Here is a 56,047-nt window from a genome sequence, read left to right on the forward strand (position 1 = left end):
TTATCTTTTCATAAGCCACGATCTGAAAGTGGTGCGGGCACTGGCCAATGATGTGTTGGTGATGCGCAATGGCAAGGCAGTCGAATATGGAACGTCAAAGGAAGTCTTCGCCAATCCAAAAACAGACTACACCAAAGCATTGATGGCGGCAGCCTTCCACATGGAGGCGACCGAGGGAGGAATAAGACAATGAGCGATAAGGGAAATATCCTACTTTCAATAACCAATTGGGACCCGGCAATCTGGATCGACAGTTTCAAAGCGCATGCGCCTGAACGCAATGTCGTGACAGAGCGCGCAGAAAGTGATCCAAGCATCGAATATGCGCTCGTCTGGAAGCAGAAGCCGGGTTCTCTGGCAAACTTGCCAAACCTCAAAGTAATCTTTTCGCTGGGGGCCGGCGTCGATCATGTCTTTCATGATCCACATATTCCGGATGTCCCGTTGGTTCGCGTCATTTCAGATGATCTCACCATGCGCATGACAGAATATGTGGTCTGGCAGGTACTTGATCATCATCGCCTCGGCGCGAACTATCGCAAGCAACAGAAGAACCGTGTCTGGCATGAGGACCCGCGCCAGCCAGCAGCCCATGAAGTGACTGTCGGCATTTTGGGACTGGGGGTTTTGGGCCGTGATGCAGCAGAAAAACTCAAAGCGATTGGTTTCAATGTAACCGGATGGAGTCGCCGGCCGCAGGAAATCGACGGCGTTCAGACCTTCAACGGAAAGGAAGGCTTCACACGCTTCCTCAAGACTGCCGATATCTTCGTCTGTCTTCTGCCTTTGACGCCGGACACCAAGGGCATTCTCTCCATGACAATGTTTGCGCAATTGAAAAGCGACGGCCCGCTGGGAGCGCCTGTACTAATCAACGCAGGTCGTGGTGGGTTACAGAACGAAGCTGATATTCTTGCTGCTCTTGATCGTGGCCTGCTTTCGGCAGTCACGCTCGATGTGTTTAACCAGGAACCGCTGCCCACTGATAGCCCACTGTGGACGCATCCAAAGGTGACGATCACGCCACATGCGGCTGCAAGTTCCTCGACAACCGCGATTGTTCCGCAGATTATCCGCCAGATCGAAGCGTTTGAACGCGATGGCACGCTCGAAAACGTGGTTGATCGCGCTACGCAATATTAGTCGCTGATTGAAATAATCCCATTCTCGCCGATCGTCACCCGATGGCCGGCGAGTTTTTTTTGGGCTTCCCGATCAAACTCCACTGCAATCGGCACATCGTGCCCCATCTCGCGTGCAACAATAAGCCCGAGAAGCAAAATAGCATCGGGTTCATGCAATATGATTGCTGCCGGTGCCAAACCGGCATGAACCAGCTCCAGCAGCACTGCTGCGGCTGATGACGAACCAATCGTTCCCGGTAAACACAATACATAGCCCGAAATACTCTGCCCGTGTTCTGGATGGCGGACGTCGGCAATCCGTCCAGTTTTGGGATCAACTCCGCCCCAAAAGCTAATAGGAGCCGACAATACCAGTGCCTGAGCTTCTGTCACCTTCCCTGATACCAGAACCGATGACATATAATTGGGCGTACTCATGCGGCCTGCCTCACAAATATAGGCCGACCAGCGACAGCGCTTTCGACGCATTCCTCAAGTGAGCCATACAGAACGCCATATCCGGTATTACCCGGCGCGTAGTGCGCGAACTTACCGGAATTGGTCATCAGAACCGCATCATCCTTTGTTGGCATGATAGGCGTCACCACGACACAAGTATCCGCCACGATGACAACGCCTGCCTTTTCGAGCAGCACTCTGCGTCCGCTGTTTTCCAGTTCAACGAGGGCATGACGCCCGGTGCAGGCATAAAGGGGTACGGCAAGTTTCCGACCGGCGATTGCACGTTCGAGCCTGTCAAATTCACTGATCGACAGATGCGGGCTTCCAATTGCCACCGCATCAATTGCATCCACATGATCGACCGTCGAAAGACGCTTGCGGGTGGCTTCGATCATTCCCTGTGTCACATGAACGATGCCATCGGGCTTTTGATGCTGCAGTGCTGTTTCAAGGTCAGGAGCTTCGGGCGTCACACCCACCACATGAAAAAGGCCAACAGCGCCCACCGATGCCGCTGCAGCTCCAAAGGCCTTCAACGCATCTTCATCCGGAATCATTCCCGCACCCGCCACGACACCGATATTTGTGCCGATGCTCCGGCCAAACAGATTGCCAAGAATCGGCCACGCGACCTCTGACTGAAGGAAAGCAGGATCAACTGCAGAGACATCGAGAATGACCGTCGCTCGGCGATTCTCGTTTCGATGAAGACCATAATCCGGTGCGCGTCCAGAAATAGCACAGGCTATATCCAGAAAGTCGCCGTAACGGTTTGTCCTGGCACCGAGAACGGAATTGCAGAATACAACGGCATTCGACTCGCCCCAGGCGACATCTGTTCTCCTCGCAGGACGATGTCCGGCCTGATAGGGTGCGCAGGTCCATGTCGGCTCGCAACCCAATTTGATGTAAGCCCGCATCATACGTCGGGCCATGTCGGCCTCATGCTTGGGCAACAGATTGCGCGAACAGCCGGTGAGATCAATGGACCCCACATTGAGAGTGGCGCGCACTTTTGTTCTGGCACCGCCATCCACCAGTCGTTCAGCGAACAACATGCCGCTATCGCCGTGATAGAGCGCGCCATCAATATGTGCTGACGCGATCGGGATGAGGCGTGGTGCCCCCATCAAATGCGCTGTTTCGGCCACGATGCGCATTGCCATCGCAGCCCCTTGCCCCTGTTCCCCGGCAGCTATCGACTGCTCTTCATGGGTTAATGTCAGTGCCACGCGAGATCTCCTTACGCATGGTTATCGATGTCGTCCTTGTAAATCCGGGGTGGCATGTCTCGGCTGCTTTGCGATAGCCAAGCTTACTGAAGACAACGTGATTGCGTTCGAGTTCAATACGCACTTGCAGCTCCATTGTCGGCTTAGCACGTGCGACTGCCTGCCGCTCGGCCTTTGCCATGAGCTGACGTGCAATACCCCGGCCTTCAAAGGCAGGTGCGACAGCAAGCTTGCCGAGATAAAAATGATCTTCTTTCTCAGCGATGAACACACAACCAACCAAAACATCACCAACGAATCCTGCAAAGCCGGTTTCCACCAGCGCTTTCTCCTTAAGAGCATTTATAGTTAGGCGACGCGCAGACGATGGCGGATCGATAATGCCATCCATATAGGCGAAACTGTCCTGAATGAGCTTGAGAAGCTCATCCCAGCGACCAAAATCCGCATCGATGGATGTCACGCAAAATTCTGTCATTTGGGTTTGCGTGCCCTGTATCGAATGGTTTCAAAACGCACATTCAATGCATTGTAAAGCAGAAGCCTTCCGACCAGCGGTTCGCCAATGCCTGTTATGAGCTTGATGACTTCCATAGCCTGCAAACTGCCGATCACGCCCGGCAATGCTCCAAGAATCCCGGCCTCTGCACATGTCGGCACAGCACCTGGCGGCGGCATATCTGGAAAAAGATCGCGATAGGAAGGATTAGGCACTCCATCAGCGTCCTTTTCATAAGGCATAAGCACAGTGACTGTGCCGTCAAAGCGCCCCATTGCGCCTGTGACCAGCGGACGCTCTGCCTGAGCGCTTGCGTCTGCGAGCGCATAACGTGTCGTAAAGTTGTCAGAGCCATCGACAACGACATCATATTGGCTGATCAGGGCCTGCGCATTTTCACTGCCGAGGCGGAAGACGTGGCCTTCGACCTTCACATGCGGATTGATACGAGCAATCGAAGAAATCGCGCTCTCAACTTTGCTCTGACCAACGCTTTCAGTGTCGTGGATTACCTGTCGCTGAAGGTTTGACAACGACACCGTATCGTCGTCGACTAGGCCAAGTGTTCCGATGCCAGCTGCAGCCAAATATTGCAGGACCGGCGCGCCGAGTCCGCCTGCGCCCAATATGAGCACACGAGCAGCTTTCAGCTTCTGCTGCCCTGGTCCGCCGATTTCCGGCAGCACGATATGGCGCGCATAGCGCTCTAATTCTTCGGATGAAAAGGGCTTTGATGATACGTTCATGATGCATGAACATAAGCCCGTTAAGGGCATCTGTCAGCGGATATTTTGCATCAAAGTCTGGTGAGTTCGCCCGAAGCAACATTGAAAAATTGCGCATCCCCCTCAAGGGCCTCAAAAAGCGAACGGTCGGTTCCGGTCATGAAAGCCTGTCCACCGAGATCATCGAGAATACCGAATAAAGCCGCACGACGTCCGGTATCGAGATGGGCGGCGATTTCATCAAGCAACAGAATCGGCGCCATGCCCGAGAGCTCACCCGTCAGCCTTGCATGAGCCAGAATAAGCCCGATCAGCAGCGCTTTCTGCTCGCCGGTAGAACAGAGCGCAGCCGGCATGGATTTTGGCCGGTGCTGCACAATCAGATCCGTGCGATGTGGACCTTCAAGCGTGCGGCCTGCAGCGCGATCCCGAGCACGACCGTCCCGCATTATACGACGAAAATCTTCTTCAAGATCAAGCGCTGCTTCAAGACCAATCCGCTGCTCAAGCGCCCCTTCAAGAAAGCAGTCTGCTTTTGGGAATGGACCTTCGGCGGGCAAACGTTCAATCATCGCAGCGATCAGCCGCATTGCCTCCGAGCGGGCTGCAGCAATCGCAATGCCAAGCTCGGCCATCTGGCTTTCAATCGCATCGAGCCACTGATTGTCGCTGTTGCCGTCACTCAGCAGACGATTGCGCGAACGCATGGCCTTTTCATAATCCAGTACGCGCTTGCCGTGGCCGGTATCAATTGCCAGTACCATGCGGTCAAGAAAGCGCCGCCTGTCCGATGCGCCGCCGGTAAATAGACCGTCCATTGACGGCACAACCCAGAGAATGCGCACATAATCGAGAAGTTCGTCACCGGATGCGGCTATGCCATTGATGCGGACTTTTCGGCCACCTTCGCCGCCACCTGCCGTACCCGTGCCAATTTCAATATCGCCATAGATCATGCAATCCAGTGCTGCATGAATAGCAAAACCATCATTCCCATTGGTGCGGGCCACATCATCATAAGAAGCACGACGAAGTCCTCTACCGGGCGACAGAAATGATAAAGCTTCAATGAGATTGGTTTTGCCTGACCCGTTTTCACCCGTCAGGACCACATGGCCGGGACCAAGCGGGAGCGTGAGTTCCGAATAGTTGCGGAAATCAGAAAGTTTAAGCCGCCGGACCGAGACACGATCCGGACGGCTTATATTGGGTTCAGAAATGCTCACGGTCGATTTTCAAGTCCTAGACGCGCATCGGCATCAGAACATAAAGCACATCTTCATCGCCCGTATCACGCACCAGCGTAGGAGAACCGGCGTCAGCCAGCATAAAGACTGCATCGGAACCGGAAAGCTGGCTTGTGATGTCGAGCAGATATTTCGAGTTGAAACCGATATCGATCGGATCAGCATCGTAATCGGCTGCCAATTCGTCGGTAGCGCTTCCCGAATCGGGATTATTAACCGTCAACGTCAACTGACCATCCGCAATCGAAAGCTTGACCGCGCGGCCGCGCTCGCTGGAAATCGTGGAAACACGATCAACGGAAGCCGCGAATTCCTGGCGACCAATGGTGAGCTTCTTATCGTTCCCCGAAGGAATCACGCGTTGATAATCCGGGAATGTGCCATCGATCAGTTTGGATGTCAGAACGACAGAACCAACCGTAAAGCGAATCTTCGCATCAGAGAGTTCAACCACAACGACCATATCGGGTACATCAACGAGCTTTTGCAATTCTGCAACAGTCTTGCGCGGGATAATGATGCCGGGCATGCCTTCGGTACCCGATGGCGCTTCAAGTTCAGCGCGCGCCAAACGGTGACCGTCCGTTGCAACGGCACGCAGCTTAAGTGCGCCGTCGCTTTCGATAGCGTGAACATAGATACCGTTGAGATAATAACGGGTTTCTTCCGTCGAAATCGCAAACTGCGTACGATCAATCATCCGCTTCAAAGCCTGTGCATCAATGCGGAAAGTATGTGTGAAAGAGCCGGAAGTCAGTTCGGGGAAATCGGACTGTGGCAGACACTGCAGACGGAATGACGACTTTCCCGAGACGACTGACATCGAGCCGCCATCCGGATTGGTCGACAGCATAACTTCTGCACCATCAGGAAGCTTGCGGACGATATCATATAGAAGATGCGCTGGAACTGTGGTGGCACCTGCCTGTTCAACCATGGCTGCAGTTGCTTCATTGACCTCAAGATCAAGGTCGGTGGCCTTCAGCGCAAGGCTTGCGCCCTCTGCCTGCAAAAGCACGTTCGACAGGATAGGAATCGTGTTGCGGCGTTCGACAACGCGATGGACGTGATTGAGGGATTTAAGAAGGTTCGATCGTTCCAGGGTTACACGCATATTGAAACGCACTCGCTCTCTAGGACTGGGCAACCGCGCAACGGGCAGACGCCCCTATCAATAAGGCGCCAGCAGCGCCCGAAGGTTTTCTAAAGTGGCAGGTTTTTGAGACCAAAAGCAAGCCCGTGCCACATCTCAAATCGACACGGCACAGGCTTTTTAACTCATTTTTCTCAATTAAGTGGCCTGATCGTTGATCAAACGCTTGAGGAGTTCCAGTTCCTGGGCGAGCTTGGCGTCGGCACCGACAAGATCTTCAATCTTGCGAACAGCGTGAAGAACCGTTGTGTGATCACGACCACCAAATCGACGGCCAATTTCGGGAAGAGAGCGCGGTGTCAGCATTTTAGCGAGGTACATCGCGACCTGACGTGGCTTAACGATGGTGCGCGTGCGACGGCTCGACAGCAAATCCTGCTTCGACACATTGTAATGACGAGCGACGATGCGCTGGATTTCCTCGATACGGATGCGCTTTGGCTCACCAACACGGGTCAAATGACCAAGCAGTTCGTCAACACGATCAATAGAAAGATTAGGCTCGAACGACTGACGGAAGAGAAGCTGGTTGAAAGCACCTTCCAGCTCGCGGCCGGATCCCGTTACTGTTCGTGCAACATGAGAAAGGATTTCCTCACTGATATTGAGGCTTGGATCTTCAACTTGTGCAGCAGTCAGACGACGACGCATCATCTCCACGCGCATTTCGTAATCAGGTGCTGCAACTTCCAGAGCAACACCACCCTGAAGGCGGGAACGCACACGAACATCCAGTGATTCGAGTTCTGATGGTGCACGATCAGCTGCGACAACGACTTGCTTGGCACTGTCGAGCAATGTGTTGAGCAAATGGCAGAACTCGTGTTGGATGGATTTGCCCTGTAAGAACTGCATGTCATCAATCACGAGAAGGTCGATATCGCGCAGCTGTTCCTTGAACGACAGAGCATTGTTGTCACGAATTGCGGTCGCAAAGCGCCACATGAAATATTCGGCAGTCAGATAAACGACACGCGCTTTTTCCTGCCGCTGCAATGCTGCTGCTGCAATTGCCTGAAGAAGGTGAGTCTTTCCAAGACCAACGGACGCGTGAATGAACAGCGGGTTGAAGCGAACCGCGCTGGTGCCGGCTTCTGCAATGGTACGGGCAGCAGCAAGCGCAACACGATTAGACGCACCATCAATGAAAGAATCAAAGGTATAACGCGGATCAAGAGGCGATCCCAATACTGAACCGGAAGCTGCAACAGATTCTGCAACAACTGCAGAACCTCGTTTTTCAACGCTTGGCTGACCAACCGGGAATGCCATTTTTTCACGTAATGTGAGGGCTGGCGACTTTGATTCAGTGACTTCGGCTACGTCAGCAGGCGTTGCCGTACGAACCACGCGGCTCATTCCGCGCACGACCACTTCAACTTTGAGAATCTGCGGATTCTCTTCCTGCCAAAGCTCGGTCAACAGGTCTGAGTAATGGTTGTTGATCCAAGACCGCAAGAACGCTGTTGGAACGGAAAGACGCACAACGCTCTTCGACAAATCGTCAAGCTTGAGACGACCAAACCAACTCGAATAGATCTCACTGCCTACACGAGCCTTGAGCTTTGCTGTCAGGCGTTCGAAAACGTCATCACCCGCCGTATTTTCAGCGTTAACCACCAAGCTGTTTTCTTTTCCAGTTGCAGAAGATCCATGGATACGGTTCGCATGCGCATCATCACCCATCGTTGCCGTCGACTTACCAGTCATCATTGCCATCGTCTCGCCTGCCTTCACATTCTTACGCGCCATTTTTGCAGCGCTTATCGTTTTTTCCTGCTTAAGATCGCCCGATCTCATGACCCGGTCGTCTCGCTGGTACTCACATTCCAAATTGACGCCTCAACAATGAGGGCCAAACACAAACTCAAAACACTCAGAGCTCCACAGTTAGTCCCGGACTGGCGCCTAGAAATTTACTAGAGCTACCTGTTACGACTCGCTCAATTCTTACTCCTAGCTGATTGCCCGGATCGGTTCTTGCGGCAACCATTCAATTGACGAGGATGTGCCTAAAACAGCATTCCAGTTAATGAATGGTAAGCAATGATCGAAAGAAGCAAACTTAATAGGAACAGGAACTTACACCCAGAATTTAGCAAGCGCGGACAAGTCTGCCCACGACCAAAACTATTTAATTTAACGCTAACTCCGGGATAAGTCCCACCCCTCTAGAGCCCTGACTTTAGCGAAGCCTTGCGGCAAAGGGCAAGCCTAGAATCTTTAGTTTTTTCTTCAATTAAGACTTGCAAGGCTAATGAGTGGGGGCAGGGAATCGGATGCTAAAGAAATAACACCTTTGGATTCAATGCGTTTCGATTGACGATTTTTTAGGTGGGCACGATATGTTCTCCGAGAAAATAATTTTTTAAAATTTGCTTGACTCAAAGACCCTTCCGAGTCCTTCCGGAAGGCTGTGGATAACTGTGGAAAATATTATGCAAGCTTTTGAAAAAAATAAGAAAAACTCGATCATCTGTTTGGAAAAAAGCAGATAATTTCACAATCACATGCAAAATTACTAAAAAATAATATGACTACAATAATGAGCAGCTTTCCTTAGAAAAAAAACCAAAAAGAAAACCCGGCTAACAATAAGCCGGGTCTTAAAAAATAAGTTTAACTTTAAACTATATTAGGCGTTCAAAGCCTTAACGCGTGCAGCAAGGCGCGAAACCTTGCGAGCAGCAGTATTCTTATGAACAACGCCCTTTGAAGCAGCGCGCATCAGTTCAGGCTCAGCAGCCTTGAAAGCAACCGTTGCTGCTTCCTTGTTCCCGCTCAGGAGCGCATCTTCAACTTTGCGGAGGAAGGTGCGAACGCGCGAACGACGCGACTTGTTGATTTCGGTGCGGGCAGCGATCTTGCGCACTGCCTTCTTGGCCGAAGGAGTATTGGCCATAAATGCCTCTCTTTTTCTGTCAGCAGCCCATTGGATTTAACCGTCGGGCACAAAACCTCTAGGGCAGCCATAATGCCTAGGGCCGCCGATCCGTGGCGGGCTTATAGATCAGCTTTGGCTTCGCGTCAACGAGGATTCTAACTTCTAAACCTGCCAAAAAGCCCAATATGCGGCCTTCCGGCTGATTTTTGAGCAGTTGAGACAGCTTGAGCGCCTGAATTGATCTCGCGTTCCTGCCTCCATCAGCGATTCTTGAAAGAAGGCGTACGCTTGTCGATAAATGCAGACATGCCTTCTTTCTGGTCTTCCGTTGCAAACAGCGAATGAAATAGGCGTCGCTCGAAACGCAGACCTTCATCCAGCGTCGTCTCGTAAGAGCGGTTAATCGATTCCTTGACCATCTGAACCGATGGCTGGGAAAAAGAAGCAATGCGCTCAGCAGCTTTCAAAGCTTCTTCAATCAATTCTTCCGGTGCAACGAGCCTTGAGACGAGGCCACAGCGTTCGGCCTCCTGCGCATCCATCATGCGGCCTGTCAGGCACATGTCCATAGCCTTCGACTTGCCAACAAAACGTGTGAGGCGCTGTGATCCGCCCATGCCAGGCATTACGCCGAGTGTGATTTCCGGCTGGCCGAATTTGGCATTGGTGGCTGCAATGATGAAATCGCACATCATGGCAAGTTCACAGCCACCACCCAGCGCATAGCCAGAAACGGCTGCGATAATCGGCTTACGCGTGCGATCCACTTTGCGCCAGTCTGCAAACATGTCCTGCAAATAGGCATCGACGAAATTGATCGGCTGCATTTCCTTAATGTCGGCACCAGCCGCAAAGGCTTTTTCCGAGCCCGTCAGAACGATCGCACCGATTCTGGCATCCGTATCAAAAGTGGCTAGAGCTTCAGTCAGTTCTTTCAGCACAGTGCTGTTTAATGCATTGAGCGCCTGCGGTCTGTTGAGACGAATGAGACCCACACCACCGCGCGTCTCCACAACGATCGTTTCATAAGCCATGATAAAGCCTCTCCTCCTTGATCGGTTCATATTGGCGGCCAAGTTGAACCGCCCGATTCACTTTGGCAAGGCCAACTCAGAGTCAACCTTGGCAAGCAGCGCAGAAAAAGGTCGACCGACCTGCCTGAACGGCGCGTTCCACAACACCGGTACAGCCCGGCGTACGGCAAGGCTGTGCTTCTCGACCATAGACGGAGAATGAATGCTGGAAGTAGCCCAGTGCGCCATCAGCCTGAATGTAATCCTTAAGACTGGAGCCGCCAGCTGCAATCGCCTCGGCAATCACTGTGCGAATATCCTCAGCCAGCCGATCAAGGAGTTTCCCATCCTGAGCAATTGAACCTGCGGCACGCATTGGCGAGAGACGTGAGCGCCATAGAGCCTCACAGACATATATATTGCCAAGCCCCGCGATCAGGCGTTGATCAAGAAGAGCTGCTTTCAACGGCGTCTTGCGACCTTCGAAGAGTGTGCCCAGCAATTCACCTGAAAGGCGATTGCCTGTGGGTTCGACACCCAGACCTTTCAGAAAGGGGTGTTCATCCAAAGTACCTTTCTCCGCAAAGAGCATGAACCCAAACCGCCGTGGGTCATTATAAATGACGCGTGCAGTTGATCCATTGCCCCTTAAGAGATGGAAAACAACATGGTCATGTTTGCTGATTTTGGATCGCTCGTGATGAAAGCCGCCCGGCATTCCTTCCGCATCGTCCGCTTCAATCCGAAATGAACCGGACATGCCAAGATGGCTGATGATCGACAACCCATCATCGAGATGCATCGTGAGATATTTTGCGCGCCGTCCGAGAGCGTCTATGTTTCGCCCGGACAATCGCTCGACAAATTGATCAGGAAAAGGGAAACGGAGGTCGGGCCTGTTCTGCTCAATCTTCTCGATTTTCGAGCCTTCCATGAAAGGTTGCAAACCACGGCGAACCGTTTCGACCTCAGGCAATTCTGGCATTTTTCATCTTTCGAGCGGGAAAAAGAACGGGCTGTTAAAGACCATATAATGCTGCTCGGCTGCATTTGCCATCCGTTAACCCAAACCACATTGAAGTCAGACCCCATCTATATTTACGTTTTATTTTCCTTGTTTCTTAAACTCATCACAATTGACAGGCACTAAAAGGAACCCCAACGAGACTTGATTTCAGGGTAAGTAACATGCCGACGTTGATGACGCGTTTTATCAAAAACAGATCGGGTGCAGCGATGATCGAATGCACACTCATCGGTGCGCTTGCCGTTATCGCAGTTATCAGCGGCATGGCACTTTTTGCCGGAAAGCCCGCTTCCGCTTTTGATTATAAAGCCTCACAGATCCAGATGACTGAACGAAATTAAGTTGCATCGCTTTCATGGAGATTTGAATAGCCACCCTGTTCACGCCGGGTGGCTATTTGTTTATTGATTATGCCGTTTAATAATCGCTGAGGACTATCATGACCGTAGAAATCATCACTGCGCAATCAGCCAAAAGCCGCCCCATCTGGTTCATTGGAAAGAATGGAGTCGATCAGGCGGGACTTACACCGGATGCGGCAGTCTGGGCCAAGGCCCATGATTTTAACGGTGAGGCCGGGCGCATTCTCGTACTTCCCGGTAAAGACGGCACGATAGCCGGTGCGCTGTTTGGCACAGGTGATATCGATCAGGGCGGACAATCGCAACTGCTTGCAGGAAAACTGGCGCGTGGATTGCCGGAAGGCGACTGGCATATCGAGAGCAAGCCCGACCATGCAGAACTGGTGACCCTTGCCTTCCTGATGGGTGGTTACAATTTTACGCGTTACCGCAAGGTCAGCGATAAGACCATCCGTCTGGCTGTGCCGGAAGGTGTAAATGCCGCTGAAACGCAATCGATTGCCAACGCCGTAACGCTTGCACGCGATCTTATCAACACACCGACCAACGACATGGGACCAGACGCGCTCGAACAGGCAACGCGCGATCTTGCTTCCAAGAATGGCGCGAAGGTCAGCACGATTGAAGGCGATGCCTTGCTTCAACAGAATTTCCCTATGATCCATGCCGTTGGTCGCGCAGGCAGCATTGCGCCACGCCTCATTGATCTCACATGGGGCAGAGACAGCGACCCCAAAATCACGCTGGTCGGCAAAGGCGTATGCTTTGATACCGGCGGTCTCGACATCAAGCCTGCCAGCGGCATGTTGTTGATGAAGAAGGATATGGGCGGCGCTGCCAATGTGCTGGGCCTTGCCTCCATCATCATGGATGCAAAATTGCCAGTGCGATTGCGGGTGCTGATTCCGGCTGTTGAAAATTCGATTGCAGGCAATGCATTCCGCCCCAGTGATGTGCTGCAAAGCCGCAAGGGGTTAACGGTCGAAATCGGTAATACCGATGCGGAAGGCCGTCTGGTTCTGGCCGATGCTCTGGCACTGGCGGATGAGGAAGAGCCGGAACTGATCATAGATATGGCAACGCTCACAGGGGCTGCACGCGTTGCACTCGGTCCCGATTTGCCGCCTTTCTACACGAATGACGATGCGCTCGCCGCGATCATTGCTGAAAAAGCCGACGAGACAGCTGACCCGCTTTGGCGCATGCCGCTCTGGCAACCCTATGCGCAAAAACTCTCGTCACGGGTGGCTGACATTAACAATGTCACGACTGACGGTTTTGCCGGTTCTGTGACGGCTGCTCTGTTCCTGAGCCGTTTTGTCGAAAAAGCAAAGGCTTGGGGGCATTTCGATATTTTTGGCTGGGTGCCGGTTGAAAAGCCCGCCTCACCCGTTGGTGGCGAGGCACAGGCCATTCGTGCGGTTTATGCACTCCTCAAGCAGAAATATCCTGCAAAATGAATTAACTTGCCAGTAAAGAAAAAGCGGCGTTAAATGATACGGAACCGAAACGATATTAAGCGTTGCGTCATCCATGCCCGTTGAACTCAAGCCTTTGCAGGCACTGACATTGCTGAAAACGCTTTCACTGGCACAGGTGCAGGATGAAATGCCTGACCTGACCACGCGACAAGCCGCTATCCTTCTGACAATTTATCTGGAAACACCCCCGCATACCGTGCGGGGGCTTGCGGCCAAACTGAATGTCACCAAGCCGGTGATTACACGTGCGCTCGACACGATGGGAACGCTCGATCTTCTATCCCGCCATCGTGATGAAAATGATCGCAGAAATGTGCTAGTGAAGAGAACGGTCACTGGCGCACTTTATGTCGAAAGACTAGGCGATCTTGTGATCGCCAATGCCCGGGAGTTACCATTGTGAGCATGCTTGATCGTCGTTTGAACGCCTACCGTCCCGATCTTGCCGATGAACGGCTGAATGGTCAGGTGGAAGCAAGTCGCTTTACTGCTGGTACGCTGATGCAGGTTTCCGATTCGGTTGTCGACCTGCGCTCAGAACCCCGCCCTGACAGCGGGCCACAGACTCAGATCATCTTTGGTGATCTGGTGCGTGTTTTCGAAGAACAGGAAGGCTGGTGCTGGGTGCAGGCTGAGCGCGACGGTTATACCGGCTATGTCTCAGCAGCTTCATTGGAAAAGCCAGCGCGCGAAACAACCCATATGGTGATTGTGCCACGCACATTCGTCTATTCCGGCAATGATCTTCGCTTTCCTTACACAAAAGCATTGTCACTCGGCTCCCGCGTCCGAATCGCAGGGTATTCCGAGAAGCGAGGAACCGAATACGCACTGCTTGAGAGCGGCGAATCACTGATTGCAAAACATCTTGCGCCTTTGAACGAGCACGCTGCGGATTATGTCGCAGTCGCCGAAACACTGATGCACACACCTTATCTCTGGGGGGGGGCATCGGGCTTTGGTATTGATTGCTCTGGTCTGGTTCAGCTTTCAATGTGGGTTACTGGCCGCACAGTCCTGCGCGATTCCGACATGCAAGAGAATTCGCTTGGTGAGATCATCGAGCCGGATGCGAGCTATTCCAATCTAAAGCGTGGCGATCTCGTCTTTTGGAAAGGCCATGTGGCAATCTGTGCTGCGCCCGACATGCTGATTCACGCCAGCGGTCACACAATGACGGTAACGCTTGAGCCGTTAAAGGAAGCGATAAAACGCATCGCCTATCTTTACGACCTGCCAACGCGCATCAGAAGGCCATAAGCGTGAGACGATGAAGAGAAGAGGGACATTATGGATTGCAGGGCTGGTACTTGGCCTCAGCGCCTCTTTCCCTTCTGCCGTCTCTTTTGAGAGAGTAGCCCGCATGACTATCACGGCTTCGCCCGCAAGCTTTGCCAGCGTCAACGGCATTGAGATGTACTATCGCGTTGTCGGCAAGGGACCGCCGATCCTGCTCATTCATGGAGGTCTGTCCGACCAGCATGTCTGGGATGCGCAACTGCCGATTCTGGCGCGCGATCATATGGTAATTGTCGCGGACAGTCGTGGTCAGGGCCGCTCGACACGAACGACGGAGCCAATCACCTATGAGCTGATGGCCGATGATTATGTAGCGCTACTTGATTATCTGCATGTTAGCAAAGTTGATCTTGTTGGCTGGAGCGATGGCGGCATTATCGGCATTGATATCGCCATCCGCTATCCTGAGCGCCTGAAAAGCCTGTTTGCGCAGGCAGCCAATGTCACTCCGGAAGGTTCCACGGGTTATGCGCTGGCGCGCGCCGAAGGAAAGCCGATCCCCGAACTGCGCCACTACAGCAGCATTGATAGGGAAATTCATGCACTTTGGGCGAATGAGCCGAATTATACTGCAGAAGATTTATCAAAAATCGCCGTGCGGACAGCAATCGTGATCGGGGACCGGGATACGGCAATAACGCAAGAGCACACTGAATTTATTGCGGATCATATCCCCGGAGCGCAGCTGATCATACTGCCTGATTCCGGGCACGGTGTTCCAGCTGAAAACCCGCGCCTTTATGCAAGAACGGTTCTGAAATTTCTTGCGGGTAACAGGCTGGACGCGCCGCTCACCGCCAGCAAGTAACTAGATTCTGTTCGGCAACACACGATCCGGTGGACGATGTCCGTCGACAAAGGCCCTGATATTGATGATGACCTTGTCGCCCATATCCACGCGGCCTTCAATTGTTGCCGATCCCATATGCGGCAGCAGCACGACTTTACCTTTTTCAGCAAGCGACAGCAGGCGCGGATTGGCTGCTGGCTCGTGCTCGAACACATCAAGCCCGGCCCCGGCAATCTTGCCCTGCTCGATCAGTTCGACCAGCGCATTTTCATCGATAATCTGACCGCGGGCCGTGTTCACGAGATAGGCAGTTGGCTGCATCAATGCAATGCGTCGGGCAGAAAGCAGGTGAAAGGTTGCGGGCGTCGACGGACAATTGACAGAAATTATATCCATGCGAGCCAGCATCTGATCGAGGCTGTCCCAATAAGTCGCTTCAAGCTCTTCCTCAAGCTGCGCGTTGACGCGCTTGCGATTGTGATAATGGATTGAAAGCCCGAAAGCCCTGGCACGGCGGGCAACGGCTGTGCCGATTCGACCCATACCGACAATACCCAGACGCTTGCCCCAGATGCGTCGTCCAAGCATCCATGTCGGCGACCAACCCGGCCATTGGCCATCACGCTCGTTAAGGACATTTGCGCCTTCGACCAAACGACGCGGCACCATCAAAAGCAGTGCCAGCGTCATGTCGGCCGTGTCTTCTGTCAGTACATTGGGCGTGTTGGTGACAGTGATGCCGCGCTTTGCAGCAGCAGCTACATCAATATTATCGACACCATTGCCGAAGTTTGCGATCAGTTTGAGATTGGGGCCAGCCTGCTCAATGGCTGCAGCATCGATCACATCGGTGATGCAAGGCACCAGAACATCGGCTTCTTTCATCGCAGCGATAATTTCCGGCTGCGACATGCGATGGTCGTCAATATTCAGACGTGCGTCGAACAATTCCCGCATTCGGGTTTCCACCGGATCAGGCAGTTTGCGGGTCAATACCACTAGCGGTTTTTTCTTGTTCGACATCTCCACCCCTTTTTCTTGAGCAGTGCCACCTGTGCAGGTCCATAAATTTCACAGGAAACCTGGCTTGCCGATTCTCACGTTGAGACCTCCTTAACCAAGAAGGTGCAATATGAGATATTGCTCCGGCTGCTCATCTCTAGCAAGGCGGCGCAGCAAAGACAAAGAAAAACAGAATCGCGAAAGCTGCCCCTGCGTCTCCGACGCTTCTCCACAAACCTGTGAGAAGACAAGCTTTTGCCTGACTTGTTTGAGAAGCAGAAGCGGAAAAACCGCACAGTTTTATTTTTGCAGTTTCTGACGAAAATCTCCCCATTCGTTGGAACTGCCATGAAGTGACAGGACAGCGAGAGGTCAGAATTGTACCGAGTACTTTCGCAACGCTTTTTTATGGCAGCGCTTGGCAGTATGGCTTTGGTGTTAATTATTGCGCCGATGCTAGCGCATACTCATGCTGCAATGGCCCAAACCTCAGCAGGCACAACGTTTGGGGCAAGCGGCTTGCCAGTCCCCCGTTTTGTCAGCTTGAAGCCGGCACGCGTCAATCTGCGCGTGGGCCCGGGACGCGATTATGCCGTTTCATGGCTGTTCATGAAATCCGGACTGCCTGTCGAAATTATTCAGGAATACGATAACTGGCGCCGAATCCGCGATGCCGACGGCACGGAAGGCTGGGTCTATCAGTCTCTCCTGTCGGGCAAACGCACAGCAATTACGGCCCCATGGCTCAAGAATGATCAGGATGCGATGATCACCATGCGCCGCGATCCGAGTGAAACCTCGGGCTTGTCGGCGGAAGTCGAACCGAATGTTGTCGGCACCGTTCGCGAATGCAATGGCCAGTGGTGTCGAATGGATATTCAGGGTATACGCGGCTGGATCAGACAGTCTGACCTTTGGGGCGTTTATCCGGATGAAGTATTCGACTGATCTGGCACTGCGTCCGTCTTGACGTCGCATCATTCATGAGGCTAGCTCTTACGGAACAGAATCAAGAAGGAGTTTTATGCGCAGAAGTTCATCGTCGCCATTTTAACGGATTTGGACCCCGCCCAATTGGTGGGATTTTTGTGCATAATTAAACTCTGGAATAATCATGAAAAACATGACGCTTATGATCCGCACCTATCAGGCCGCGGACAAACAAATCTTGTCCTCCATTTGGTATCGCGCCTCTCTGGAAGCACATGGGTTTCTAGGAGAAGACCTGCTACGCAATCAGCAAAAGCTTATTGAAGACGTCTATCTGGAAAAGGCAGAGACCTGGGTTGCCGTTCTAAATGGTGAGCATGTTGGCTTTATCGGCCTGCTGGATTGCTTCATTGGTGGCCTTTTCGTTGACCCTTCCGTGCAAGGATACGGCATAGGCCACCGCTTGCTCGACCATGCTCTGACACTGAAAGGCGAACTCTCTCTCGAAGTTTACGCCGACAATAAACGAGCCTGTCGTTTCTATCAGCGGCTCGGCTTTCAGGAAATCAGTCGTCGCGGGGAAGACGATAACGGGCTTCCATTCACCAATATCTGGATGCGGCGAAAGGCTTAAAACTCGGAGCCCAAACACCGTTTCATGTTTTCTTGGACGGGCTTTGACGAAAAGCGGGGCGATTGCTCGCCCCGCTTCAAAATCAGTATTCGATCTGGCCTGTCACCAAGCCGGAATGACCGAGCCTTTGAAGGTTTCAGCAATAAACTGCTTCACTTCCGGGCTGTGATAGCTGCTGACCAGCGTCTTCACCCATTCCGCATTCTTGTCGGCAGTGCGGACGACCAGCACATTGACATAAGGAGCTTTTTCACCCTCACGGATAAGTGCGTCACCGGCCGGATTAAGACCTGCTTCCAATGCATAATTCGTATTGATGACGGCTGCTTCCACATCTTCGAGTGAACGTGGCAGTTGCGCTGCATCCAGTTCCACGAACTTCAGATTCTTCGGGTTTTCCGTCACATCTATTGACGTGACTTTCAGCCCCTTCGAAGAATCAAGCTTGATCAGGCCGTTATCTGCAAGCACCAGAAGGGCACGGCCGCCATTGGTTGGATCGTTCGGGATAGCGATAGTCGCGCCGTCAACCAGCTCCGATATATTCTTCAGCTTCTTAGAATATACTCCCATCGGGAAGTTGACTGTCTGTGCAACAGTTTCAATCGGAAATCCGCGATCTGCGACCTGATTGTCAAGGTAAGGCTGATGCTGGAAAGAGTTTGCTTCAAGCGACTTATCGGCAAGAGCCATGTTCGGAATCACATAATCAGAAAATTCCTGAATATCGATTTCGATACCCTTTGTCGCGGCGACTTCCTTGACCTTTTCCATGATCTGCGCGTGCGGTCCAGGTGTCACGCCAATGCGGATCTTTTCAGCAAAAGCGCTTCCAGTCGAATAAAGGGCGAATGCAACGGCTGCTATGATCAACTTACGCATGAACGTATCCAGTCAAATGGTTATCGACGCATTTATGCTCGGTTGGGAGGTCCGCGATAAATGCACCTATGAAAGGTAATGGTTCGGGTGAACCATTTTAGAGATCAATGCGCAACAAAAAAGCAGCCTGAAAAGGCTGCCTTTATAGAAAACCATACCACAACGCTTAACGCGTTTTGCGTCGGAGGCGGACGATAATATCTACATTGACGATTTCCATACCCTCCGGTGCTTCCGGCATATTGGAAACCGTTGGCTGGCCACGCTCACCATGCGGAATATCGAAAACCACATTCTCGCCCTCGAGGAAGAAATGCTGGTGATCGGAAATATTGGTGTCAAAATAGGTTTTCGAGCCTTCGACGGCGATGATCCGCAGCATACCGGCTTCGGTAAACTGATGTAGTGTGTTATAGACCGTCGCAAGCGATACCGGCACATTCGCTAAAACTGCTTCTTCATGAAGGTCTTCAGCGGAAAGGTGGCGATCCCCCTGTGCATAGATCAGACTGGCAAGCGAAACACGCTGGCGCGTCGGGCGCAAACCCGCGCTGCGAAGACGCTCTTCCATTGAAACCATCGAGTGGTTGGCATGATAATTCTGCATTTTCACCCTTTGATCCGTCACGATCCCGTAGCAATTTTGTCAAAGATTAAACGGGCTGTTGCCCATTGCATACTGTCATTGATATATGCCGTTGCGAATTAAGTATCAATAGGCATGGTAATACCGGCTTTTTTGGGAAAACCCGGCACACTATTTTACTGTCGGAGGCACTCTATGCTAGAGGTGTCCCCGAAAATCGACAACCCGACTGCTTCAAACATAAAGCCGTCACATCAGAATGATCCTCAAGGGAGGCGTAATGGCAGAACAGAAATCGAGCTACGGGTATGAAGAGCTCCTCAGCTGCGCACGCGGTGAGTTGTTCGGCCCCGGCAATGCACAGCTCCCCCTGCCGCCAATGCTGATGGTGCACCGCATCACCGAGATTTCCGAAACTGGCGGAGAGTTCGACAAGGGCTATATCCGTGCAGAATATGACGTAAGCCCAGACGACTGGTATTTCCCATGCCATTTTCAGGGCAACCCGATCATGCCTGGCTGCCTTGGCCTTGATGGCATGTGGCAGTTGACAGGTTTCTTCCTCGGCTGGCTCGGTGAGCCTGGTCGCGGTATGGCGCTGTCGACTGGTGAAGTGAAGTTTAAAGGCATGGTTCGCCCGCACACCAAGCTTCTGCAATATGGTATCGACTTCAAGCGTGTTATGCGCGGTCGTCTCGTTCTTGGCACGGCTGATGGCTGGCTCAAGGCTGATGGCGAGACCATCTACAAAGCAAGTGATCTGCGCGTCGGACTGTCCAAAGACGGTGATAGCGCCTAATTCATCATCATTCACGGGTGCGGAAGCAGAAAATCACGAGTTTTCATACCGCCGCGCTCAAAACATGCGAAGATCGCACCTATGTAACCGGGAACAAGGGTCAGCTCACACGGGTTGATCACACGGAACAGGTGTAAAGGAGAACGCGATGCGGCGTGTGGTCGTAACGGGTATGGGGATTGTATCCTCGATTGGAAATAACGTGCAAGAGGTCACAACCTCTCTGCGTGAAGCCAAATCCGGCATTTCCCGTGCTGAAGAATACGGCGAACTCGGTTTCCGTTGTCAGGTGCACGGCATTCCAAAGATTGATGTCGAGGCGCTGGTCGACCGCCGCGCAATGCGTTTTCATGGCCGCGGTACGGCATGGAATCACATCGCCATGGATCAGGCCATTGCCGATGCAGGTCTTTCGGAAGAGGAGGTCTCCAACGATCGAACCGGCATCATCATGGGTTCTGGTGGTCCTTCGACACGCACAATCGTTGATTCTGCTGACATCACCCGCGAAAAAGGTCCAAAGCGCGTCGGCCCGTTTGCCGTGCCAAAAGCCATGAGCTCGACCGCATCGGCAACGCTCGCGACCTTCTTCAAGATCAAGGGCGTCAATTATTCGATCTCTTCGGCTTGTGCGACGTCGAACCATTGTATCGGCAATGCCTATGAAATGATCCAGTATGGCAAACAGGACCGCGTTTTTGCGGGTGGCTGTGAAGACCTCGACTGGACACTTTCGGTGCTGTTCGACGCTATGGGTGCTATGTCGTGCAAGTATAACGACACGCCGGAAAAAGCCTCGCGCGCTTATGACAAGAACCGCGATGGTTTTGTTATTGCTGGAGGCGCAGGCGTTCTCGTACTCGAAGACCTCGAAACAGCGCTCGCACGCGGTGCAAAGATTTACGGCGAAATCGTCGGCTATGGCGCAACCTCCGACGGCTACGACATGGTTGCTCCTTCGGGCGAAGGTGCGATCCGCTGCATGAAGATGGCGCTTTCGACGGTCACGTCAAAGATCGACTACATCAATCCGCATGCGACTTCGACACCGGCAGGTGACGCACCGGAAATCGAAGCGATTCGTCAGGTGTTTGGCTCAGGCGATGCCTGCCCGCCAATCGCAGCAACCAAGTCGCTGACCGGCCACTCGCTCGGTGCTACCGGCGTTCAGGAAGCAATCTACTCGCTTTTGATGATGGAAAATAACTTCATCTGTGAAAGCGCTCACATCGAAGAACTGGATCCTGCCTTCGCGGACATGCCTATCGTTCGCAAGCGCATCGACAATGCTCAGCTCAATACAGTGCTTTCCAATTCCTTTGGATTTGGCGGTACCAATGCAACGCTGGTTTTCCAGCGCTATAAGGGCTGACGGAGAGGGACAATATGCAAGGTTTGATGCAAGGCAAACGCGGCCTCATTATGGGGGTCGCGAATAACCACTCACTCGCATGGGGAATTTCTAAGCAACTCGCCGCACAGGGCGCCGAACTGGCATTCACCTATCAGGGTGACGCACTCGGCAAACGCGTGAAGCCTTTGGCCGAACAGGTTGGGTCGGATCTGGTGCTGCCTTGCGATGTAGAAGACATTGCTTCGGTTGATGCCGTTTTCGCCGAAATCGAGAAAAAATGGGGAAAGCTCGATTTCATCGTTCACGCCATTGGCTTCTCAGACAAAACCGAGCTGAAGGGACGTTACGCAGACGTCACCACGCGCGATAATTTCAGCCGCACCATGGTGATCTCTGCCTATTCCTTCACCGAAATGGCACAGCGCGCAGAAAAGCTCATGAAGGACGGCGGCTCGATCCTGACGCTGACCTATGGCGGCTCGACACGCACGATTCCGAACTACAACGTCATGGGCGTTGCGAAAGCAGCGCTTGAAGCAATGGTTCGTTATCTCGCCGCCGATTACGGTCCGCAGGGCATCCGCGTTAATGCGATTTCGGCTGGTCCGGTTCGCACGCTGGCTGGTGCCGGCATTGGCGATGCACGCGCGATTTTCAGCTATCAGCGCCGTAATTCGCCGCTTCGTCGCACCGTAGACATTGACGATGTTGGCAAATCGGCTGTTTATCTGCTGTCTGATCTTTCGAGCGGTGTTACCGGCGAAATCCATTATGTGGATTCAGGCTATAACATCGTTTCGATGCCAACACTTGAAGAACTGAAAAGTTCGGACGCTGAACGCGGCGAATAAGTCGTTTGTTATCTTTTAATTTGTTTAATGGCGGCTCCTAGAGCCGCCATTTTACGTATGGCAACTGCGATCCGCCTTTATATCTTTCGTAGCGCCACTTCTTCGATCAGATGATCGCTGCCTTTGCGCAGAATGATGTCAGCGCGCGGGCGCGTGGGCAGAATATTCTCACGCAGGTTCTTCATATTGATATTGTTCCAGAGGCCTTCGCCGATGGAACGCGCGGCTTCTTCTGAAAGCTGCGAATAGCGGTGGAAGAATGACTGCGGATTGACGAAAGCAGTCTCACGCAAACGCATGAAGCGGTCGATATACCATTTGTGGATCAGCTCCGATTCCGCATCGATATAGATCGAAAAGTCGAAGAAGTCGGACACGAAGGGCACCATCTTGCCGTCTTCCGGCAGATCGCGGACCTGGAGTACGTTTATGCCTTCAAAGATCAGAATGTCGGGCTTGTCGACAATCTGATATTCGCCAGGTAGCACGTCATAGCTTAAGTGCGAATAGAGCGGCGCGCGCACATGGCTCATGCCGGCCTTAATCGCTGAAAGGAAACGCAGAACCGCGCCCACATCATAGCTTTCCGGAAAGCCCTTGCGCTCCATCAAATTCTGCTCACGCAGAACCGCGTTGGGGTAGAGGAAGCCGTCCGTCGTCACCAGATCGACTTTGGGGCTGGAAGGCCAGCGGGCGAGCAGTTCTTTCAGAATACGCGCGGTCGTGGATTTGCCAACCGCAACCGAGCCTGCGATGCCAATGATGAAAGGCGTCTTGAAACGCTCTTCCATATTGAGAAATTGCTGGCGCTGGCGGAACAGAAGCTGGCTTGCTTCCACATGCGCATAGAGCAGGCGGGACAGCGACAGATAAATGCGCCGCACCTCGTCAAGATCAATCGGATCGCCCAGCGAGCGCAGCCGTTTGACTTCTTCATAGGTGAGGGTGAGGGGCGTGTCGGCGCGAAAGCCTGCCCATTCCTCGGCCGAAAAGAAACGGTAAGGCGAGTAACGCGACGGCGTTAGCTGGTCCACTTTTTCCCACATATTGTCGCTGCTCTCCCTCAACGCCAATTCTAACACTTCCTGTTTGATCTGCATTTACGCTTTCGGACGACCAGCCTTCTCCTCAAGGCCAGTCTGTGCTGTACGGCGCTGCAATTCTGTAAAAACCTCATTGAGTGGCACATCTGCAATCTTGAGCACCACCAGCAAATGGTAAAGTAGGTCAGCACTTTCCGTGACCACTTCAGCGCGGTCGCCATTCACTGCTGCAATGATCGTTTCCACGGCTTCTTCACCAAGCTTTTTCGCGGCGCGTGTCTGCCCCTTGGCAACGAGGCTAGCCGTATAGGACGATCCATCCGTCGAATTTGCACGCTCTGCGACGATGCGTTCAAGGTCGGAAAGTGTAAATTCAGTCATCGGATTTCCTTCAGATTTTTGCGCATGTCGTTATCGGAAAACCGGTTCCCACTTTTCCGCGACAAGCTGTATTCTCAACGGACTGGGTCGAGCCGCATCGGAATGCCAGCCTCGGCCATGTAGCGCTTGGCTTCGCCAATCGTATAGGTGCCGAAGTGGAAGATCGACGCCGCAAGAACTGCCGTTGCATGACCTTCACGTATACCGTCGACCATGTGGTCGAGATTGCCAACACCGCCCGAAGCGATCACCGGAACGCGTATGCTGTCCGCGACAGCCCGCGTCAGCGCCACATCGTAACCCGCCTTGGTTCCATCCCGATCCATCGAGGTCAGCAGGATTTCGCCGGCACCAAGGCTCACCACCTTTTGCGCAAATTCCACCGCATCAATGCCAGTCGTCTGGCGTCCACCATGGGTAAAGATTTCCCAGCGGTCGCTCTCACCAGCACCCGAAACCTTCTTGGCGTCGATGGCCACAACGATGCACTGATCGCCAAACTTGTCAGCGGCTTCCGCAACAAATTCCGGGTTCTTGACCGCAGCCGTGTTGATCGAAACCTTGTCAGCCCCGGCAAGCAACAGCTTGCGAATATCAGAAACCTGGCGAACGCCACCGCCAACAGTCAGCGGCATGAAGCACTGTTCCGCTGTACGGGCGATGACATCGAAAATTGTCTCACGATTGTCCGAAGACGCCGTGATATCGAGGAGGCACAGTTCGTCAGCACCGGCGGCATCATAGGCGCGGGCCGCTTCCACCGGATCACCGGCATCGATCAGATCGACAAAGTTCACACCCTTCACGACGCGGCCGTCTTTAACGTCCAAACAAGGAATTACGCGTGCTTTCAAGGTCATGCCGAAGTCCTCAAGAGAGCCAATGCTTCTGCCGGATCGATGCGGCCATCATAAAGCGCGCGACCGGAAATCGCGCCTTCAAGCTTCCGGGCATCAGGTGCAGAAAGACGTTTGATGTCATCCATCGAGGCGAGGCCGCCCGATGCGATCACCGGAATGGAAATGCTGTCAGCGAGACCGAGCGTCGAATCCCAGTTGATACCTGCCAGCACGCCGTCACGGTCGATATCCGTATAGATAATGGCTGCAACACCAGCACCTTCAAATTTTTTCGCGAGTTCCACCACGCCAAGCTCGGAGGCCTCGGCCCAACCTTCGACAGCGACATAGCCGCCCTTGGCATCAATGCCGACTGCAACCTGACCCGGAAACTCCTTACAGGCTTCGATCACCAGCGCCGGATCGCGTACGGCAACCGTACCGAGAATGACGCGGCGCAGCCCCTTGGAAAGCCAGCTTTCGATATGGGCGAGGGTGCGAATACCGCCGCCAAGCTGAACCGGATTTTTGGTCGCTTTGAGAATCGCTTCAACAGCCTTGCCGTTGACGCTTTCACCAGCGAAGGCACCGTTGAGATCGACCACATGCAGCCATTCAAAGCCCTGATCCTCAAAAGCTTTAGCCTGTGCTGCGGGGTCTTCATTGTAAACGGTCGCCTGATCCATGTCGCCAAGCTTCAGGCGCACGCATTGACCGTCTTTCAAATCGATGGCGGGAAAAAGGATCATATCTTCAAGGCTTCCATTTCAGGAAATTGGCAATAAGCGAGAGACCGAGCAACTGGCTCTTCTCAGGATGGAACTGCGTGCCGATCATATTGTCGCGGCCCACCATTGCGGTCACATCGCCGCCATAATCGGTGACGGCCAGCACCTCGGCTTTGTTCTTCGCGTCGAACATATAGGAGTGCACGAAATAAGCATGCAAACCGTTCTCGCCGGTGGCGATGCCGTCGAACACCGGATGCGAATGTTTCACGTGAATCCTGTTCCAGCCAATCTGCGGAATCTTGAGCGTTGGATCGGACGGCGTCATTTCACGCACATCTCCAGCGATCCAGCCAAGACCTTCGCTCACTTCTTTTTCAAGTCCGCGTTCGGACATCAATTGCATGCCGACGCAGATACCAAGGAAAGGATGTGCCTTTTTCAGAACCACATCTTCCAGTGCTTCCACCATGCCGGAAACAGCATGGAGGCCACGACGGCAATCGGCATAAGCACCGACACCCGGCAGCACGATGCGATCGGCACTCGCCACGCGATCGGCATCCGCCGTCAGTTCGATTTCAGCTTTCACACCGCTCTCATGGGCGGCGCGCTCAAAGGCCTTGGTGGCCGAGCGAAGATTGCCGGAACCATAGTCAATAATTGCAACACGCATTTTCAGTTTTCTCCGCGATGACCGACAAATCCGATCGTCGAGCCAAATGAGGAATAAGTGGGGCGAGGGGTTTGTCCAGCCCAGTCGGGTGCAGGCTTTGCCGTCTGAACTGCCGCTTCATCACCACCGTAGAAGTAGCGAATCTCGGCTTCTTCCAGATCAGCCGCATCGATGGCGGCTTTCTCGACATAGCCCTGCCGCTTAAGCTTCGCGATTTTCCAGTTTGGGCCTTCCAGTGCCACAAAGAGCGAAAACAGCAAGGTGATCACGGGAACCGCATTGGAGATGCCGAGCATAGCGCCGGCAAATCCAAGCAGGATCGTTATGCCCAAAATAGCAAAAGCCTCAAACCACAGTCGCTGCAACAACAGCCAGACAACCGGAAGGATCAGTGCCAAAGTGTAGAATCCGTCGCGCACAAACACAGAGTTTTCAGCGCCGTCAGCGCCTTCTTTCTCCAGAACGACGAATTGTGCCATTGGCTTATCCCTTCAGCGACCCCTTGGTCGAAGGAATTGCATCCTTCTGACGCGGATCGGTTTCCAGTGCCGTGCGCAGAACTCTTGCCACAGCCTTGAAGATCGATTCTGCAATATGGTGATTGTTGGCGCCATAGTGATTGTTGATATGCAGCGTAATACCTGCATTCATCGCAAAAGCCTGGAAGAACTCGCGCACCAGTTCGGTATCGAAGGTGCCGATCTTGGCCGTCGTGAAATTCACATTCCAGACCAGAAACGCACGGCCCGAAACATCGACCGCCGCACCCGTCAGCGTGTCATCCATGGCAAGATCCATCGAAGCATAACGCACGATGCCACGACGCTCACCAAGCGCTTTTGCCACAGCCTGACCCAGCGCAATGCCAGTATCTTCCACCGTATGGTGATCGTCGATGTGCAGATCGCCTTTGGCCATCACGCGCATGTCGATGAGCGAATGTCGGGAAAGCTGCTCCAGCATATGATCGAAGAAGCCGACACCTGTTGTGATGTCAAACTTGCCGTTGCCGTCCAGATCCACAGAAACAGCGATGCTTGTTTCTTTTGTTGAACGTTCGATACTTGCTTTGCGGGCGCTTTCAGCCGTCATAGCATTTCCTCTGTTGAAATCTTTTCGCGTTCTAGAACAGCTGACCGCTTTTGCCAATGCTTTTAGGACAGCTCGCAAGATTCTGAATTTTATTCACGCGCATTTTATCCAAAACCGTTTCACACTTTTTGGAATGCGGCTTTCCCAGCAGCGCATTTTATCCAAAAACCGTTTCACACTTTTTGGAATGCGCTGTTAGCCATTTGCATTTTGCCAGACGGTTCTTAAATATTCACAACGAAACCCGATTCAGTTAGCTCTTTCGCGAACGGAATGAGGCTTCGGCCATATCAGGGGTTTGTGCGTTTGCCAGATGGAAACGTATGAGCCGCCAAAGGAGTGATCCATGATCGAACATAATCCCACAACAATTTACGGAACGACCATTGTCACCGTTCGCAAGGGCGGCAAAGTTGTCATCGCCGGTGACGGGCAGGTCTCGCTCGGCAATACTGTGATGAAGGGCAATGCGCGCAAAGTGCGCCGCATCGGTAAAGGCAATGTCATTGCCGGTTTTGCAGGCGCAACCGCTGATGCCTTCACCCTGCTTGAGCGTCTTGAAGCCAAGCTTGAACAATATCCAGACCAGCTCATGCGTGCTTCCGTCGAGCTTGCCAAAGACTGGCGTACGGATCGTTATCTGCGCAAACTCGAAGCCATGATGCTGGTTGCCGACAGCAAGGTCACGCTCGCACTCACCGGTACCGGCGATGTACTTGAACCAGAACATGGTGTCATGGCTATCGGATCTGGCGGCAACTATGCGTTGGCTGCGGCCCGCGCACTGATCGATACCGATAAGGATGCTGAGGAAATTGCACGCAAGGCGATGGAGATTGCGGCCGATATCTGCATCTACACCAATCACAGCATTCTTGTTGAAAGCCTCGACGCCGAATGACGCAAACCGTGCAAGCCTCAACCTCTGAAACACAGCGTTGGGGCCTAGGTGCTCTGATCGTCCTTGCCATTCTCGTTATACAGGCCTCCTGGCTTTATATCGACGGACGGATTCCTATGTGCGAATGCGGTACTGTAAAATTATGGTCCGGTTCGCTGATGTCTGAGAATTCGCAGCATATAGCCGACTGGTATACGCTCTCGCACATCATTCATGGTTTTCTGTTCTACTGGCTTCTGACAATCATCGCGCCAAAGGCTCCGCTGGGCTTGAGGCTTGCCATAGCAGTCGGCGTTGAAGCCGTCTGGGAACTGGTCGAAAACTCGAACTTCATCATTGAGCGCTATCGCGCGAATACGTCCTCGGTGGACTATTTTGGCGACAGCATCGTGAATTCGGTTTCCGATACAGTTGCTGCCCTGATCGGTTTTCTGCTTGCTGCAAAACTACCAACAAAAATCACCGTCGCGATTGCGCTCTTCATGGAAGTTCTGGCCCTTATCGTTATCCGCGACAACCTTACGCTCAACGTGATCATGCTGCTGCATCCGTTCGAGTTCATCAAGCAGTGGCAAACCGGGTTATAATCATGAGTAATTTTTCTCCCCGTGAAATCGTTTCCGAACTTGACCGCTTCATCATCGGCCAGAACGACGCCAAGCGCGCCGTCGCTATCGCTCTGCGCAATCGCTGGCGCCGCCAGCAGTTGGAAGGCCAGATGCGCGAAGAGGTCATGCCAAAAAACATCCTGATGATCGGACCGACCGGCGTCGGCAAGACGGAAATTTCCCGTCGCCTGGCCAAGCTTGCAGGTGCTCCCTTCATCAAGGTTGAAGCGACCAAATTTACCGAAGTCGGCTATGTTGGCCGCGACGTTGAACAGATCATCCGTGATTTGGTCGAAGCTGCAATCGGCCTTGTGCGTGAAAAAAAGCGTGAAGACGTGAAGGCAAAGGCACATATCAATGCCGAAGAGCGCGTGCTTGACGGTCTTGTCGGCAAGACTGCAAGCCCAGCCACCCGCGAAAGCTTTCGCAAGAAGCTGCGTGACGGCGAGTTGGACGACAAGGAAATCGAGATCGAAGTTGCCGATACCGGTTCAGGCCAGAATTTCGAAATTCCGGGTATGCCTGGCGCCAATATCGGCATGATCAATATTGGCGATATTTTCGGCAAGGCCATGGGCGGGCGCACCAAGACGCGCAAGACAACCGTCAAGGATTCCTATGCAATCCTGATCAATGATGAGTCTGACAAGCTGCTTGATCAGGATCAGCTCATTCAGGAAGCACTGCGTTCGACCGAAAATGACGGCATCGTCTTCCTTGACGAAATCGACAAGATCGCAGCACGCGAAGGCGGAATGGGAGCAGGCGTCTCACGCGAGGGCGTGCAGCGCGATCTGCTTCCGCTCGTTGAAGGCACAACTGTTGCAACGAAATATGGTCCGGTGAAAACCGATCATATCCTGTTCATCGCCTCGGGTGCGTTCCATGTTTCCAAGCCTTCTGACCTTCTGCCGGAACTTCAGGGTCGTCTGCCGATCCGTGTGGAGTTGAACGCTTTGACGCGTGAAGATTTCCGCCGGATTCTGACCGAAACCGAAGTCAGCCTTATCAAGCAATATATTGCGCTGATGGCGACGGAAGAGGTGAAGCTCGATATTACCGACGACGCGATTGATGCTCTCGCTGACATTGCGGTTGATCTCAATTCGACCGTCGAAAATATCGGTGCCCGCCGCTTGCAGACCGTGATGGAACGCGTTCTGGACGATATTTCCTATAATGCACCGGACAAGGCTGGTTCGGACTTCAAGGTCGATGGGGAATATGTCCGCAAGACCATCGGCGATCTGGCCAAGAACACGGATCTTTCGCGTTTCATCCTGTAAAGAACTTGGGATGTGATTTTAGAAACGTGACCAGAAAGCCACGCTTTGATCTGATAATCCCGAAAGACAAAAATCCCCTCGACTTCATCGAGGGGGTTTTTTATTTTGCGCCAACTTTTACGCATGATTTACCATATTGGGGCCATTTCCGCGCAATGACCAGTCGACTGAACCGAATTGCAGGCATCTGCCTGGCCATCGCTTTCTCCTGCCAGAGCGCCCTTGCAGCCGTTATGGTTCCGCCCGGAAATCGCAGTGCAGAACAACCTCCCATTCCCGGCGCATCAGCCAAGCGCACCAAGGAACTGAGCACCACTTATGAAGCCAAATATCGCAAGATTTATAATCTTCTGAAAAAAGATGCTTCGCTGCGCTCAAAAATCAAATCAACCGCTTCGGCTTACGGCATTGATCCGATCCACATCGTCGGCGCGATTGTTGGTGAACACACCTACAATGTCGATGTCTATGACCGGTTGCAAACCTATTACGTCAAGGCCATGTCCTATGTGAACCAAGGCGTGAGCTTTGGCTATAATGGCGAAAGCATTGGCCAGTTCGTGAAGCGTCCGGAGTTTTCCGAATGCCTCAAATTCAAGGACAGCTATTCGCTGTGGAGCTGCCGCGAGACGATCTGGAACAAGCAGTTCCGCGGAAAATCGGTTGGCGGCAAGACATATCCGAACAATCGTTTCAGCGCCGTGTTCTTCCAGCCGTTCTATGCCGGTCAGACCTTTGGCCTTGGCCAGATCAATCCGCTGACCGCGCTGCAGATGTCGGACATGGTCAATCGCGTATCGGGTCTGCCGAAGCTTAATGCCGAGAACGGCAACACGGTTTACAAGACCATCATGGACCCTGATCTGACACTGCCTTACATCGCCGCAACGCTAAAGCAGTCAATCACCGATTATCGCCAGATCGCCGATTTCGATATTTCGAAAAACCCCGGCCTGACAGCGACACTGTATAATACCGGCGGATCGACAGCACGCGCCCGCGCGCTTGCCAATGAAAATGCCCAGCGCAAGACATCCGGGCAGGAGCCTTTGATGCCGCAGGAAAATTACTATGGCTGGCTGGTCAACTCTAAGCTGGATGAACTGAAAGCACTCTTTTAGGGGCGGGGCGCTAACGGCTTCAGGCCACGACGGCGCTTGCGCGCCGCCTCTATTTCTTCGCTCAGATGTTTAATCGTCTCGCGATCAATGATGCGGATATTGCGCGCCAGAAGATTGGCAAGCTCGGTCGCCTGCGGCGAAAGGCCAGATGTATCAATAACCACGCGCGGATGCGAAATTGCTGCAAGATTTTGCAGTTCCTCCGCCTCATCCCAGATAATATTGAAATAAGTAATGATGCGTTGCAGCATATCCCAGGTTGGCTGTCCCCGCCGTCCATGCTCCAGCGCCGAAAGATAGGCTGGTGATACGCGCAGCGCTGCAGCCATTTCTCTCTGTGTAACGTTGCGTTCCTCACGAAGATCACGAAGCCGCTTGCCAAAGGGGGTCATCGGATGAGACCTCCGCCCTGGGTCTGACGGCGGAGCCGCACATAAAGCGCGCCATGACCACCGTGGTGATTTGCGGCATCTTCATAAGCGCTAACCAGAAGCCGGAACAAAGGTGTCGAGAACCAGTGCGGCACGGCCTGCTTGAGCACGCCTTCGCTGCCGAAAGAGCGGCCCTTACCGGTAATCACCATCACATGCTTCAATCCGCGCGCATGTGCGCTGAGCAAAAAACCATAGAGCAATTCGTAGGCATCGTTCTGTGTGAGCCCATGCAGATCGATGCGTGCTTCGATATCCACACGCCCTTTGGAAATCTTGCGATGAGTTGGCCGATCAAAGGTATGGATCGGCATTTCGTTGAGTGAGTTGAACTTCTTTTTCGGCGTCGGTGTGTCAGCCGCAGACGAGGGCGGCTTTTTCGCAGGCATTTTCTCAGCCGCCTGCGCCATCACGATTTTGAAATCCGGAAACTCTTCTTCCTTAGGCTTTTTTCCAGACAGAGGTTTTGTTGTTTTAGCTACCGTTTCCCAGAGAATGCGATCTTCAGGCCGTAGGTAATCTTTTGCGGATTTTTCGCTCTTATCGGTCATCGATCAATTCTCGACCAGTGCGCGCGGGACGAGCGCATAAAAAACGGCCTTGCTCTTGATGCCGCCGGCGATTTCCCCGGCTGCATCACCCGATCCTGCAAAAAGATCACCGCGGGCAGGGCCGACAATCGCCGTTCCCGTATCTTGTGCAATCATCAACCGGGAGAAGGGCGCATGATCGAATTCTGTCACACCTGGCGCATCGACAAAGATAGGCGTTCCGAATGTATGCAGAAGCCGGTCGACCGCGATGGAGCGACCGGCTGTCAACGGAACCTTGGCCGCTGCGATCTGCCCTAAATTTGGGTCATGCTTATCATTACTATCAAATGCCGTTTCGCGGAAGAAAATATAGGAACGGTTCTGCCAGATAAGGTCATCGGCTTTTTCAGGATGATCTTTCAGCCACTGGCGGATTGTCTGCATGGAGATGCTTTCAGCCGAAATCTCGCCTCTAGCAACCAGAATTCGCCCGATCCCGGTGAATGGATGGCCGGTTTTGGCTGCGTAAGTGATCCGCATGAAACTGCCATCAGTAAGCTTCAGCCGTGCTGCGCCCTGCACATGCGCGAAAAATGCATCGACCCTATCGGCAACATAGGCAAGCTCCAGCCCGCGATCATTCAGACTGCCTTGCTCGATCGTGCGGCGGTCATCATATTCAACCACACCGTCCGGCGTTTGCCGGCCAAAAGCGTAAGAGGCATCTAGCCCAAGAGGACGGTTTTCATCCGTGACCTTCACAAGATCATCGGGCTTTCTCAGAAATGGCACCGTGAATTGCTTGTCAAAGCTGCGCGATGCTTCAATCTCCGGCTCGTAAAAAGCCGTTACAAAGCCTTCTGCATCAATAAGACAGGGGACAAAATGCTCTTCGAAGAATGCGCGCGCTTGTGCGATATCTGGATTTGTGAACAAACGTGCCGCAGCAAAGGTCGGTCGTAGTGCTTCAAAGCTGATGCCGAGGCTACCGCTGTTGTAACTATTATGCTCCGCGTAATCCGCTGAACGACGAAAGGCCGAAAAGGCTAAAGCCTGATCGTCCTGATACCAGCCCGGACAGTCTGAATAGCTGACCGGTCGTATGATGTTCGCCAGATTATGCACAAGCCGCATCCGTCAATAATTGAAAAGGCCGCTAAATTAGCGGCCCTGAATCGTCAACTCTTTTTAGTCTTCGGCTTCGGTCGCAACAAGCTTCCAGTTTGGGTCGCGCGAACGCGTATCGCGCGCGAAGGTCCAGAGATCGCGGATTTCGACGACATTTTCCTGATCTCCTTCAACCACATTGCCGTCCTTGTCGAGCGTGGAAGAAATCATCTGGCTCACAATATTAAGCGTCACATGCGCTTCCGTACCCTTCATCTCAGCATTGGCAATCTCTGCCTTGTCGATACCGACGAAGGTTGAGCGAACACTTTCGCCGCGTGCCTCACGCTCATCAATTGCCGAAACGAAACCCTCGTAGACTTCCTTGGACAGAAGGTTTTTCAGAACCTTGCGGTCGCCATCGGCAAAAGACATGACTATCATTTCATAAGCAATCTTCACACCATCGACGAAGACAGCGGGATTGAACGATGGATCTGCTGCCTGAATAGCGCGAAGACCGTCATTAACCGGTGTTCCGGCGGGCGCAATTTTATCAATCGCTGTAAAGTCTTTTTCGCCAGTGCGCTGCGGCAACGAAACAACATTATCTGCATTAGTGCCGTTAGTTTGGGTATCGGAATTTCGATTAGACGTATACGGATCAATGGGCGGCTTTTCATTTCCCGTACGTCGGCCAAGAACATTCCTCAGCTGAAGAAAGATCACCACCGCCGCAATGAAGAAAAATATTGTACCAAAATCAAAAAATTCCATACCGCCTGCCACCAGTTAATGGATAACGACCGCAAATTCCGCTCGTGCCACCAATTTCGTTACATATACATATAGATCGGGTTGATTGATCATTCAAATACCGATCGCGCATACCTATGTGTTAATCCATGATAGACTGTTTCAATTCGGTTTCTTTTTCAGGAAACTTCATCAACATAAGGTCGTAACTGCCGTGTCTTCTTCTTTCGCACCTCTTCTCATGCTGGCGATACCGTTTATCGAAATTGCTGGCTTTGTGATTGTCGGCAGTGAAATCGGCGTTCTGGCAACGCTGGGCCTTGTTGTTCTAAGTGCTATGCTGGGCTTTTTTCTGCTGCGCGTGCAGGGCTTCGGGCTTTTGCAGCGCATTCGGATGGAAAGTGCTGCGGGGCGGGTACCAGATCGCGAAATGATGCATGGCGCGATGATCGTGGTCGCAGCCATAATGCTGATCGTGCCCGGCTTTTTCACAAGCGCGATCGGCCTTCTGCTTTTTGTGCCCTTCATCCGTGATCTTGTCTGGAATCGCTTTGTGCGCAATCGCTTGGTAGTTGCCACAGCATCCACACGCTATTCGGAAGCCTATCGTCCATATGAACGTAGCGACAACAATGTGATCGATCTCGACCCTGAAGATTATACAGCCAAGCCGGATGAAAACTCACCGTGGAATCCAGACCGCAAAGATCGTTAATTGAGCAAATACGCACGTTAAAACCGTTCCTTGCTTGATGTTCCGACACATGCTAGCCAAGCATCACTGCTATTTGGCAACAAGATAAATCATTAAAGAAAAGGCATACCGATAATGAGCGATAAGGCCGCTGCGGGCGAAGTAAAGAACGGCAATGGCGCAACCGCCCAGCCGTCCCTCAACATTCTGGCCCAGTACATCAAGGATCTTTCCTTTGAAAGCCCAGGCGCGCCTCTGTCGCTGCGTCCGCGCGACAAGGCTCCTTCGATCAACATCAATGTTAATGTAAACGCAAACCCACTTTCGGAAACGGATTTTGACGTTGTTCTAACGCTCGAAGCCAAGGCTGTCGACGGCAAGGACGTTCTGTTCAATACAGAACTGGTTTACGGTGGCGTATTCCGCATTCAGGGCATCGCGCAGGAGCATATGCTTCCGCTGCTGTTCATCGAATGCCCTCGTCTTCTGTTCCCGTTCGCACGTCAGATCGTTGCAGACGCAACCCGCAACGGTGGCTACCCACCACTGATGATCGATCCTATCGATTTTGCGCAGATGTTCCAGAGCCGTATGGCCGAGGAAGAAGCCAAAAATGCAGTGAAGAGCTAATCTCGACTGATATCAAAAGAAGAACCCCGCGAAAGCGGGGTTTTTATGTTTGAATTACAGCGCGTTTCGATCTGGTTGTATCAGATCGGCGCTCTAATTAACGTATTTTTTCCAGATCGCCTTGTCGCCCATTTTTGCAACAAGGGCATCATGGGCCGCACGCTCCTTCTCGCTGATGCGTGATGCCAACGGCACAGGTCGCTGCCGGAGAACAATGGCATTGCTATCCCCAGAAAGATTAGTGTTGTTGGAGTTTTCAGTCATACTCAAGCCGAGTGCTGTCTGCTTGCCACCAATAAGTTCGATATAAACTTCAGCCAGAATTTCAGAATCGAGTAATGCGCCATGTAAAGTGCGGTGGGAATTGTCGATGCCATACCGCTTGCAAAGCGCATCAAGCGAATTCGGTCCCATCGGGTTTCTGCGGCGAGCGAGCGCAAGCGTATCGATAATGCGCTCGACCTCTATTTCCGGCTTACCCAAGCGGCTCAATTCAGCATTAATAAAACCAAGATCGAACATGGCATTATGCGCAACGAGCTTTGCACCGTCGAAAAACTTCAAGAACTCATCGACAATCTCGGCGAAGGTCGGCTCTTTGAGCAACTGTTCGTCGGTTATGCCATGAACCGCAAGCGCATCGGGATGCACCTTGCGCCCTTGCGGGTTTATGAATTTGTGGAAGGTTCGGCCTGTCGGAAAACGATTGATCATTTCCACACCGCCGATTTCGATGATGCGATCCTCCAGCCGCTCAAGGCCAGTGGTTTCCGTATCGAAAACGATTTCACGCATGGAAAACCTCTCAGAGCACATCCCGAAAAGTGCAAAGCGGTTTAGGGATACGCGTTTAAACAAAAGGGTTGGAGCCACAGCTCCAAATGATTTGATGCTTTATACCACGCTCAGGCTGGCAATCGGGATTGATCATCAGGCTTTCCACGCAATTCAGCGATGATGGCTTTGATCTGCCCCCGCGTTTCCTCAATATCTCCCGAAGAATCGATGACGAAATCGGCACGCGTCCGCTTTTCGGCGTCCGGCATCTGCCGGGCTAGAATGGCCTCGAACTTCGCTTCCGTCATGCCTGCGCGAGAAAGAACGCGCTCACGCTGAATGTCGGCAGGAGCGGAAACAACAGCCACCTTGTCCACGCGGCTTTGTCCACCCGTTTCAAACAACAGCGGAATATCAATCAGCGCAATATCGGCGCCATCCGCAAGCGCGCGTGCGAGAAAAGCAGCTTCCTCTTCGTGCACGAGCGGATGAATAATGGATTCAAGTCTTTTGAGCGCTTCCGGTTTGCCAAGGACAGCGCTCGAAAGCTTTGTCCGGTCAACCGTGCCATCCACAACCGTTCCGGGGAAGGCAGCTTCGATCAGGGGGGCTGCCCGACCCGAATAAAGCTGATGCACCGTATCATCGGCACTATAAACAGGCACACCTGCTTCCGCAAACATGTTTGCCGCGGTCGTTTTTCCCATCCCTATCGAGCCGGTCAGTCCGAGGATGATCATAAAGCACCAGCCTTTTTCATATCATCCAGAATATGATTACGAAGTGCATCTGTCACTTCTGGTCTTTTGCCAAACCAGCGTTCAAAACCCGGAACTGCCTGATGCAACAACATGCCAAGCCCATCGACTGTTTTCAGGCCCTGTGCTTCAGCACTGGCCAGAAACGGCGTCTTGAGCGGAATATAGACAATATCGGTCGCAACAGCTGATTTTTGCGCCTGGCTCAAATCAAGCGGAAACTCTGTTGCTTCTTCTCCATGTCCGCTCATGCCCAGCGATGTCGTGTTGACGATCAGACCGGCATCTTTAACCAAAGCCTGCGCTGCATCCCATCCGTGAGCGGAAACGCACGCGCCGAAATGGCTGGCCAGTTCCTCGGCGCGGCTTAACGTGCGGTTGACAATGGCAATGCGCGAGAAGCCGCGTGTCTGCAATGCGTGGACGATCGCGCGTCCTGCTCCACCTGCACCCAAAACCAGAGCCGTATCAGCATTGTCCCAATCCGGTGCCAATGCATCGAGATTGGCAGCAAAACCATAGGCATCTGTATTGCCGCCACAAAGCCTGCCATCCTCGAACCAGAGCGTGTTCACCGCACCAATCGCTTTCGCTGCCGCATCGTGGCTGTCAACGGTTGCGAAAGCTACTTCCTTATTCGGTATCGTGACATTGCCACCGGCAAAGCCGTTTTTTGAAAGCGAAGCAGCAAATTCGGGAAAATTTTCAGGCGGCACTTCAATGGCTTCATATGAACCATCAATAGCGTACTCGCGCAGCCAGAAGCCGTGAATGAACGGTGAGCGCGAATGCTTTATAGGAAAGCCGGTGACGAATGCCTTGTCAGCCATCGATCAGATTTTCCTTCCTCAATTCATCAAGCAGCGGCAAAAGCGGCAGTCCGACGATAGTGAAATAATCGCCTTCGATTTCCGAGAACAACTGAATGCCCGGACCTTCGACCTGATAAGCGCCGACACTGGAAAGAGCAATATCGCCAACCCGACCAAGGTAACGACCGACAAAACCCGGGTCGAGATCGCGCATCGTCATGCGTGCCACTGAAACATGACGCCACACCGTCTCGCCGTTTCTAACCAGAACAACACCGCTGTTGAGCTGGTGCGTCTTGCCCGAAAACTGCAACAGCTGGCGCCGTGCTGCTTCCATATCCACAGGCTTGTGGAAAATCTCATCCCCCAGCGAAAGCGTCTGATCGCAACCGATCACCACCGCATCGGGATTGTTTTCGCTGACCGACAAAGCTTTTGCTTCAGCCAGAACCTGGGCCACTTCTTCAGGCGTAGCGCCCGACTTATAAAGCGGCGCTTCAACCGAGCGCTCATCAATATCAGCACTTTCAGCGATAAATTCGATGCCCGCGTTTTTTAGCAGTGCCGACCGAAACGGACTTTTTGAGGCGAGAATAAGCTTTGTCGTCATGTCAGGTCTTCCTTCCTGCCTTCGCGCAGCAGAGATTGAATAGCAGCAGCCGTTTCTTCAATTGACCGGCGCGACACATCAATGATCGGCCAGCCGTGCCGGTTACAGAGATTGCGGGCATAAGCTAGTTCTTCCGAAATTGAAACGCGGTCAGTATAAAGTCCGGTATCAAGCGACGGCACATTGCCGAGTGGGCGGTTTTGCCTGATCTGCGAAATGCGCTCAGCCGTAGCAACCAGCCCCACGATCATCGGACGCTTTGCGATAAAAAGCTGATCGGGGAGGGGGATGCCCAGAACAATCGGCACATTGGTCGCCTTGATACCGCGATTGGCGAGATAAATGCTTGTGGGCGTTTTCGAGGTTCGCGAAATACCGACAAGAATAACGTCCGCTTCTTCTATATCGGGCGGCAATTGCCCGTCATCATGTTCCATCGTGAAATTGAGCGCATCGATCCGGCGGAAATAATCGGCATTAAGCACATGCTGCGCACTGGCGCGGCGGTGTGCTGGCGCGCCCAGATAAGATTGAAACGTATTGAGCACCGGTTCGAGCACCGAAACACTCGGTACGCCCATTTCTGCGCAGGTTTCATCAATGATAGCGGCGAGCTTCTGATCGACAATTGTATAGAGAACAATGCCCGGTTCAGCATCGATATTCTCCAGAACTTTGCGCAGCTGCTTCTCGGTTCGGATGAGCGGATAGATGTGCTCAATCGCGCGTGCATTGGCATATTGAGCCGCAGCAGCACGCCCTGCAGCGAGGAGAGTCTCTCCTGTCGCATCAGAAATAAGATGAAGATGAAAGTAAGAAAGCGGTCTGGTCACAGTTTTCTCCCCTCCCTGTTGACGACTGTGCGTAAAGCGAAGCATCTTTCAACAAGCCATGGCAGGCGGTGGGAAACTTGGCAAGTCATCCACAGCGAGCACACATGTGGTCAGCTTTCGAAAGTAATTGTGGACAAGACTCGTAACATTTGGAAAACCTTGAGATATGCCCAGCCTATCCACAAATCGTGCAAAGCTGCGGCAATTGGTAACTCCTTATATTCAATGAATGATTTGAGTTTTCATTGCTTTTGTCCAGACTATCGGTGAATGTTCGCACAGGCAGAGATGGCCCGAGAGGAACTGTGGGGAAAAGACGGACAAAGCTTAATCCCCGATTCCAACAGACTCTAAGAATCAAAAGATTCCTGAATCATCCTTTCTTTATGAAAGCCGGACGGGAAAACTTTCACACGAGATAACGAAAACTGATCGAACAGGGTGGAATGCAATGAAGCGCAAGATCTTGAAAGTGATGGATGGTGAGGCAGTCTTTCCACCACCGATCTGGATGATGCGTCAGGCCGGACGCTACCTTCCTGAATATCGAGAAGTGCGCAAACAAGCCGGAAGCTTTCTCGACCTTTGCTATTCGCCCGATCTGGCTGTCGAAGTGACGCTTCAGCCTATCCGCCGTTTTGGCTTTGATGCAGCCATTCTGTTTTCAGATATTCTGGTTGTCCCTCACGCCCTTGGACGAGACCTCCGCTTTGAAGAAGGAAGAGGGCCTTTGATGACACCGATTGATGCGGATGAAATCTTCTGGCTTGAGACGGATGGTGTCGCAAAACGCCTTGAGCCGGTCTATGAGACGGTTCGGTTGCTCCGCGAGCAGTTACCCGAGGAAACAACGCTGTTGGGCTTCTGTGGCGCTCCCTGGACTGTTGCGACCTATATGATCGCGGGTCATGGCACTCCAGATCAGGCTCCCGCCCGCCTGTTTGCCTATCGCTTCCCGGAAGCCTTTGAAAAGCTTTTGAATGATCTGGCAGATGTTTCAGCCGAATATCTCATCGAACAGCTCGATGCAGGTGCGGATGCCGTGCAGATTTTCGATTCCTGGTCCGGCGTTCTGGATGAAGATTGCTTTGAACGCTTCTGTGTTCGTCCGGTGGCACGCATTGTGCAAAAAGTGAGGGCTGTTTATCCAGAAGCCCGCATCATCGGTTTCCCGAAGGGTGCCGGAATGCTTTACGCGGGCTATCGCGAAAAGACCGGCGTCGACGTTCTGGGCCTCGACTGGTCTGTGCCGAACTCTTTTGCACGTGAACTTCAGACCGAAGGCGCTATCCAGGGTAATCTCGATCCCTTGCGCGTTGTGGCCGGTGGCGAAGCTTTGGACGAAGGCGTTGATGCGATCCTCAAAAATCTTGGGGCTGGTCCACTGATCTTCAATCTGGGCCATGGAATTACGCCACAGGCACCGATTGAGAATGTTCAGCGCATGATTGATCGGGTTCGTGGAGGCTACTGATGGTGGCTTCTGACAAAACAAATAGCGGTAAGGCCGCTCTGATCCGAGCAATTGTCGCTGTTGCGGTTGTTCTACTCGGTTTATTGGGATTGTTTCACGTGAATCCAGCTGATGCTTATCTTTGGGTCAAGGCGATCCACGTCATTGCCGTTATCGCCTGGATGGCGGGAATGCTCTATCTGCCGCGGCTTTTCGTCTATCATTGTGCCGCAACACCGGGTTCAGAAAGCTCAGAAACTTTCAAGATTATGGAGCGCAGGTTGCTGCGTTTTATCATTAATCCCGCTATGATTGTAACATGGATCGCCGGTCTTTGGATGGCGTGGGAAATTTTCGGCTTTCACGGCGGCTGGCTGCATGCAAAAATTCTGCTTGTGGTGCTTTTGTCCGGTGTTCATGGCTATCTCTCGAAGGCAACCCGACTTTTTGCTCAGGACAAGAACACGAAATCCGCAAAACACTGGCGGATCGTCAATGAAGTTCCGACTATCCTGATGATCTTGATCGTAATACTGGTGGTTGTGAAACCATTCTGATGCTCGAATAATTACTGAAAAGCTCGGCTTCTGCCGGGCTTTCTATTTGGATTTATGGGGTAGTTTACGTTAACCGTGACCTCCCCCGACTTTTTGCCTATTGAACAAAATACCGATACGCCTTATGTGCCACTTGCTCTTCATGCTTTAAAACGGTATGAGTGAGTCCTCTTCCCACCATGACAGCAGGCTTTCGATGCCGGTCACGTTCCAAGTGACCCACCTTTCCGAACAACTGCATTTTTTCCTTAAATTTCAAAAGAGTTCCTCACACATGCAGGAAATGAAACTACAAGAACTTAAAAATAAGACCCCGGTCGAGCTGCTGGCATTTGCCGAAACGCTTGAGGTCGAAAATGCGAGCGCCATGCGCAAGCAGGAGCTGATGTTCGCGATCCTTAAGAGCCTTGCTGCTCAGGACGTTGAAATCATCGGCGAAGGTGTTGTTGAAGTGCTGCAGGACGGATTTGGTTTCCTGCGCTCCGCTGACGCCAATTATCTCCCGGGTCCTGACGATATATATATTTCTCCTTCCCAGCTTCGCCGCTTTTCGCTGAAAACTGGCGATACGGTTGAAGGTCCGATCCGTGGTCCCAAGGAAGGCGAGCGTTATTTTGCGCTACTCAAGGTTAACACGATCAATTTCGAAGATCCTGAGAAAATCCGTCACAAGGTTCATTTCGACAATCTGACGCCGCTCTATCCAAATGAACGCTTCAAGATGGAACTCGAAGTTCCGACCAATAAGGATCTGTCGTCACGCGTCATTGATCTGGTTGCACCGCTCGGTAAAGGTCAGCGCGGTCTGATCGTGGCTCCGCCCCGGACTGGTAAAACCGTTCTGTTGCAGAATATCGCTCATTCGATCACTGCAAATCATCCTGAATGCTATCTGATCGTTCTTCTCATCGACGAACGTCCGGAAGAAGTGACGGACATGCAGCGTTCGGTGAAGGGTGAAGTCGTTTCTTCGACCTTTGACGAACCCGCATCGCGCCACGTTCAGGTTGCTGAAATGGTCATCGAAAAGGCCAAGCGTCTGGTCGAACATGGCCGCGACGTTGTGATCCTTCTCGATTCCATCACCCGTCTGGGACGTGCTTATAACACCGTTGTGCCGTCATCGGGTAAGGTTCTGACCGGTGGTGTGGATGCAAACGCATTGCAGCGTCCGAAGCGCTTCTTCGGTGCAGCCCGTAACATCGAAGAGGGTGGCTCGCTCACCATCATCGCAACGGCGCTGATCGACACCGGTTCGCGCATGGATGAAGTGATCTTTGAAGAATTCAAAGGCACGGGTAACTCGGAAATCGTTCTCGACCGCAAGGTTGCAGACAAGCGTATCTTCCCGGCCATGGATATTCTCAAGTCTGGCACGCGTAAGGAAGACCTGCTCGTCCCACGCGCCGATCTTCAGAAGATTTTTGTTCTGCGCCGTATCCTTGCACCGATGGGAACAACCGACGCGATCGAATTCCTCATCGACAAACTCAAGCAGACAAAGAGCAATGGCGAGTTCTTCGACTCGATGAACACGTAATTCCTCTACTGTATGACTATGAAAAACGCCGCGTTGACAAATCAGCGCGGCGTTTTTGTTTCATAAATAATACCTCAGGAATGGCCTCTGAGAAGAATTTCGAGTGCAGCCGGGGTCTCGACCGGTGCAAGGCACACTTGCCCCTTACAGAGCCACGCTGAAGGTTTATCAGCATGTGCGGTGCCCCCTGTTGGAAGTTCAATCGCTTTGCCGGCTTCAAACGGGACGAACTTATCGACCCGCCGCGGATCAGGATTGTGTTGAGCGATCAAGCTTAGTTCGCCCTCACTGCTTTCCTCGGCAATCACCAAAGACAATGGTTCGGCTGCAAAGCGCGCAGCGTTCAAAATACCAATCTGACCATTTTGCTGGACAAGAGCGCGGCCCATGGCTTGTTCAACCAGACGCTCATTCTGATTATATAGATGCAGATCACCCGTCACGAGAAACAGGTGCGTGAAAGCTTCAATGATCTGGCTTGTAGCACTGGGGATTGCTTCGTCATAATCGCCATAGGCATGGAGAATGACATCTTCCGCATCAAGTGCCGAAAGCCGATAGTTGCCTGATGCATCGCGATTGGCTGCATCTAGCGCCTCTTTCAGTGCCACAGCATCAACGATGAATGTTCGGTCTCCTGTTGCTTCAAAGAGGGATAGTGCAGCATTGATCATCGCTGCGTAATCGGTGGAGAGGGCAGGGTAGAGTAAAATGTCATCCATCCGGCAATGCGCCATGCGACCATCCTGAAAAGATGACCCTATAGAACGATAAGCGGTGACGGCATATTCAATCCAGTCTTGCCTTTGAAAACTGCGACCCGCTTCAGCCAGTGCGCGAATTGCCAGTGCGTTCCAGTCTGTCAAAGCCTTTTCGTCACGTCCGGGGCGGACACGTTGGTTGCGATAAGCCAACAGCTTCTGTTTCGAAGCTTCGATATTCGTCGGGAGCATTGCCGGTTCGCCGACAGCGTGAAGGCGATTGAGAATGTTGCTGCCTTCGAAATTGCCTGCGGGCTCCACGCCATACCAATATTTGAAGCTTTCAGCCTGATCACCGAGGACGACATCAATTTCGCTATCGGTGAAGATATAAAACTTGCCTTCCTCACCCTCGCTATCAGCATCCAGACTGGATGCAAAACTTCCGTCGGGCAGTCGCATTTCGAGCATCAGCCAATCGATGATCTCTTCGATTCGGTTGCGGAACAAATCATCTTGCGTTTCCGCATAGGCGTAGGTGGCATGGCGAATGACCTGCGCATTATCATACAGCATCTTTTCGAAATGCGGCACCAGCCAATCGGCATCGACGCTATAGCGACAAAGCCCGCCACCCAGATGATCGTAAATGCCACCTTGCAACATTGTTCTGAGAGAAAGCAGAAATGTGTCGCGATGCGAAACTTCGCGATTATAGAGCCAAGACAGCCATAAGGCATCCATGAAGGGTGCATTGGGGAACTTGGGCGCATTATCTATGCCGCCACGTACCGGATCAAACATGGCATGGATGCGGTCTGCGACTTCGTTAAAGCGTGTCACTTCATTGGCGCGCGCTTCGCTTTGAGCAGCCAACTGCGCTTCCAGATGGTTGAATACGGCCTCGGCATTATGGTTAATTTTTTCTTGATTTTCCTGCCAGAGATTGTTGACGGCTTTGAGCACGTCGATAAAGCCGGGCATATTGTGCCGCGCCTTCGGTGGGAAATAGGTTCCTCCCCAGAAAGGCTTACCGTCGGGGCGCAGGAACATGGTGAGCGGCCAGCCGCCCTGCTGCCCCATGGCGCTTAAAGCGGCCATATAAATTTGGTCGATATCCGGTCGTTCTTCGCGGTCGACTTTTATATTTACGAAAAGCGCGTTCATGACTTCCGCGATTTCCGGGTCCTCAAAAGACTCATGCGCCATCACATGGCACCAGTGACATGCCGCATAACCGACGGAAAGCAATATAGGGCGGTTCATTTCGCGTGCAGCATCCAGCGCTTGCTTGCCCCATGGCTGCCAGTGAACCGGATTATCGGCATGTTGACGAAGATAAGCGCTTGGCTCTCTGCCGAGCCTGTTGCTGCTGTTTTCAGTCATAAGCCTTTTCTTTCCTGACACGAATGAATATCACGTAATCATCTATATAGAACGGGAAATCAAATGAGCGAGCCGCAACATCTTCAGGACACGATTTTCGCCTTGTCGAGTGGACGCTTGCCTTCCGGTGTGGCGGTGGTGCGCATATCCGGCCCACAAGTTCGATTCGTTATCGAAACGATTCTTGGAAAGGCCATCGAACCGAGATACGCTGCGTATAAGACTTTTCTAACGCGTAATGGCGACGCAATCGATAAGGGCTTGGCGCTTTTCTTTCCGGGTCCGAACAGCTTTACCGGCGAAGATTGCGCGGAGTTCCATCTGCATGGCGGTATTGCAGTTGTCGAAAAGCTCTTGGAAGAACTCAGCACTTTCTCGAATTGCCGAATTGCGGAAGCGGGTGAATTTACCCGTCGTGCTTTCACCAATGGCAAGATGGATCTGACGATTGCCGAAGGTCTGGCCGATCTGATTGCGGCAGAAACGGAAGGCCAGCGTCGCCTTGCATTGCAGGTCGCGTCCGGAGCGCAGCGTCAGCTTTATACAGAGTGGCGTCAGAAGCTTATTCGTTCCCGCGCGTTGATTGAGGCTGAACTCGACTTCGCAGATGAAAGCGATGTGCCTGGTTCCGTTTCGGTACAGGTATGGGAGCAACTCAAATCTCTGCAAAGTGAAATTACCCGACATATTGAAAGCGGCAAGCGCGCAGCAATGCTGCGTGATGGTTTGCATGTTGTCATTGCCGGTGCGCCCAATGCGGGCAAGTCTAGCCTGCTCAACTTTCTCGCCGGTCGGGAGATTGCAATTATCTCGGAAGAGGCGGGTACAACACGCGATCTGCTCGAAGTTAAACTCAATCTTGGCGGCATACCGGTCTATGTTACCGACACAGCTGGCCTGCGCGAGACGACCAGTCAGGTCGAACGCATCGGGATTGAACGGGCCCGCGAACGTGCGGCCGAGGCTGATCTGGTTTTGCTGCTTGAGGATATGCAGAATCCGATTGCAGTAACTTTGGAACAGGGCATTGCGCATATCTGGACCGTGGGAACCAAGGCTGATCTTGGTAATGCTGCTGGTTCTGCGAACTGGCAGTTTGAAATTTCCACCAAGACGTCTGATGGTCTTGATCTATTGCTGAACGCTCTGCAATCCTTTGCCGAGGAGCGGATAGGCTTGATCAATGACGCAGTACCAACGCGCCAGAGACATATCAATCTACTGCAATCAACGATCTCAGAAATCTCGATAGCGGCAGAACGCGATGACCTCCCGTTGGAATTGCGCGCTGAAAACATGCGCCGCGCATCGCAATATCTCGGTCGCATTACTGGCGATGTCGACGTTGAAGAAATACTGGACATTATCTTCTCCCAATTCTGCATCGGAAAATGAATGATTCACGTGAAACAGTGGGAGCAGCGTTTGTGACCCCAAGAAATGTTTCACGTGAAACATTCTGTGGAATCTTCTCAGACTTATTGACTCCCGTTCGCATCCGTGAGTCGAGTTTCCTATCAAATTTATCAAAGAGTTGATCGCACCTTAGTCGGGTTACCCCTTCCGTTGAACGCATAAACATGTCAAAGAGACTGCTTTCCAGAGCGATTCCGATTTGCGACATTTTCTGATACGCTCTCCCTCTTTGCCTTATGCATTATCCAACGCAAAGCTGCATGGCACTTTTGCTGGGAATGCCTAGATTGGATTCGGAAGCATCAGTATGAACAACATAGGTTCTGCCGAAGCGACAGCTTTTGATGTTATCGTCATTGGTGGTGGACATGCAGGTTGCGAAGCTGCAGCAGCCTCCGCACGCGCGGGCGCTCGTACTGCACTTCTTACGCATCGTTTTGATACGATTGGCGTTATGTCTTGCAATCCTGCTATTGGTGGTCTGGGCAAAGGTCATCTTGTTCGCGAGATTGATGCGCTCGATGGCTTGATGGGCCGTGTTGCTGATAAGGCGGGCATCCAGTTCCGTTTGCTCAATCGTCGTAAAGGACCAGCGGTTCGTGGTCCGCGCACACAGGCTGACCGCAAGCTTTATCGGCTTGCAATGCAGGAGCTTATTTCGGCGCAGGATAATCTGACGGTTGTTGAAGGTGGCGCTTCAGATATTCGCGTAAATGACGGAGCTATCACTGGGGTTATTCTCGGTGACGGTCGCGCGCTGACTTGCGCGGCTGTGGTCTTGACAACCGGTACATTCCTGAACGGCCTTATTCATATTGGTGAAAAGAAAATCCCCGCTGGCCGTATGGGTGAGAACCCGGCGCTTGGATTGTCGGATACTTTGCGCGGTTTAGGTTTTGCTGTCGGTCGCCTCAAGACTGGGACGCCACCGCGTCTCGACGGTCGAACGATTGACTGGCAGAGCCTCGATATGCAATCGGCAGATGAAGACCCGGTTCCATTCTCGTTGATGACCGACAAGATTACCACTCCACAGATTGATTGTGGCATCACACGCACGACGCCTGAAACGCACGCAATCATTCGCGCCAATCTTCATCGGTCTGCCATGTATTCGGGGTCTATCGAGGGGATTGGCCCGCGTTACTGCCCATCTGTTGAAGATAAAATCGTCAAATTCGGTGATCGTGACGGGCATCAGATATTTCTCGAGCCTGAAGGGCTGGACGATCATACGGTCTATCCAAATGGCATTTCGACATCTCTGCCAGAAGAAGTACAGCTCGCTTATCTGAAGACCATTCCCGGTCTCGAAAAGGCGATTATGCTGCAGCCTGGTTACGCCATTGAATATGACTTCATCGATCCCAGGGAATTGAAGCGCAGTCTGGAAACGCGCCGCGTGACTGGTCTGTTCCTTGCTGGTCAGATTAATGGCACGACCGGCTATGAAGAAGCAGGCGCACAAGGTCTCCTTGCTGGCCTTAATGCTGCAAAGCGGGCAGGGGGTAGCGAGCCAGTTATCATTCAGCGCACTGAAGCCTACATTGGCGTTATGGTCGATGATCTGACATCGCGTGGTGTAAGCGAGCCTTATCGCATGTTCACCTCGCGCGCCGAGTTCCGACTGTCTTTGCGCGCTGACAATGCGGATCAAAGACTAACACCTTTGGCTGATCAACTTGGCATTCTTGGGTCTAAGCGTCGGGAGAAATTTGTAGCACGGCAGGACGCGTTGTCGGCAGCACGCGATTTGACGAAGGAACTCATGATTACACCAAACCAGGCAAGCCGGTATGAGCTGCATCTTAATCAGGATGGCGTGCGTCGCTCGGCCTATGATCTTCTATCTTATCCGGATATTGATCTGCAGAAGCTACAGGCTATCTGGCCGGAGTTGAACACGATTGATTCGACCACGCGGGAAGCGCTGGAAATCGAAGCTCAATACTCGGTCTATATGGATCGCCAGCAAAGCGATATTGCAGTGATGGAGCGGGAAGAGCGTCTCTTCATTCCTGCGTCGTTGGATTTTGATGCTATTTCCGGTCTTTCTAACGAGCTCAAGTTTAAGCTCAAACAGCGTATGCCGGAGACAATTGCAGAAGCGCAGCGCGTTGAAGGTATTACACCTGCAGCCCTTGCTCTGCTTATCACGCATATTAAGAAGTATAGCGCGCGTGAGCGTGCAGCTGCTGAACTGAACGCCGGGAAAAGCGTAGCATGACTGTGGATAGCCGTTATTCAAGCTTGAAAACTATTGTTCCCGGTGTTTCACGTGAAACAACTGAGCGATTGATTGCCTTTGAAGAGCTGTTTCGAAAGTGGTCTTCGGCCATTAATCTGGCGTCACCTTCCACCCTTGCGGACCTATGGAGCCGCCATATTCTCGACAGTGCGCAGATATTTCCGCTGGCACCCGAAGCAAAGCGCTGGCTCGATCTCGGGTCTGGCGGCGGCTTTCCCGGTATCGTAACCGCCTGCTCTCTAAAGGACATTCCGGGGGCTTCGATTGATCTGGTCGAAAGTGCGGGAAAAAAGGCAGCATTTCTTCGTACAGCTGCAGGTCATCTCGCTGTGCCAGCACGCATTCACTCAGCCCGCATTGAAGCAATGTGGGATAAAATCGACGTGCCGGATGTCGTAACCGCCCGTGCACTCGCCTCGTTGAACGATCTTTTCAATCTCGCTGAGCCTTGGCTTACCACAGGTTCAAAGGCTCTTTTTCAAAAAGGTCGGGATTACCAGAGAGAAATCGATGAAAGCCGTGTCGGCTGGCGTTTTGATCTGGTACAACATGAAAGTGCTATCGATAAAGCTTCGGTGATACTCGAAATCAGCAATCTTCGACGCATTGCAGACTAATTCGTTATCTCAGAGCAGAAAGCAGCAGGGCGACGGTATGAACAAAAGATCCAGGATCATAACCATTGCAAACCAGAAGGGTGGCGTTGGCAAGACAACTACTGCCATTAATCTGGCTACCGCATTGGCCGCCATTGGCGAAACTGTGCTGATTGTCGATCTTGATCCGCAGGGTAACGCGAGTACCGGGCTTGGCATTGATCGCCAGAATCGCCCATTATCGTCTTATGATGTGCTGACGCAGGAAGCTTCCGTGAATGAAGCCGCGATGCAGAGCGATGTTCCGAATCTGTACATTGTGCCGTCAACACTCGATTTGCTCGGTATTGAAATGGAAATTGCGCAGGCACCGGATCGTACGCGGCGCTTGCGTGACGCACTGCGTTTTGATTCAGCGGTTGCGGAAAAGTTTTCTTATGTTCTGGTGGATTGTCCACCATCGCTCAATCTTCTAACGCTCAATGCCATGGCAGCGGCAGATTCTGTGATGGTGCCATTGCAGTGCGAATTCTTCGCGCTGGAAGGTCTTAGCCAGTTGCTCCAGACGGTCAACCAGGTACGATCAACGATTAATTCTGAACTAACTATTCAGGGCATTGTGCTCACCATGTTCGATAGCCGCAACAACCTTGCTTCTCAGGTTGTCGAAGACGTTCGCGCTTTTATGGGTGAGAAGGTCTATCGTACTGTTATTCCACGCAATGTGCGTGTTTCAGAAGCGCCATCGCATGGCAAGCCAGCTATTCTGTATGATCTGAAATGTGCTGGCAGTCAGGCGTATTTGCAGCTCGCTTCCGAAGTTATTCAGCGTGAGCGGCAGCTTCAGGCCGCATAATGAGCCAGCATCGCGCTGGCGGTGCTTATATTGATTCGACTACGTAACAATTGCAGGAACTGCCGACGATGAACGACGATCCTTCAAAAAAGCGGCTTGGCCGCGGCTTGGCCGCCCTGATCGGTGAAATCGACCGCCCGGCGGAAGAACGTAAGGTGCCGATTTCGAGTGAGCGTAATGTTCCGATTGAGTTCGTAACACGTAATCCGCGCAATCCACGTCGCATGTTCTCGGAAGTGGAGCTCGAAGATCTCGCGCAGTCGATTAAGGAGCACGGCGTTGTTCAGCCAATTGTTGTGCGTCCTGCACCGGGAGAGCCGGATCGCTTTGAACTCATTGCTGGTGAACGTCGCTGGCGCGCATCGCAGCGTGCAGGCGTGGATACAATCCCAGTCATCATACGCGATGTCGATGATCGCGTGGCGCTTGAGATTGCAATCGTTGAAAACGTACAACGCGCAGATCTCAATGCAGTCGAAGAAGCGCTTGGATATCAACAGCTTATCGACAATCACGATTATACTCAGAATGATCTGGCACAGGTTATCGGCAAAAGCCGCAGCCATGTGGCCAATACGCTGCGTCTTCTGAAACTGCCGCAGCGCGTGCAGGATTTTATTTCTGATGGCGCTTTGTCGGCTGGTCATGCGCGTAGTCTGATCACGATGGAAGATCCGACGGCCCTGGCTGAGCGGGTTGTGAAGGAAGGCCTGTCTGTGCGTCAGGTCGAGGCTCTGTCGCAGGCACGCAACGGTGCTGAGCCAAAACCGGGTAAGAGTGCACCGGTTGAAAAAGATGCTGACACCAAGGCGCTTGAAAAGCTACTATCCGATGTCACAGGCATGAAGGTTGAAATCAATCATCGTGAACGCGGCGGCGATGTCAAAATTCGCTACAGTTCTCTGGAGCAGCTGGACGAGATTTGCCGCCGTCTACAAAGCTAATTGTCTTGCATATGCTTAGACGTAAATCCGTGAAACATTTTATTGTTTCACGGATTTTTCTAACGATTACGCGCCTTAATCAGTGACAAGATGATGATTATCATAAGGATGACGCCGATTAGGACACCAATTGAACTACCCCAAACTAGGCCATAGTTGCCGCCCACCAGCCAGCCGAGGAGGGCGCCAGTCATGAGCAGAAGTACGGAGGGATACAGCCAATCATCACGTTATTCCATTGTGTTACAAGCCGTATCCTGTTGTCCACTCTTGTAGATTTCGTTTCGTTCTATAAACCCGATATTACTTTACAGTGAAATTAGCTCAAGCTCGGAGGAGACCGCTCACAGGCTGTTGATGTGGCGTAAATTATTGAGATATTGCCTCAATATTGAAAGGCCGGGGAGAAACCGCACCATGGAAATGTTTACGCAAATTGTCATTCACACGCCTGTCTATGTTTGGGGTCTGCTTGTTTATCTCGTCATAATGGGGATAAAGGGGCGCGAAACACACACAGTGACCGTATGGAGAATGCTGTTTGTTCCAGCGATCTTCATTGCTGTTGGATTTTTACATTTCGACAGCAATTCCGACCAGTTCAGCGCGTTCGTGACAAGTTGCTTTGCAGGAGTGCTCGTGCTGGCACCTGTTGGATATCTTACTGGGCCGCGCATTCTCGCGGTTGATCGCGAAAACAAAACTATCAAGCTTGCAGGCACGATTTTGCCACTGATCCGAAACCTTATCTTCTTCTGCGCTCAATATGTGCTCGCAGTTTTAAATGCTATCTATCCAGAAGATCAATCAACGCTGGCTTGGATTACAGGGGCTGTGTCAGGCGCATCCGTAGGATACTTCGGTGGATGGCTAATCGCTTTATTTCAATTATATCGAATTAGATAATATAGATAAATTTTGAAAATATAGAAATTTATTCGAATTTATTATTAATTAAAATTATTGTATAAAAAATAATTTTTCTTTATATAATTTAGTATAAATATCAGTTAATTTGCGAATAATTTATTTTTATCATTATTTATCACAATTTTTTAATGATTTAAATATAATGAATAGTTATTCATTTTTCGTCGTTTCATTTTTTTCTATTTTTCCAGCACTCGCCGAGACACCTGTTTATGAGATCCACGGTTCCTTTGGTGGGCTACAGGCTGACGCAGGGAGTATATCTGCGGATGGTAAAGTCATCGGTGTTCGTCGATTAGGGACGAGTGGCGCTTTTGATAAGTCTTATATAATAACGCCGGGCGGAATTATCGATATTGGCGCTGTAAGCGGTTCCAATACAACAACCCTTCTTGCTGTTTCCTCAAACGGCTTAGCTGCAATTGGTAATAGCGGTTTTGATAATTCCGAAATGCGTCCATTCTGGTGGAGCTCGCACACGGGTATCGTAGATATAGGCAGCCTTGGCGGCACGACATCTTATGCGATTGGGGTTTCCGCCGATGGAAATGTCGTGACTGGAAATAGCTTTATATCCGGTAACACTGCCAACCATAGTTTTAGGTGGTCATTGCAGGATGGATTAACCGATCTTGGCACGCTGGGCGGGGAACTGTCGAATTCCAATGCCATTTCAGCGGATGGAAGCACGATAGTCGGTTATAGCAATATTGATAATTCTGAAATTCGGGCTTTCCGCTGGCAACAGGAAACCGGTATGCTGAGTTTAGGCACCTTAAGCGGTAATTATTCAGTTGCACGAGGGGTTTCGGCGGATGGATCTGTGATCGTTGGAGCAAGCGATACATCCACTGGTCAGCTGCGCGCATTTCGCTGGACCGCAGATAGTGGAATGGTCGATATTCACCCTCAAGATAATGATAATTACAGCATAGCTGACCTTGTTTCCAGTGATGGGGCAGTCGTTGTCGGCACTGCAATCTTCAATAGTGGATTTACAGAGGTTTTTCGTTGGACCTCTGCGACTGGCACGGTGAGCTTAAGTTCTTTAGGTGGAGGTATGTCACATGCGTTAGCCATAACGAAGGACGGAAGTGCTATCGTCGGTTATAGTTACAACGCAAATATGGAAACACGTGCGTTTCGGTGGACTGCCGGTGATGGGATGCAGGATCTGGGTACAATAGGCGGAGCGAACTCAGTTGCCTGGGACATTTCAGATGATGGCACGGTGATTGCTGGTACGGCAGAAACTGCAGAAGGCGTTGCGCACGCAACTTTGTGGAAGTTTGCAAAGCCTCACAATGAGCCTGAGCCTGAGCCTGAGCCGGAACCCGGTACTGGTGGGGAGCAGCCTAATGAACCATCGCCGGGGCCGGGCGGGCATATCCCCTCTGTGCCGCCGACAGGTCCTCAAAAACCTGAACCCAATCCGGTCATGATTGATGTCGATCATACTACTCAGACCGTTATGGGATTGGGAGGATTAAGCTTTTCGGCGATAGAAGCCCAGCGTCTTACATTGAACAAGCTGCAAAATTTCTGCGATGTCGAAAGAGCCGCTCAAACCTGCTATTCGCTTTTCACCGATGTCAGTGGTTTCGGCGGTCAGAAGGATTTGCTGACAGGTTTTACACTTGGTCACGGCTTCACCGACAATTTTTCTGCAGGTGTGACCATTGCCCATTCTTTCTGGCGTGATCTGCCGGACGGCTTTGATAGTGGCAGCGACAATTTCGGCGGTGGCATCTTCGCGCAGTGGAAAGACAAGACGGCTATAGGGGATTGGTATATGCGGGCGAGCCTGGCAGCCAATCGCTATGATACCGACATCACGCGGCCAATGTTCGCCTACACGGAAGCTGGAACCGGCGAAAGCAGGTTGCAGGGCTGGAGTACTGCACTGGAACTGGGGCGGACAGACAACCTCAATTTCCATAATGCCCGTCTCGGCTATTATGGCGGTCTGCGCTATAGCAGTCTGTCCATGGATGGCTATACGGAAAGCAATGCGCTGTTTCCGTTCACCTATGGCGACATGAAATATGAGCTGACAACGGCTTATGCGGGTGCAAATTTCACTATGCCGCTGACTGACAGAATCCGATGGTCTATCAATCTCGAAATCGAGCAGGATGTTGCGCACAAGGATCCCGAATTTGACGCCAGAGCCGATTATATCGGCGTATTGACGCTCGATTCCGACTTCTCACATACCAGAGGCTCTGCCTGGACAAGTGTAAGTTACGCCGTCAGCGACACGGTTGAACTTTCATTGACACCCTATGTGACCCGCACCGCATCGCGGGACAATGCGTTTGGTGCCATGGTTCGGCTTTCCGGGAAATTCTGACCAAAAGAAAAGCCCCGCAGCAAGTGAATGCTGCGGGGGTATTTTTGAAGTGTAATGATCTCAACGCCAGCCAAGTTCTGGTGCAACATGCTTCAGGATCGATTCAATGACATGCGCATTGTAGTCTACACCCAACTGGTTTGGCACAGTCAGAAGCAGCGTATCGGCTTCGGCAATGGCCTCGTCCTTTTCGAGTTGTTTGATGAGCTTATCGGGTTCTGCCGCATAAGACCGACCAAAGACAGCTCTCCAATCCTCTTCAATGTAACCAATCGAATCCTGTTCATTACTGCCGCCACCAAAGTAGGCACGATCCCTATCATCCATAAGCGCGAAAATGCTGCGGCTCACTGAAACACGCGGCGTGCGGGTATGCCCGGCTTCTTTCCAAGCTTCGCGATAAGCGCGGATTTGCTTGGCCTGCTGAATATGCAAAGGTTCGCCGCTTTCGTCCTTCTTCAACGTCGAGCTTTGCAGGTTCATGCCAAGCTTTGCTGCCCATATTGCGGTCGCGTCCGAAGCAGCCCCCCACCAGATACGATCCCTCAGCCCTTCCGAATGTGGTTCAATTTTCAGAAGCCCGGGAGGGTTTGGAAACATTGGCCGAGGATTTGGCTGAGCGAAGCCTTCGCCTTTCAGCGCTTCAAAGAACACTTCGCCATGCTTGCGACCCAAATCGGCATCCGTCATGCCTGCTTCCAGCTCATAGCCGAAATGACGCCAGCCATCGATTACCTGTTCAGGCGAACCCCGACTGATACCGAGCTGCAGGCGGCCTTTTGAGATCAGATCCGCAGCACTTGCATCTTCGACCATATAAAGCGGATTTTCATACCGCATATCGATCACGGCAGTGCCGATTTCGATTTTACTGGTTCTGGCACCCACGGCCGCAAGCAATGGAAATGGCGAAGCAAGCTGGCGGGCAAAATGATGCACACGGAAATATGCACTATCGGCACCAAGCTCCTCAGCGGCGACAGCAAGGTCTATCGATTGCAGAAGTGCATCGCTTGCAGAGCGCGTGGCGGACTGAGGCGAAGGTGACCAATGACCGAATGACAGAAAACCTATATTTTTCATGACTATGTTCCTCAGAGCATGATCCAGCGAACGGGAAACAAGATGCGGCAGACCGATGCTTCATACTTTTTTGTGCGGGGCACTTTTCATCTGCTTTGTCAGAATATGGCGGCTTCCGATAGCCATTGAAAGGGCGCTGAACACTGTGTTCATGAAACGGAATATAACCTGCGTGATACTGAGTGCGATGACGACACGTTGACAGTCTATAAGGACCAGATTAAGCCTCAATACAGGGCGGATCCACCTTCAGCTTATAAAGCCGATGCCGCGAGGTAATGCACCAAAACAGGGGAGATTTTCATGCGTTCTATGCTTCTGGCTTTGCTGGCCGCAACTTCTATTGTCACTCACGCACAGGCCAAGGATGTAACAGTTGCCGTTACTGCTATCGTTGAACATCCGGCACTTGATGCTGCGCGCGACGGCGTGAAAGACGCGCTGGGCGAAGCTGGTTTCAAGGAAGGTGAAAACCTTAAATTCGTCTATCAGTCCGCTCAGGGCAATCCAGCAACCGCTGCGCAGATCGCACGCCAGTTCGTTGGTGAAGCTCCAGACGTTATCGTTCCAATTTCCACGCCTTCGGCACAGGCCGTTGTTTCCGCAACACGTGATATTCCGATTGTCTTCACCGCTGTTTCCGACCCGCTTGGCGCACAGCTCGTCAAGGACATGGCAAAGCCGGGCGGCAATGTAACCGGCCTTTCCGACATGTCGCCAGTGGCTGAGCACATCAAGCTCATCAAGGAAGTAATGCCGAACATCAAGAAGCTCGGCTATCTCTACAATTCCGGCGAAACCAATTCCGTGTCGCTTCTGGCAGCACTGAAGGAAGCCGCTTCTGCTGAAGGCATCGAGATCGTTGAATCGGCTGCAACCAAATCGGCAGAAGTTCAAGGCGCAGCCCGCGCGCTCGTTGGCCGTGCAGATGCGATGTATGTGCCGACTGACAACACCATCGTTTCGGCACTTGAAAGTGCTGTCGGTGTGGCTGAAGAAAGCAAGCTGCCGCTCTTCACCGCGGATACGGAT

General features: G+C 52.2%; 60 protein-coding genes (2 of these 60 cut by a window edge). 29 read left to right on the forward strand and 31 right to left on the reverse strand.

All coding sequences use genetic code 11. The features are described 5' to 3' along the window. Both H5024_RS01570 and H5024_RS01575 read left to right on the forward strand, forming a co-directional pair. Positions 1–193: the 3' portion of an ABC transporter ATP-binding protein gene (locus tag H5024_RS01570; protein WP_187543713.1), read on the forward strand. Its footprint begins 1,451 nt before the window's first position; 193 of the gene's 1,644 nt are visible here — the last part of the coding sequence; the start codon falls outside the window, past its left edge; the stop codon is at positions 191–193. Continuing rightward, a complete protein-coding gene (locus H5024_RS01575) occupies positions 190–1,143 on the forward strand; it encodes a glyoxylate/hydroxypyruvate reductase A (protein WP_187543714.1) in 954 nt (317 codons plus the stop codon). The genes H5024_RS01570 and H5024_RS01575 overlap by 4 nt, the downstream gene beginning before the upstream one ends. On the opposite strand, the gene H5024_RS01580 is transcribed toward H5024_RS01575, so the two are convergent. The 10 genes from H5024_RS01580 to mutM form a co-directional block, all read right to left on the reverse strand. Further along, entirely contained in the window at positions 1,140–1,562 is a 423-nt protein-coding gene (locus H5024_RS01580) for a DUF126 domain-containing protein (RefSeq protein ID WP_187543715.1), read from the reverse strand. The two genes, H5024_RS01575 and H5024_RS01580, sit on opposite strands and share 4 nt — an antisense overlap. Further along, complete coding sequence (locus tag H5024_RS01585; protein ID WP_187543716.1) at positions 1,559–2,818, reverse strand: aconitase X catalytic domain-containing protein; 1,260 nt, start codon at positions 2,816–2,818, stop codon at positions 1,559–1,561. Before H5024_RS01585 ends, H5024_RS01580 begins: the two co-directional genes overlap by 4 nt. Then, positions 2,796–3,296, reverse strand: coding sequence for a GNAT family N-acetyltransferase (locus H5024_RS01590; RefSeq protein ID WP_187543717.1), 501 nt, complete (start codon positions 3,294–3,296; stop codon positions 2,796–2,798). Before H5024_RS01590 ends, H5024_RS01585 begins: the two co-directional genes overlap by 23 nt. Then, entirely contained in the window at positions 3,293–4,063 is a 771-nt protein-coding gene (locus H5024_RS01595; RefSeq protein WP_187543718.1) for a molybdopterin-synthase adenylyltransferase MoeB, read from the reverse strand. The genes H5024_RS01590 and H5024_RS01595 overlap by 4 nt, the downstream gene beginning before the upstream one ends. Positions 4,064–4,113: 50 nt before the next feature. Further along, complete coding sequence (gene recF / locus H5024_RS01600; RefSeq protein WP_187543719.1) at positions 4,114–5,268, reverse strand: DNA replication/repair protein RecF; 1,155 nt, start codon at positions 5,266–5,268, stop codon at positions 4,114–4,116. Positions 5,269–5,284: 16 nt separating this feature from the next. Continuing rightward, a complete protein-coding gene (gene dnaN, locus H5024_RS01605; RefSeq protein ID WP_187543720.1) occupies positions 5,285–6,403 on the reverse strand; it encodes a DNA polymerase III subunit beta in 1,119 nt (372 codons plus the stop codon). Positions 6,404–6,580: 177 nt separating this feature from the next. Next, the gene (gene dnaA / locus H5024_RS01610) at positions 6,581–8,155 is read right to left on the reverse strand and encodes a chromosomal replication initiator protein DnaA (protein ID WP_187546516.1); all 1,575 of its coding nucleotides are present in this window, start codon (positions 8,153–8,155) and stop codon (positions 6,581–6,583) included. Between the two features lie 922 nt (positions 8,156–9,077). Next, positions 9,078–9,344, reverse strand: coding sequence for a 30S ribosomal protein S20 (rpsT, locus tag H5024_RS01615; RefSeq protein ID WP_187543721.1), 267 nt, complete (start codon positions 9,342–9,344; stop codon positions 9,078–9,080). A 242-nt stretch (positions 9,345–9,586) separates the two neighbouring features. Next, on the reverse strand, positions 9,587–10,360 hold the full coding sequence (locus H5024_RS01620; protein ID WP_187543722.1) for an enoyl-CoA hydratase: 774 nt from the start codon (positions 10,358–10,360) through the stop codon (positions 9,587–9,589). Positions 10,361–10,442: 82 nt separating this feature from the next. Then, positions 10,443–11,324, reverse strand: a complete 882-nt coding sequence (gene mutM, locus H5024_RS01625; RefSeq protein WP_187543723.1) for a bifunctional DNA-formamidopyrimidine glycosylase/DNA-(apurinic or apyrimidinic site) lyase — start codon at positions 11,322–11,324, stop codon at positions 10,443–10,445. Between the two features lie 203 nt (positions 11,325–11,527). Here mutM and H5024_RS01630 point away from each other — a divergent pair, with 203 nt between their 5' ends. The 5 genes from H5024_RS01630 (at position 11,528) to H5024_RS01650 (ending at position 15,316) form a co-directional block, all read left to right on the forward strand. Then, positions 11,528–11,707, forward strand: coding sequence for a Flp family type IVb pilin (locus tag H5024_RS01630; protein WP_187543724.1), 180 nt, complete (start codon positions 11,528–11,530; stop codon positions 11,705–11,707). Positions 11,708–11,805: 98 nt separating this feature from the next. Then, on the forward strand, positions 11,806–13,188 hold the full coding sequence (locus tag H5024_RS01635) for a leucyl aminopeptidase family protein (RefSeq protein ID WP_187543725.1): 1,383 nt from the start codon (positions 11,806–11,808) through the stop codon (positions 13,186–13,188). 73 nt (positions 13,189–13,261) lie between these two features. Beyond that, on the forward strand, positions 13,262–13,612 hold the full coding sequence (locus H5024_RS01640; protein WP_187543726.1) for a MarR family transcriptional regulator: 351 nt from the start codon (positions 13,262–13,264) through the stop codon (positions 13,610–13,612). Positions 13,613–13,614: 2 nt separating this feature from the next. Then, the gene (locus tag H5024_RS01645; protein ID WP_187546518.1) at positions 13,615–14,469 is read left to right on the forward strand and encodes an NlpC/P60 family protein; all 855 of its coding nucleotides are present in this window, start codon (positions 13,615–13,617) and stop codon (positions 14,467–14,469) included. A gap of 10 nt (positions 14,470–14,479) precedes the next feature. Then, positions 14,480–15,316, forward strand: coding sequence for an alpha/beta hydrolase (locus H5024_RS01650; protein WP_187543727.1), 837 nt, complete (start codon positions 14,480–14,482; stop codon positions 15,314–15,316). Here the strand turns inward: H5024_RS01650 and H5024_RS01655 are convergent, their stop codons facing one another. Next, entirely contained in the window at positions 15,317–16,321 is a 1,005-nt protein-coding gene (locus H5024_RS01655) for a D-glycerate dehydrogenase (RefSeq protein WP_187543728.1), read from the reverse strand. 357 nt (positions 16,322–16,678) lie between these two features. Here H5024_RS01655 and H5024_RS01660 point away from each other — a divergent pair, with 357 nt between their 5' ends. Both H5024_RS01660 and H5024_RS01665 read left to right on the forward strand, forming a co-directional pair. Next, positions 16,679–17,248: an SH3 domain-containing protein gene (locus tag H5024_RS01660; RefSeq protein ID WP_187543729.1), complete on the forward strand. Its 570-nt coding sequence runs from the start codon at positions 16,679–16,681 to the stop codon at positions 17,246–17,248. 166 nt (positions 17,249–17,414) lie between these two features. Then, positions 17,415–17,864 (forward strand): GNAT family N-acetyltransferase, encoded by a 450-nt coding sequence (locus H5024_RS01665; RefSeq protein ID WP_187543730.1) that lies wholly within the window; start codon positions 17,415–17,417, stop codon positions 17,862–17,864. Between the two features lie 102 nt (positions 17,865–17,966). On the opposite strand, the gene H5024_RS01670 is transcribed toward H5024_RS01665, so the two are convergent. Together H5024_RS01670 and irrA are read right to left on the reverse strand one after the other, a co-directional pair. Then, positions 17,967–18,746: a MetQ/NlpA family ABC transporter substrate-binding protein gene (locus tag H5024_RS01670; RefSeq protein ID WP_187543731.1), complete on the reverse strand. Its 780-nt coding sequence runs from the start codon at positions 18,744–18,746 to the stop codon at positions 17,967–17,969. A 166-nt stretch (positions 18,747–18,912) separates the two neighbouring features. After that, entirely contained in the window at positions 18,913–19,353 is a 441-nt protein-coding gene (irrA, locus tag H5024_RS01675; protein WP_187543732.1) for an iron response transcriptional regulator IrrA, read from the reverse strand. Positions 19,354–19,612: 259 nt separating this feature from the next. Here irrA and fabA point away from each other — a divergent pair, with 259 nt between their 5' ends. The 3 genes from fabA to fabI all read left to right on the forward strand — a co-directional run bounded on the left by fabA (position 19,613) and on the right by fabI (position 22,336). Next, a complete protein-coding gene (gene fabA, locus H5024_RS01680) occupies positions 19,613–20,131 on the forward strand; it encodes a 3-hydroxyacyl-[acyl-carrier-protein] dehydratase FabA (protein ID WP_024898331.1) in 519 nt (172 codons plus the stop codon). 148 nt (positions 20,132–20,279) lie between these two features. Further along, complete coding sequence (gene fabB, locus H5024_RS01685; protein WP_187543733.1) at positions 20,280–21,503, forward strand: beta-ketoacyl-ACP synthase I; 1,224 nt, start codon at positions 20,280–20,282, stop codon at positions 21,501–21,503. A gap of 14 nt (positions 21,504–21,517) precedes the next feature. Further along, positions 21,518–22,336 carry an enoyl-ACP reductase FabI gene (gene fabI, locus H5024_RS01690; RefSeq protein ID WP_187543734.1) on the forward strand — a complete coding sequence of 273 codons (819 nt, stop codon included), beginning with the start codon at positions 21,518–21,520 and terminating at the stop codon, positions 22,334–22,336. A gap of 77 nt (positions 22,337–22,413) precedes the next feature. Here the strand turns inward: fabI and coaA are convergent, their stop codons facing one another. The 7 genes from coaA to hisB form a co-directional block, all read right to left on the reverse strand. Further along, positions 22,414–23,382 (reverse strand): type I pantothenate kinase, encoded by a 969-nt coding sequence (gene coaA / locus H5024_RS01695; RefSeq protein WP_187546520.1) that lies wholly within the window; start codon positions 23,380–23,382, stop codon positions 22,414–22,416. A gap of 54 nt (positions 23,383–23,436) precedes the next feature. Next, positions 23,437–23,760 (reverse strand): phosphoribosyl-ATP diphosphatase, encoded by a 324-nt coding sequence (locus H5024_RS01700; RefSeq protein WP_187543735.1) that lies wholly within the window; start codon positions 23,758–23,760, stop codon positions 23,437–23,439. A 74-nt stretch (positions 23,761–23,834) separates the two neighbouring features. Next, positions 23,835–24,620 (reverse strand): imidazole glycerol phosphate synthase subunit HisF, encoded by a 786-nt coding sequence (gene hisF, locus H5024_RS01705; RefSeq protein WP_187543736.1) that lies wholly within the window; start codon positions 24,618–24,620, stop codon positions 23,835–23,837. Next, positions 24,617–25,348 (reverse strand): 1-(5-phosphoribosyl)-5-[(5-phosphoribosylamino)methylideneamino]imidazole-4-carboxamide isomerase, encoded by a 732-nt coding sequence (gene hisA / locus H5024_RS01710; protein ID WP_187543737.1) that lies wholly within the window; start codon positions 25,346–25,348, stop codon positions 24,617–24,619. The genes hisF and hisA overlap by 4 nt, the downstream gene beginning before the upstream one ends. Positions 25,349–25,352: 4 nt before the next feature. Then, entirely contained in the window at positions 25,353–26,003 is a 651-nt protein-coding gene (gene hisH / locus H5024_RS01715; RefSeq protein WP_187543738.1) for an imidazole glycerol phosphate synthase subunit HisH, read from the reverse strand. A 2-nt stretch (positions 26,004–26,005) separates the two neighbouring features. After that, a complete protein-coding gene (locus H5024_RS01720; RefSeq protein ID WP_187543739.1) occupies positions 26,006–26,482 on the reverse strand; it encodes a DUF2628 domain-containing protein in 477 nt (158 codons plus the stop codon). Positions 26,483–26,486: 4 nt separating this feature from the next. Then, the gene (hisB, locus tag H5024_RS01725; protein WP_007872453.1) at positions 26,487–27,095 is read right to left on the reverse strand and encodes an imidazoleglycerol-phosphate dehydratase HisB; all 609 of its coding nucleotides are present in this window, start codon (positions 27,093–27,095) and stop codon (positions 26,487–26,489) included. Positions 27,096–27,441: 346 nt separating this feature from the next. Between hisB and hslV the strand changes: the two genes are divergently transcribed. The 4 genes from hslV to H5024_RS01745 all read left to right on the forward strand — a co-directional run bounded on the left by hslV (position 27,442) and on the right by H5024_RS01745 (position 31,011). Continuing rightward, entirely contained in the window at positions 27,442–27,996 is a 555-nt protein-coding gene (gene hslV / locus H5024_RS01730; protein WP_024898440.1) for an ATP-dependent protease subunit HslV, read from the forward strand. Continuing rightward, complete coding sequence (locus H5024_RS01735; RefSeq protein ID WP_187543740.1) at positions 27,993–28,583, forward strand: DUF2585 domain-containing protein; 591 nt, start codon at positions 27,993–27,995, stop codon at positions 28,581–28,583. The genes hslV and H5024_RS01735 overlap by 4 nt, the downstream gene beginning before the upstream one ends. Before the next feature lie 2 nt (positions 28,584–28,585). Continuing rightward, positions 28,586–29,890 (forward strand): ATP-dependent protease ATPase subunit HslU, encoded by a 1,305-nt coding sequence (gene hslU / locus H5024_RS01740; protein ID WP_187543741.1) that lies wholly within the window; start codon positions 28,586–28,588, stop codon positions 29,888–29,890. 155 nt (positions 29,891–30,045) lie between these two features. Next, a complete protein-coding gene (locus H5024_RS01745) occupies positions 30,046–31,011 on the forward strand; it encodes a DUF1402 family protein (RefSeq protein WP_187546522.1) in 966 nt (321 codons plus the stop codon). Here H5024_RS01745 and H5024_RS01750 read toward each other — a convergent pair. The 4 genes from H5024_RS01750 to H5024_RS01765 are packed head-to-tail and all read right to left on the reverse strand — an operon-like array spanning position 31,008 to position 33,859. After that, on the reverse strand, positions 31,008–31,403 hold the full coding sequence (locus tag H5024_RS01750) for a helix-turn-helix transcriptional regulator (RefSeq protein WP_187543742.1): 396 nt from the start codon (positions 31,401–31,403) through the stop codon (positions 31,008–31,010). The genes H5024_RS01745 and H5024_RS01750 overlap by 4 nt on opposite strands. Beyond that, positions 31,400–31,993, reverse strand: a complete 594-nt coding sequence (locus H5024_RS01755; protein ID WP_187543743.1) for a Smr/MutS family protein — start codon at positions 31,991–31,993, stop codon at positions 31,400–31,402. Before H5024_RS01755 ends, H5024_RS01750 begins: the two co-directional genes overlap by 4 nt. 3 nt (positions 31,994–31,996) lie before the next feature. After that, entirely contained in the window at positions 31,997–33,109 is a 1,113-nt protein-coding gene (locus tag H5024_RS01760; protein ID WP_187543744.1) for a murein transglycosylase A, read from the reverse strand. A 54-nt stretch (positions 33,110–33,163) separates the two neighbouring features. Then, positions 33,164–33,859, reverse strand: coding sequence for a Tim44/TimA family putative adaptor protein (locus tag H5024_RS01765; protein ID WP_187543745.1), 696 nt, complete (start codon positions 33,857–33,859; stop codon positions 33,164–33,166). 193 nt (positions 33,860–34,052) lie between these two features. On the opposite strand from H5024_RS01765, the gene H5024_RS01770 reads away from it, so the two are divergent. Next, positions 34,053–34,553 (forward strand): FxsA family protein, encoded by a 501-nt coding sequence (locus tag H5024_RS01770; protein WP_187543746.1) that lies wholly within the window; start codon positions 34,053–34,055, stop codon positions 34,551–34,553. Positions 34,554–34,667: 114 nt separating this feature from the next. Then, positions 34,668–35,162, forward strand: a complete 495-nt coding sequence (gene secB / locus H5024_RS01775; protein ID WP_187543747.1) for a protein-export chaperone SecB — start codon at positions 34,668–34,670, stop codon at positions 35,160–35,162. Positions 35,163–35,255: 93 nt separating this feature from the next. Here secB and dnaQ read toward each other — a convergent pair whose 3' ends face one another. From dnaQ to H5024_RS01800, 5 genes are all read right to left on the reverse strand, one after another. Beyond that, positions 35,256–35,957, reverse strand: coding sequence for a DNA polymerase III subunit epsilon (gene dnaQ, locus H5024_RS01780; RefSeq protein ID WP_187543748.1), 702 nt, complete (start codon positions 35,955–35,957; stop codon positions 35,256–35,258). A gap of 110 nt (positions 35,958–36,067) precedes the next feature. After that, positions 36,068–36,679, reverse strand: coding sequence for a dephospho-CoA kinase (coaE, locus tag H5024_RS01785; protein WP_187543749.1), 612 nt, complete (start codon positions 36,677–36,679; stop codon positions 36,068–36,070). After that, positions 36,676–37,527, reverse strand: a complete 852-nt coding sequence (locus H5024_RS01790; RefSeq protein WP_187543750.1) for a shikimate dehydrogenase — start codon at positions 37,525–37,527, stop codon at positions 36,676–36,678. The genes coaE and H5024_RS01790 overlap by 4 nt, the downstream gene beginning before the upstream one ends. Next, positions 37,520–38,119, reverse strand: a complete 600-nt coding sequence (locus H5024_RS01795; protein WP_187543751.1) for a Maf-like protein — start codon at positions 38,117–38,119, stop codon at positions 37,520–37,522. Before H5024_RS01795 ends, H5024_RS01790 begins: the two co-directional genes overlap by 8 nt. Then, the gene (locus tag H5024_RS01800; protein ID WP_210309576.1) at positions 38,116–38,997 is read right to left on the reverse strand and encodes a pyruvate, water dikinase regulatory protein; all 882 of its coding nucleotides are present in this window, start codon (positions 38,995–38,997) and stop codon (positions 38,116–38,118) included. Before H5024_RS01800 ends, H5024_RS01795 begins: the two co-directional genes overlap by 4 nt. A 406-nt stretch (positions 38,998–39,403) precedes the next feature. Here H5024_RS01800 and hemE point away from each other — a divergent pair, with 406 nt between their 5' ends. From hemE to rho, 3 genes are all read left to right on the forward strand, one after another. Continuing rightward, positions 39,404–40,426 carry a uroporphyrinogen decarboxylase gene (gene hemE / locus H5024_RS01805; RefSeq protein ID WP_187543753.1) on the forward strand — a complete coding sequence of 341 codons (1,023 nt, stop codon included), beginning with the start codon at positions 39,404–39,406 and terminating at the stop codon, positions 40,424–40,426. Then, on the forward strand, positions 40,426–40,962 hold the full coding sequence (gene hemJ / locus H5024_RS01810; protein ID WP_187543754.1) for a protoporphyrinogen oxidase HemJ: 537 nt from the start codon (positions 40,426–40,428) through the stop codon (positions 40,960–40,962). The genes hemE and hemJ overlap by 1 nt, the downstream gene beginning before the upstream one ends. 274 nt (positions 40,963–41,236) lie before the next feature. Beyond that, entirely contained in the window at positions 41,237–42,502 is a 1,266-nt protein-coding gene (rho, locus tag H5024_RS01815) for a transcription termination factor Rho (protein WP_187543755.1), read from the forward strand. A 74-nt stretch (positions 42,503–42,576) separates the two neighbouring features. Here rho and H5024_RS01820 read toward each other — a convergent pair whose 3' ends face one another. Beyond that, entirely contained in the window at positions 42,577–44,589 is a 2,013-nt protein-coding gene (locus H5024_RS01820) for a thioredoxin domain-containing protein (protein ID WP_187543756.1), read from the reverse strand. Between the two features lie 63 nt (positions 44,590–44,652). On the opposite strand from H5024_RS01820, the gene mnmE reads away from it, so the two are divergent. The 7 genes from mnmE to H5024_RS01855 all read left to right on the forward strand — a co-directional run bounded on the left by mnmE (position 44,653) and on the right by H5024_RS01855 (position 53,932). Next, positions 44,653–45,984, forward strand: coding sequence for a tRNA uridine-5-carboxymethylaminomethyl(34) synthesis GTPase MnmE (gene mnmE, locus H5024_RS01825; protein WP_187543757.1), 1,332 nt, complete (start codon positions 44,653–44,655; stop codon positions 45,982–45,984). Between the two features lie 337 nt (positions 45,985–46,321). After that, entirely contained in the window at positions 46,322–48,232 is a 1,911-nt protein-coding gene (mnmG, locus tag H5024_RS01830) for a tRNA uridine-5-carboxymethylaminomethyl(34) synthesis enzyme MnmG (protein ID WP_187546524.1), read from the forward strand. Further along, the gene (gene rsmG, locus H5024_RS01835) at positions 48,229–48,870 is read left to right on the forward strand and encodes a 16S rRNA (guanine(527)-N(7))-methyltransferase RsmG (RefSeq protein WP_187543758.1); all 642 of its coding nucleotides are present in this window, start codon (positions 48,229–48,231) and stop codon (positions 48,868–48,870) included. The genes mnmG and rsmG overlap by 4 nt, the downstream gene beginning before the upstream one ends. Positions 48,871–48,907: 37 nt before the next feature. Further along, positions 48,908–49,705, forward strand: a complete 798-nt coding sequence (locus H5024_RS01840) for a ParA family protein (RefSeq protein ID WP_187543759.1) — start codon at positions 48,908–48,910, stop codon at positions 49,703–49,705. Between the two features lie 68 nt (positions 49,706–49,773). Then, on the forward strand, positions 49,774–50,649 hold the full coding sequence (locus H5024_RS01845; RefSeq protein WP_187543760.1) for a ParB/RepB/Spo0J family partition protein: 876 nt from the start codon (positions 49,774–49,776) through the stop codon (positions 50,647–50,649). Positions 50,650–51,066: 417 nt separating this feature from the next. Beyond that, positions 51,067–51,555 (forward strand): hypothetical protein, encoded by a 489-nt coding sequence (locus tag H5024_RS01850; RefSeq protein ID WP_187543761.1) that lies wholly within the window; start codon positions 51,067–51,069, stop codon positions 51,553–51,555. A gap of 166 nt (positions 51,556–51,721) precedes the next feature. Beyond that, positions 51,722–53,932 (forward strand): autotransporter domain-containing protein, encoded by a 2,211-nt coding sequence (locus H5024_RS01855; protein WP_187543762.1) that lies wholly within the window; start codon positions 51,722–51,724, stop codon positions 53,930–53,932. A gap of 60 nt (positions 53,933–53,992) precedes the next feature. On the opposite strand, the gene H5024_RS01860 is transcribed toward H5024_RS01855, so the two are convergent. Next, entirely contained in the window at positions 53,993–55,015 is a 1,023-nt protein-coding gene (locus H5024_RS01860) for an LLM class flavin-dependent oxidoreductase (RefSeq protein WP_187543763.1), read from the reverse strand. Positions 55,016–55,318: 303 nt separating this feature from the next. On the opposite strand from H5024_RS01860, the gene H5024_RS01865 reads away from it, so the two are divergent. Then, on the forward strand, positions 55,319–56,047 hold the 5' portion of the coding sequence (locus H5024_RS01865; protein ID WP_187543764.1) for an ABC transporter substrate-binding protein. Its footprint extends 225 nt past the window's final position; only the first 729 of its 954 coding nucleotides appear in the window; it begins with the start codon at positions 55,319–55,321; its stop codon lies off the right edge, out of view.

It is taken from the genome of Ochrobactrum sp. Marseille-Q0166 (genome assembly GCF_014397025.1).
Lineage (GTDB): Bacteria > Pseudomonadota > Alphaproteobacteria > Rhizobiales > Rhizobiaceae > Brucella.

Excerpts from the sequence above, each read along its gene's own strand:
- H5024_RS01700 (WP_187543735.1), bottom strand. The coding sequence starts at position 23,760 with ATGACTGAATTTACACTTTCCGACCTTGAACGCATCGTCGCAGAGCGT.
- irrA (WP_187543732.1), bottom strand. The coding sequence starts at position 19,353 with ATGCAGAATTATCATGCCAACCACTCGATGGTTTCAATGGAAGAGCGT.
- rho (WP_187543755.1), top strand. The coding sequence starts at position 41,237 with ATGCAGGAAATGAAACTACAAGAACTTAAAAATAAGACCCCGGTCGAG.
- H5024_RS01595 (WP_187543718.1), bottom strand. The coding sequence starts at position 4,063 with ATGAACGTATCATCAAAGCCCTTTTCATCCGAAGAATTAGAGCGCTAT.
- rsmG (WP_187543758.1), top strand. The coding sequence starts at position 48,229 with ATGACTGTGGATAGCCGTTATTCAAGCTTGAAAACTATTGTTCCCGGT.
- H5024_RS01860 (WP_187543763.1), bottom strand. The coding sequence starts at position 55,015 with ATGAAAAATATAGGTTTTCTGTCATTCGGTCATTGGTCACCTTCGCCT.
- hslU (WP_187543741.1), top strand. The coding sequence starts at position 28,586 with ATGAGTAATTTTTCTCCCCGTGAAATCGTTTCCGAACTTGACCGCTTC.
- H5024_RS01620 (WP_187543722.1), bottom strand. The coding sequence starts at position 10,360 with ATGGCTTATGAAACGATCGTTGTGGAGACGCGCGGTGGTGTGGGTCTC.
- H5024_RS01670 (WP_187543731.1), bottom strand. The coding sequence starts at position 18,746 with ATGCGTAAGTTGATCATAGCAGCCGTTGCATTCGCCCTTTATTCGACT.
- H5024_RS01845 (WP_187543760.1), top strand. The coding sequence starts at position 49,774 with ATGAACGACGATCCTTCAAAAAAGCGGCTTGGCCGCGGCTTGGCCGCC.
- dnaN (WP_187543720.1), bottom strand. The coding sequence starts at position 6,403 with ATGCGTGTAACCCTGGAACGATCGAACCTTCTTAAATCCCTCAATCAC.
- H5024_RS01760 (WP_187543744.1), bottom strand. The coding sequence starts at position 33,109 with ATGCGGCTTGTGCATAATCTGGCGAACATCATACGACCGGTCAGCTAT.
- mutM (WP_187543723.1), bottom strand. The coding sequence starts at position 11,324 with ATGCCAGAATTGCCTGAGGTCGAAACGGTTCGCCGTGGTTTGCAACCT.
- H5024_RS01720 (WP_187543739.1), bottom strand. The coding sequence starts at position 26,482 with ATGGCACAATTCGTCGTTCTGGAGAAAGAAGGCGCTGACGGCGCTGAA.
- H5024_RS01650 (WP_187543727.1), top strand. The coding sequence starts at position 14,480 with ATGAAGAGAAGAGGGACATTATGGATTGCAGGGCTGGTACTTGGCCTC.
- H5024_RS01645 (WP_187546518.1), top strand. The coding sequence starts at position 13,615 with ATGCTTGATCGTCGTTTGAACGCCTACCGTCCCGATCTTGCCGATGAA.
- H5024_RS01755 (WP_187543743.1), bottom strand. The coding sequence starts at position 31,993 with ATGACCGATAAGAGCGAAAAATCCGCAAAAGATTACCTACGGCCTGAA.
- fabB (WP_187543733.1), top strand. The coding sequence starts at position 20,280 with ATGCGGCGTGTGGTCGTAACGGGTATGGGGATTGTATCCTCGATTGGA.
- H5024_RS01800 (WP_210309576.1), bottom strand. The coding sequence starts at position 38,997 with ATGCTTCGCTTTACGCACAGTCGTCAACAGGGAGGGGAGAAAACTGTG.
- H5024_RS01580 (WP_187543715.1), bottom strand. The coding sequence starts at position 1,562 with ATGAGTACGCCCAATTATATGTCATCGGTTCTGGTATCAGGGAAGGTG.
- dnaA (WP_187546516.1), bottom strand. The coding sequence starts at position 8,155 with ATGATGACTGGTAAGTCGACGGCAACGATGGGTGATGATGCGCATGCG.
- H5024_RS01745 (WP_187546522.1), top strand. The coding sequence starts at position 30,046 with ATGACCAGTCGACTGAACCGAATTGCAGGCATCTGCCTGGCCATCGCT.
- H5024_RS01820 (WP_187543756.1), bottom strand. The coding sequence starts at position 44,589 with ATGACTGAAAACAGCAGCAACAGGCTCGGCAGAGAGCCAAGCGCTTAT.
- H5024_RS01665 (WP_187543730.1), top strand. The coding sequence starts at position 17,415 with ATGAAAAACATGACGCTTATGATCCGCACCTATCAGGCCGCGGACAAA.
- H5024_RS01850 (WP_187543761.1), top strand. The coding sequence starts at position 51,067 with ATGGAAATGTTTACGCAAATTGTCATTCACACGCCTGTCTATGTTTGG.
- secB (WP_187543747.1), top strand. The coding sequence starts at position 34,668 with ATGAGCGATAAGGCCGCTGCGGGCGAAGTAAAGAACGGCAATGGCGCA.
- coaA (WP_187546520.1), bottom strand. The coding sequence starts at position 23,382 with ATGTGGGAAAAAGTGGACCAGCTAACGCCGTCGCGTTACTCGCCTTAC.
- H5024_RS01750 (WP_187543742.1), bottom strand. The coding sequence starts at position 31,403 with ATGACCCCCTTTGGCAAGCGGCTTCGTGATCTTCGTGAGGAACGCAAC.
- H5024_RS01630 (WP_187543724.1), top strand. The coding sequence starts at position 11,528 with ATGCCGACGTTGATGACGCGTTTTATCAAAAACAGATCGGGTGCAGCG.
- coaE (WP_187543749.1), bottom strand. The coding sequence starts at position 36,679 with ATGATCATCCTCGGACTGACCGGCTCGATAGGGATGGGAAAAACGACC.
- hisH (WP_187543738.1), bottom strand. The coding sequence starts at position 26,003 with ATGCGTGTTGCAATTATTGACTATGGTTCCGGCAATCTTCGCTCGGCC.
- rpsT (WP_187543721.1), bottom strand. The coding sequence starts at position 9,344 with ATGGCCAATACTCCTTCGGCCAAGAAGGCAGTGCGCAAGATCGCTGCC.
- fabA (WP_024898331.1), top strand. The coding sequence starts at position 19,613 with ATGGCAGAACAGAAATCGAGCTACGGGTATGAAGAGCTCCTCAGCTGC.
- H5024_RS01790 (WP_187543750.1), bottom strand. The coding sequence starts at position 37,527 with ATGGCTGACAAGGCATTCGTCACCGGCTTTCCTATAAAGCATTCGCGC.
- dnaQ (WP_187543748.1), bottom strand. The coding sequence starts at position 35,957 with ATGCGTGAAATCGTTTTCGATACGGAAACCACTGGCCTTGAGCGGCTG.
- hisF (WP_187543736.1), bottom strand. The coding sequence starts at position 24,620 with ATGACCTTGAAAGCACGCGTAATTCCTTGTTTGGACGTTAAAGACGGC.
- hisB (WP_007872453.1), bottom strand. The coding sequence starts at position 27,095 with ATGACGGCTGAAAGCGCCCGCAAAGCAAGTATCGAACGTTCAACAAAA.
- H5024_RS01855 (WP_187543762.1), top strand. The coding sequence starts at position 51,722 with ATGAATAGTTATTCATTTTTCGTCGTTTCATTTTTTTCTATTTTTCCA.
- H5024_RS01635 (WP_187543725.1), top strand. The coding sequence starts at position 11,806 with ATGACCGTAGAAATCATCACTGCGCAATCAGCCAAAAGCCGCCCCATC.
- hemE (WP_187543753.1), top strand. The coding sequence starts at position 39,404 with ATGAAGCGCAAGATCTTGAAAGTGATGGATGGTGAGGCAGTCTTTCCA.
- H5024_RS01765 (WP_187543745.1), bottom strand. The coding sequence starts at position 33,859 with ATGGAATTTTTTGATTTTGGTACAATATTTTTCTTCATTGCGGCGGTG.
- H5024_RS01735 (WP_187543740.1), top strand. The coding sequence starts at position 27,993 with ATGACGCAAACCGTGCAAGCCTCAACCTCTGAAACACAGCGTTGGGGC.
- hisA (WP_187543737.1), bottom strand. The coding sequence starts at position 25,348 with ATGATCCTTTTTCCCGCCATCGATTTGAAAGACGGTCAATGCGTGCGC.
- H5024_RS01795 (WP_187543751.1), bottom strand. The coding sequence starts at position 38,119 with ATGACGACAAAGCTTATTCTCGCCTCAAAAAGTCCGTTTCGGTCGGCA.
- H5024_RS01575 (WP_187543714.1), top strand. The coding sequence starts at position 190 with ATGAGCGATAAGGGAAATATCCTACTTTCAATAACCAATTGGGACCCG.
- mnmE (WP_187543757.1), top strand. The coding sequence starts at position 44,653 with ATGAGCGAGCCGCAACATCTTCAGGACACGATTTTCGCCTTGTCGAGT.
- H5024_RS01640 (WP_187543726.1), top strand. The coding sequence starts at position 13,262 with ATGCCCGTTGAACTCAAGCCTTTGCAGGCACTGACATTGCTGAAAACG.
- H5024_RS01655 (WP_187543728.1), bottom strand. The coding sequence starts at position 16,321 with ATGTCGAACAAGAAAAAACCGCTAGTGGTATTGACCCGCAAACTGCCT.
- H5024_RS01840 (WP_187543759.1), top strand. The coding sequence starts at position 48,908 with ATGAACAAAAGATCCAGGATCATAACCATTGCAAACCAGAAGGGTGGC.
- fabI (WP_187543734.1), top strand. The coding sequence starts at position 21,518 with ATGCAAGGTTTGATGCAAGGCAAACGCGGCCTCATTATGGGGGTCGCG.
- H5024_RS01590 (WP_187543717.1), bottom strand. The coding sequence starts at position 3,296 with ATGACAGAATTTTGCGTGACATCCATCGATGCGGATTTTGGTCGCTGG.
- hemJ (WP_187543754.1), top strand. The coding sequence starts at position 40,426 with ATGGTGGCTTCTGACAAAACAAATAGCGGTAAGGCCGCTCTGATCCGA.
- hslV (WP_024898440.1), top strand. The coding sequence starts at position 27,442 with ATGATCGAACATAATCCCACAACAATTTACGGAACGACCATTGTCACC.